The sequence below is a fragment of the Acidisoma sibiricum genome, assembly GCF_057837225.1.
Genome location: NZ_CM174445.1, coordinates 691,916 through 747,292, shown reverse-complemented (window position 1 = coordinate 747,292; position 55,377 = coordinate 691,916). Strand labels below are relative to the sequence as shown.

General features: G+C 64.9%; 55 protein-coding genes (2 of these 55 only partly in view). 32 read left to right on the top strand and 23 right to left on the bottom strand.

Going from position 1 to position 55,377, the window contains the following annotated elements; translation table 11 throughout:
* Both AC3G7M_RS03605 and AC3G7M_RS03600 read right to left on the bottom strand, forming a co-directional pair.
* On the bottom strand, positions 1–194 hold the start of the coding sequence (locus AC3G7M_RS03605; protein WP_489214354.1) for a MerR family DNA-binding protein. It extends 217 nt beyond the left edge of the window; 194 of the gene's 411 nt are visible here — the first part of the coding sequence; its start codon is at positions 192–194; its stop codon lies beyond the left edge, outside the window.
* 313 nt (positions 195–507) lie between these two features.
* The gene (locus AC3G7M_RS03600) at positions 508–1,059 is read right to left on the bottom strand and encodes a hypothetical protein (protein WP_489214353.1); all 552 of its coding nucleotides are present in this window, start codon (positions 1,057–1,059) and stop codon (positions 508–510) included.
* 220 nt (positions 1,060–1,279) lie between these two features.
* On the opposite strand from AC3G7M_RS03600, the gene AC3G7M_RS03595 reads away from it, so the two are divergent.
* The 8 genes from AC3G7M_RS03595 (at position 1,280) to AC3G7M_RS03560 (ending at position 9,685) form a co-directional block, all read left to right on the top strand.
* Positions 1,280–2,032: a 2-keto-4-pentenoate hydratase gene (locus AC3G7M_RS03595; RefSeq protein ID WP_489214352.1), complete on the top strand. Its 753-nt coding sequence runs from the start codon at positions 1,280–1,282 to the stop codon at positions 2,030–2,032.
* A gap of 61 nt (positions 2,033–2,093) precedes the next feature.
* Positions 2,094–2,975 carry an aldo/keto reductase gene (locus tag AC3G7M_RS03590; RefSeq protein WP_489214351.1) on the top strand — a complete coding sequence of 294 codons (882 nt, stop codon included), beginning with the start codon at positions 2,094–2,096 and terminating at the stop codon, positions 2,973–2,975.
* An 87-nt stretch (positions 2,976–3,062) separates the two neighbouring features.
* Positions 3,063–4,565, top strand: a complete 1,503-nt coding sequence (locus AC3G7M_RS03585; protein WP_489214350.1) for an MmgE/PrpD family protein — start codon at positions 3,063–3,065, stop codon at positions 4,563–4,565.
* Between the two features lie 31 nt (positions 4,566–4,596).
* Positions 4,597–5,745: a bifunctional 2-methylcitrate synthase/citrate synthase gene (prpC, locus tag AC3G7M_RS03580; RefSeq protein WP_489214349.1), complete on the top strand. Its 1,149-nt coding sequence runs from the start codon at positions 4,597–4,599 to the stop codon at positions 5,743–5,745.
* 3 nt (positions 5,746–5,748) lie between these two features.
* Positions 5,749–6,672: a methylisocitrate lyase gene (prpB, locus tag AC3G7M_RS03575; RefSeq protein WP_489214348.1), complete on the top strand. Its 924-nt coding sequence runs from the start codon at positions 5,749–5,751 to the stop codon at positions 6,670–6,672.
* Between the two features lie 71 nt (positions 6,673–6,743).
* Complete coding sequence (locus AC3G7M_RS03570) at positions 6,744–7,745, top strand: alpha/beta hydrolase family protein (protein WP_489214347.1); 1,002 nt, start codon at positions 6,744–6,746, stop codon at positions 7,743–7,745.
* Between the two features lie 130 nt (positions 7,746–7,875).
* Positions 7,876–8,631, top strand: coding sequence for an SDR family NAD(P)-dependent oxidoreductase (locus AC3G7M_RS03565; RefSeq protein WP_489214346.1), 756 nt, complete (start codon positions 7,876–7,878; stop codon positions 8,629–8,631).
* 13 nt (positions 8,632–8,644) lie between these two features.
* Positions 8,645–9,685 (top strand): LacI family DNA-binding transcriptional regulator, encoded by a 1,041-nt coding sequence (locus AC3G7M_RS03560; RefSeq protein ID WP_489214345.1) that lies wholly within the window; start codon positions 8,645–8,647, stop codon positions 9,683–9,685.
* Here the strand turns inward: AC3G7M_RS03560 and AC3G7M_RS03555 are convergent.
* The 6 genes from AC3G7M_RS03555 to AC3G7M_RS03530 are packed head-to-tail and all read right to left on the bottom strand — an operon-like array spanning position 9,662 to position 13,910.
* Positions 9,662–10,264, bottom strand: coding sequence for a nitrile hydratase subunit alpha (locus AC3G7M_RS03555; RefSeq protein ID WP_489214344.1), 603 nt, complete (start codon positions 10,262–10,264; stop codon positions 9,662–9,664). The genes AC3G7M_RS03560 and AC3G7M_RS03555 overlap by 24 nt on opposite strands.
* A complete protein-coding gene (locus AC3G7M_RS03550) occupies positions 10,264–10,545 on the bottom strand; it encodes an SH3-like domain-containing protein (protein ID WP_489214343.1) in 282 nt (93 codons plus the stop codon). The genes AC3G7M_RS03555 and AC3G7M_RS03550 overlap by 1 nt, the downstream gene beginning before the upstream one ends.
* Positions 10,542–10,871, bottom strand: a complete 330-nt coding sequence (locus AC3G7M_RS03545; RefSeq protein ID WP_489214342.1) for a nitrile hydratase — start codon at positions 10,869–10,871, stop codon at positions 10,542–10,544. Before AC3G7M_RS03545 ends, AC3G7M_RS03550 begins: the two co-directional genes overlap by 4 nt.
* Before the next feature lie 10 nt (positions 10,872–10,881).
* Positions 10,882–11,931, bottom strand: a complete 1,050-nt coding sequence (locus AC3G7M_RS03540; RefSeq protein ID WP_489214341.1) for an alanine racemase — start codon at positions 11,929–11,931, stop codon at positions 10,882–10,884.
* A complete protein-coding gene (locus AC3G7M_RS03535; RefSeq protein ID WP_489214340.1) occupies positions 11,924–12,301 on the bottom strand; it encodes a RidA family protein in 378 nt (125 codons plus the stop codon). The genes AC3G7M_RS03540 and AC3G7M_RS03535 overlap by 8 nt, the downstream gene beginning before the upstream one ends.
* A 10-nt stretch (positions 12,302–12,311) precedes the next feature.
* Positions 12,312–13,910, bottom strand: a complete 1,599-nt coding sequence (locus AC3G7M_RS03530) for an N-acyl-D-amino-acid deacylase family protein (protein WP_489214339.1) — start codon at positions 13,908–13,910, stop codon at positions 12,312–12,314.
* A gap of 80 nt (positions 13,911–13,990) precedes the next feature.
* On the opposite strand from AC3G7M_RS03530, the gene AC3G7M_RS03525 reads away from it, so the two are divergent.
* From AC3G7M_RS03525 to AC3G7M_RS03495, 7 genes are all read left to right on the top strand, one after another.
* A complete protein-coding gene (locus AC3G7M_RS03525; RefSeq protein ID WP_489214338.1) occupies positions 13,991–14,767 on the top strand; it encodes an SDR family oxidoreductase in 777 nt (258 codons plus the stop codon).
* 114 nt (positions 14,768–14,881) lie between these two features.
* Positions 14,882–16,111, top strand: coding sequence for an extracellular solute-binding protein (locus tag AC3G7M_RS03520; RefSeq protein ID WP_489214337.1), 1,230 nt, complete (start codon positions 14,882–14,884; stop codon positions 16,109–16,111).
* A gap of 138 nt (positions 16,112–16,249) precedes the next feature.
* The gene (locus AC3G7M_RS03515; RefSeq protein ID WP_489214336.1) at positions 16,250–17,494 is read left to right on the top strand and encodes an extracellular solute-binding protein; all 1,245 of its coding nucleotides are present in this window, start codon (positions 16,250–16,252) and stop codon (positions 17,492–17,494) included.
* Between the two features lie 26 nt (positions 17,495–17,520).
* Entirely contained in the window at positions 17,521–18,447 is a 927-nt protein-coding gene (locus AC3G7M_RS03510) for a carbohydrate ABC transporter permease (protein ID WP_489214335.1), read from the top strand.
* Between the two features lies 1 nt (position 18,448).
* Complete coding sequence (locus AC3G7M_RS03505) at positions 18,449–19,300, top strand: carbohydrate ABC transporter permease (protein ID WP_489214334.1); 852 nt, start codon at positions 18,449–18,451, stop codon at positions 19,298–19,300.
* Positions 19,301–19,338: 38 nt separating this feature from the next.
* Positions 19,339–20,034 (top strand): copper homeostasis protein CutC, encoded by a 696-nt coding sequence (locus AC3G7M_RS03500; protein ID WP_489214333.1) that lies wholly within the window; start codon positions 19,339–19,341, stop codon positions 20,032–20,034.
* Positions 20,031–20,993, top strand: a complete 963-nt coding sequence (locus AC3G7M_RS03495) for an ROK family protein (RefSeq protein WP_489214332.1) — start codon at positions 20,031–20,033, stop codon at positions 20,991–20,993. Before AC3G7M_RS03500 ends, AC3G7M_RS03495 begins: the two co-directional genes overlap by 4 nt.
* Here the strand turns inward: AC3G7M_RS03495 and AC3G7M_RS03490 are convergent.
* The 3 genes from AC3G7M_RS03490 to AC3G7M_RS03480 form a co-directional block, all read right to left on the bottom strand.
* A complete protein-coding gene (locus AC3G7M_RS03490) occupies positions 20,946–22,280 on the bottom strand; it encodes an MFS transporter (protein WP_489214331.1) in 1,335 nt (444 codons plus the stop codon). The two genes, AC3G7M_RS03495 and AC3G7M_RS03490, sit on opposite strands and share 48 nt — an antisense overlap.
* A gap of 107 nt (positions 22,281–22,387) precedes the next feature.
* Positions 22,388–23,866 (bottom strand): NAD-dependent succinate-semialdehyde dehydrogenase, encoded by a 1,479-nt coding sequence (locus AC3G7M_RS03485; RefSeq protein ID WP_489214330.1) that lies wholly within the window; start codon positions 23,864–23,866, stop codon positions 22,388–22,390.
* Between the two features lie 100 nt (positions 23,867–23,966).
* Positions 23,967–25,400 (bottom strand): DHA2 family efflux MFS transporter permease subunit, encoded by a 1,434-nt coding sequence (locus AC3G7M_RS03480; protein WP_489214329.1) that lies wholly within the window; start codon positions 25,398–25,400, stop codon positions 23,967–23,969.
* A 425-nt stretch (positions 25,401–25,825) separates the two neighbouring features.
* Here AC3G7M_RS03480 and lptC point away from each other — a divergent pair, with 425 nt between their 5' ends.
* The 6 genes from lptC to AC3G7M_RS03450 all read left to right on the top strand — a co-directional run bounded on the left by lptC (position 25,826) and on the right by AC3G7M_RS03450 (position 31,804).
* Positions 25,826–26,518 (top strand): LPS export ABC transporter periplasmic protein LptC, encoded by a 693-nt coding sequence (gene lptC, locus AC3G7M_RS03475; protein WP_489214328.1) that lies wholly within the window; start codon positions 25,826–25,828, stop codon positions 26,516–26,518.
* Positions 26,519–26,550: 32 nt separating this feature from the next.
* Positions 26,551–27,621: an LptA/OstA family protein gene (locus AC3G7M_RS03470; RefSeq protein WP_489214327.1), complete on the top strand. Its 1,071-nt coding sequence runs from the start codon at positions 26,551–26,553 to the stop codon at positions 27,619–27,621.
* A 36-nt stretch (positions 27,622–27,657) separates the two neighbouring features.
* The gene (lptB, locus tag AC3G7M_RS03465) at positions 27,658–28,443 is read left to right on the top strand and encodes an LPS export ABC transporter ATP-binding protein (RefSeq protein WP_489214326.1); all 786 of its coding nucleotides are present in this window, start codon (positions 27,658–27,660) and stop codon (positions 28,441–28,443) included.
* Positions 28,444–28,493: 50 nt separating this feature from the next.
* A complete protein-coding gene (gene rpoN / locus AC3G7M_RS03460; RefSeq protein ID WP_489214325.1) occupies positions 28,494–30,011 on the top strand; it encodes an RNA polymerase factor sigma-54 in 1,518 nt (505 codons plus the stop codon).
* 159 nt (positions 30,012–30,170) lie between these two features.
* Entirely contained in the window at positions 30,171–30,782 is a 612-nt protein-coding gene (gene hpf / locus AC3G7M_RS03455) for a ribosome hibernation-promoting factor, HPF/YfiA family (RefSeq protein ID WP_489214324.1), read from the top strand.
* Between the two features lie 275 nt (positions 30,783–31,057).
* Positions 31,058–31,804, top strand: a complete 747-nt coding sequence (locus tag AC3G7M_RS03450) for a phosphoadenylyl-sulfate reductase (RefSeq protein ID WP_489214323.1) — start codon at positions 31,058–31,060, stop codon at positions 31,802–31,804.
* A 98-nt stretch (positions 31,805–31,902) separates the two neighbouring features.
* Here AC3G7M_RS03450 and AC3G7M_RS03445 read toward each other — a convergent pair whose 3' ends face one another.
* Entirely contained in the window at positions 31,903–32,622 is a 720-nt protein-coding gene (locus AC3G7M_RS03445; protein ID WP_489214322.1) for a FadR/GntR family transcriptional regulator, read from the bottom strand.
* A 201-nt stretch (positions 32,623–32,823) separates the two neighbouring features.
* Here AC3G7M_RS03445 and rph point away from each other — a divergent pair, with 201 nt between their 5' ends.
* Positions 32,824–33,555, top strand: a complete 732-nt coding sequence (rph, locus tag AC3G7M_RS03440) for a ribonuclease PH (RefSeq protein ID WP_489214321.1) — start codon at positions 32,824–32,826, stop codon at positions 33,553–33,555.
* Positions 33,555–34,178 (top strand): RdgB/HAM1 family non-canonical purine NTP pyrophosphatase, encoded by a 624-nt coding sequence (gene rdgB, locus AC3G7M_RS03435; protein WP_489214320.1) that lies wholly within the window; start codon positions 33,555–33,557, stop codon positions 34,176–34,178. Before rph ends, rdgB begins: the two co-directional genes overlap by 1 nt.
* Positions 34,179–34,188: 10 nt before the next feature.
* Here the strand turns inward: rdgB and AC3G7M_RS03430 are convergent, their stop codons facing one another.
* Positions 34,189–35,388, bottom strand: coding sequence for a hypothetical protein (locus AC3G7M_RS03430; protein ID WP_489214319.1), 1,200 nt, complete (start codon positions 35,386–35,388; stop codon positions 34,189–34,191).
* 89 nt (positions 35,389–35,477) lie between these two features.
* The gene (locus AC3G7M_RS03425) at positions 35,478–36,536 is read right to left on the bottom strand and encodes an AI-2E family transporter (RefSeq protein WP_489214318.1); all 1,059 of its coding nucleotides are present in this window, start codon (positions 36,534–36,536) and stop codon (positions 35,478–35,480) included.
* Between the two features lie 94 nt (positions 36,537–36,630).
* Here AC3G7M_RS03425 and hemW point away from each other — a divergent pair, with 94 nt between their 5' ends.
* Positions 36,631–37,794, top strand: coding sequence for a radical SAM family heme chaperone HemW (hemW, locus tag AC3G7M_RS03420; RefSeq protein ID WP_489214317.1), 1,164 nt, complete (start codon positions 36,631–36,633; stop codon positions 37,792–37,794).
* A 6-nt stretch (positions 37,795–37,800) separates the two neighbouring features.
* Here the strand turns inward: hemW and AC3G7M_RS03415 are convergent, their stop codons facing one another.
* The 4 genes from AC3G7M_RS03415 to AC3G7M_RS03400 all read right to left on the bottom strand — a co-directional run bounded on the left by AC3G7M_RS03415 (position 37,801) and on the right by AC3G7M_RS03400 (position 41,130).
* The gene (locus AC3G7M_RS03415) at positions 37,801–38,133 is read right to left on the bottom strand and encodes a type II toxin-antitoxin system HicB family antitoxin (protein ID WP_489214316.1); all 333 of its coding nucleotides are present in this window, start codon (positions 38,131–38,133) and stop codon (positions 37,801–37,803) included.
* A 147-nt stretch (positions 38,134–38,280) separates the two neighbouring features.
* Positions 38,281–39,351, bottom strand: a complete 1,071-nt coding sequence (locus tag AC3G7M_RS03410; protein WP_489214315.1) for a calcium:cation antiporter — start codon at positions 39,349–39,351, stop codon at positions 38,281–38,283.
* Between the two features lie 79 nt (positions 39,352–39,430).
* Positions 39,431–40,096 (bottom strand): TetR/AcrR family transcriptional regulator, encoded by a 666-nt coding sequence (locus AC3G7M_RS03405; protein WP_489214314.1) that lies wholly within the window; start codon positions 40,094–40,096, stop codon positions 39,431–39,433.
* A 113-nt stretch (positions 40,097–40,209) separates the two neighbouring features.
* Entirely contained in the window at positions 40,210–41,130 is a 921-nt protein-coding gene (locus tag AC3G7M_RS03400; RefSeq protein WP_489214313.1) for a DMT family transporter, read from the bottom strand.
* A gap of 154 nt (positions 41,131–41,284) precedes the next feature.
* Here AC3G7M_RS03400 and hrcA point away from each other — a divergent pair, with 154 nt between their 5' ends.
* On the top strand, positions 41,285–42,364 hold the full coding sequence (gene hrcA, locus AC3G7M_RS03395) for a heat-inducible transcriptional repressor HrcA (RefSeq protein WP_489214312.1): 1,080 nt from the start codon (positions 41,285–41,287) through the stop codon (positions 42,362–42,364).
* A 102-nt stretch (positions 42,365–42,466) separates the two neighbouring features.
* Here the strand turns inward: hrcA and AC3G7M_RS03390 are convergent, their stop codons facing one another.
* Complete coding sequence (locus AC3G7M_RS03390; RefSeq protein WP_489214311.1) at positions 42,467–43,123, bottom strand: glutathione S-transferase family protein; 657 nt, start codon at positions 43,121–43,123, stop codon at positions 42,467–42,469.
* Between AC3G7M_RS03390 and AC3G7M_RS03385 the strand changes: the two genes are divergently transcribed.
* On the top strand, positions 43,122–44,513 hold the full coding sequence (locus AC3G7M_RS03385; RefSeq protein ID WP_489214310.1) for a polyhydroxyalkanoate depolymerase: 1,392 nt from the start codon (positions 43,122–43,124) through the stop codon (positions 44,511–44,513). The two genes, AC3G7M_RS03390 and AC3G7M_RS03385, sit on opposite strands and share 2 nt — an antisense overlap.
* A 19-nt stretch (positions 44,514–44,532) precedes the next feature.
* On the opposite strand, the gene AC3G7M_RS03380 is transcribed toward AC3G7M_RS03385, so the two are convergent.
* From AC3G7M_RS03380 to rsmI, 3 genes are all read right to left on the bottom strand, one after another.
* Positions 44,533–44,916 (bottom strand): type II toxin-antitoxin system PemK/MazF family toxin, encoded by a 384-nt coding sequence (locus AC3G7M_RS03380; protein ID WP_489214309.1) that lies wholly within the window; start codon positions 44,914–44,916, stop codon positions 44,533–44,535.
* Positions 44,906–45,148: a hypothetical protein gene (locus tag AC3G7M_RS03375; RefSeq protein ID WP_489214308.1), complete on the bottom strand. Its 243-nt coding sequence runs from the start codon at positions 45,146–45,148 to the stop codon at positions 44,906–44,908. The genes AC3G7M_RS03380 and AC3G7M_RS03375 overlap by 11 nt, the downstream gene beginning before the upstream one ends.
* A 65-nt stretch (positions 45,149–45,213) precedes the next feature.
* Positions 45,214–46,149, bottom strand: coding sequence for a 16S rRNA (cytidine(1402)-2'-O)-methyltransferase (gene rsmI / locus AC3G7M_RS03370; protein WP_489214307.1), 936 nt, complete (start codon positions 46,147–46,149; stop codon positions 45,214–45,216).
* Between rsmI and AC3G7M_RS03365 the strand changes: the two genes are divergently transcribed.
* From AC3G7M_RS03365 to dnaJ, 5 genes are all read left to right on the top strand, one after another.
* Complete coding sequence (locus tag AC3G7M_RS03365) at positions 46,131–47,384, top strand: penicillin-binding protein activator (protein WP_489214306.1); 1,254 nt, start codon at positions 46,131–46,133, stop codon at positions 47,382–47,384. The two genes, rsmI and AC3G7M_RS03365, sit on opposite strands and share 19 nt — an antisense overlap.
* A 44-nt stretch (positions 47,385–47,428) precedes the next feature.
* On the top strand, positions 47,429–48,757 hold the full coding sequence (locus AC3G7M_RS03360; RefSeq protein ID WP_489214305.1) for a sensor histidine kinase: 1,329 nt from the start codon (positions 47,429–47,431) through the stop codon (positions 48,755–48,757).
* A 126-nt stretch (positions 48,758–48,883) separates the two neighbouring features.
* Positions 48,884–49,471, top strand: coding sequence for a nucleotide exchange factor GrpE (locus tag AC3G7M_RS03355; protein ID WP_489214304.1), 588 nt, complete (start codon positions 48,884–48,886; stop codon positions 49,469–49,471).
* Positions 49,472–49,632: 161 nt separating this feature from the next.
* Entirely contained in the window at positions 49,633–51,561 is a 1,929-nt protein-coding gene (gene dnaK, locus AC3G7M_RS03350) for a molecular chaperone DnaK (protein WP_489214303.1), read from the top strand.
* A gap of 151 nt (positions 51,562–51,712) precedes the next feature.
* Positions 51,713–52,858, top strand: coding sequence for a molecular chaperone DnaJ (gene dnaJ, locus AC3G7M_RS03345; protein WP_489214302.1), 1,146 nt, complete (start codon positions 51,713–51,715; stop codon positions 52,856–52,858).
* 72 nt (positions 52,859–52,930) lie between these two features.
* Here dnaJ and AC3G7M_RS03340 read toward each other — a convergent pair whose 3' ends face one another.
* Positions 52,931–54,367, bottom strand: a complete 1,437-nt coding sequence (locus tag AC3G7M_RS03340) for an aldehyde dehydrogenase family protein (RefSeq protein WP_489214301.1) — start codon at positions 54,365–54,367, stop codon at positions 52,931–52,933.
* Between the two features lie 172 nt (positions 54,368–54,539).
* On the opposite strand from AC3G7M_RS03340, the gene AC3G7M_RS03335 reads away from it, so the two are divergent.
* Positions 54,540–55,377, top strand: the 5' portion of a protein-coding gene (locus AC3G7M_RS03335) for an FAD-binding oxidoreductase (protein WP_489215938.1). It continues 497 nt past the right edge of the window; the window shows 838 of its 1,335 coding nt (coding positions 1–838); its start codon is at positions 54,540–54,542; its stop codon lies beyond the right edge, outside the window.

Below are 55,377 nucleotides of genomic sequence, written 5' to 3'. Positions count from 1 at the left end.
CGCATCTGCTGCACGGAAAAGCCGAGATTGCGGGCCCGTTTGAGGAAGCGCAGCGTCTGCACGTCCGGCTCGCCATAGAGCCGGTAGCCGGCGGCGGAGCGGCCGGCGGGCGCGATGAGCGTGACGCTTTCATAGTAGCGGATCATCTTGGCGGAGACGCCCGATGCCGCCGCTGCTTCACCGATATTCATCATGTCGCCAAACTAGGTCCATGCCTGCTACCGGTCAACGCGGCATGAATTTGCGCGATCAACAGATACTGATGACAGGACTGTGAAATGACGAAGGCCCAGGACGCGCTTGCATCCTGAGCCTTCAGCATTGTTGACGGCCGCTGTCAGGGGCCGGACGAGGGTTAGACCGCCGCTGACACTCCGGCGGCGATCATCCAGGTCATAACACCCTGCGGCATCACACAATGAGACACTGGATCACCTCCTTTCAGTTGGTTTCGACTAAAGGCAGTCTGTCATCGGCTTTCGCGCCGATGCAATAGAAATCGTGCGGTCAAAACATCATCGTCAAAGCGGCCAGCAGATTGTTGCCGGTGATGGGACTGTCCATGCTGTAGGACAGCGCCTGCTCGGTCAGGCTCGCCATCAGTTGCACGTGATCCTGCTCCAGCAAGCGGTAGCGCATCGTGACGTCGAGATTGTATTCGCCCGTGCGGCTGGTGGGCGGCGGCTCCAGCGTCGGGTCCTGCACCAGGATGACGGGAAGGCCGGCAGTATTGGTGGGGCAGCCGACCAGCCCATGTTCCAGGGTCATCTGCGGGCCTGAGCCGGACAGGACCGCCGGATTGACGCTGACGCCGGCGCGGATGCAGAGCGCCGGATCGGCCTCCGCCCGGCGCGTCGCGGCGAGGCGGGCCCGCGCGGTCGGCTCCTCGGGCTTGGCGAAGAAGGGAATCCCGGCTTCCGCCGATAGGGAGGCGAGCAAGGCGAGCGCCTGGCCGTTCGCCACGGGTTTCGCGTGATGGACCTTCACGGCGTGGATGATGACCTGAGCCCGCGTGCCATAGCCAATGGTCTGCGCCAGCGCAGCGGCTGTGGGCAGCATGACCAGGGCAGCCAGTATGACTGCGTGGCGGAGAGCGTGTCCCAATCGGGGCAAAAACATGGCAGCTCCAGCACAATTTCGCCGTAATTGCGCTCAAGTGCCTTAGTCTAACTCCGAATTGCAATTCCAAAACTGCGCAATTGATGGTCTAGTTGCGAAGGCTTCTCCAAGCCGTTGAAACTGCTAAGTTAATGTTTATAAACTTTTGTTGCGGTGCGGTATGACGAAGACGAGCAAGGCTTTGGCGGAGCGGCTGCTGGCGGCACGGGAGTCAGGGGTGCCTCTTGCCCTGACCTCGGAGGAGACTCCGCAGACCGAGGCTGACGGCTATGCCGTGCAGGGTGAGGTGACCCCTGTGCTGGGGCCAATCGGCGGCTGGAAGGTGGGCGCCGCCGGACCGGAGGCGCCGCCCTCCTGCGCACCGCTGCCGGCGTCCGGCATCCTGCCCTCGGGCGCGGCCCTGGACGCGCGCTTCTCGGACCGTCTGGTGGAAGCGGAAATCGCCTTTCAGATAGCCACTGATCTGCCGCCCCGCAGCGAAGCCTATACGCGGGAGGAGGTGATCGCGGCCGTCGGCCGCTGCCACCCTGTGATCGAAGTCGTGCAATGGCGCCTGCGCGACTATGCCACCGCGACCAACGCCATAAAGCTCGCCGACAGCGTCGGCCATGGCGCGCTGATCGTGGGGGATGCCATCCCCGACTGGCAGGCGATCGATTTCCCGACCCTTGGCGTGACGCAGGAGATTGACGGTCAGAGCCCGAAACTGGGCCGCGGCAATCCGGGTGGCGACATGATCCGTCTCATCACCTGGCTGGCGAATGAGGGGGCGGTCTGGGCCGGTGGCCTGAAGGCCGGGCAGATTGTGACCTGCGGGTCCTGGACGGGCTGCCTGCCGGCGGGGCCTGGTGCGGCGGTGCGGGTGACATTTGCGGGGCAGAGCCCGGTTTCGGTGAGCTTTAGCGCAGGCTGACCTTAAAGGCTGCTGCCGGCGTCCCCACTTCCTGTCCGCCTATCTCGACAGGAGAAGAACAATGGCAGCAGCCAATGCCCGCGACGCGGGCCAATTTACGATCGGTGGCGATCTGACGGTCACCCGTCTCGGCTTCGGCGCGATGCGCATCACCGGCAAGGGAATCTGGGACCAGCCCGCCGATATCCCCGAGGCGAAGCGCACCCTGGGGCTTTTGCATGACCTGGGCATCGACTTCATCGATACCGCCGACAGCTACGGTCCCTTCGTCAGCGAAGACCTGATCGCTGAAGTGCTGGCGCCCTACAAGGGCTTCACGGTCGCGACCAAGGGCGGCTTGACGCGCCACGGCCCGGATATCTGGGCGCCGGTGGGCCGGCCCGAATATCTGCGCCAATGCGTGATGATGAGCCTGCGCCGCCTGAAGGTGGAGCGGCTGGATCTGTGGCAGCTGCATCGCATCGACCCGAAAGTGCCGGCGGAAGAGCAGTTCGGCGTCATCGAAGCGATGCAGAAGGAAGGCCTGATCCGTCATGTCGGCCTGAGCGAAGTCTCGATCGACGAGATCCGCGCGGCCGAGAAGCATTTCCGCGTGGTCTCGGTCCAGAACCAGTACAATCTGGTGAACCGCAAGAGCGAGGATGTGCTGGATTACTGCGAGAAGCAGAATATCGGCTTCATTCCCTGGGCGCCGCTGGCCTCGGGCAGCCTCGCCAAAACCGGCTCGGCGCTGACCAAGATCGCCGACAAGCTCGGCACCGGCCCGAGCCAGGTGGCCCTGGCCTGGGTGCTGAAGCGCTCTCCGGTGATGCTGCCCATCCCAGGCACCGGTAGCACCAAGCATCTGCGCGAGAATGTCGCCGGTGCCTCGATCGATCTCAGCGACGAGGATTTCAAGGCGCTGGATGCGCAGGGCCGCGCAGAATACGCCAAGGCCGCCTGACTGACGCGCGGGAAACGGGGTGGACAGCCCCGTTTTCCCGCGCCCAACTGCCCGTCAAACGACAAGAACGACGTGACGGAGGTTGGCATGATTACTCATGATGTTCGGGTCCACCCGGAATCCGAGCGGCTCCCGCGCGCGGGGCAACTCGCCTGGAAGATCGCGCAGGTGGCGGCCGACCCGGTTGAGGTGGAACCGGCGGTCGCCGAGATGATCATCAACCGCGTCATCGACAATGCCGCGGTCGCGATCGCGGCGATCAACCGCCATCCGGTGACGACGGCCCGCGATCAGGCGCTGGCCCATGCCCGGCCGGGTGGGGCGACTGTCTTTGGCCTTGGCCCCGAGACCCGCGTGCATGCCGAATGGGCCGCCTGGGCCAATGGCACTGCGGTGCGCGAGCTGGATTACCACGACACTTTTCTGGCTGCCGATTACAGCCATCCCGGTGACAATATTCCGCCCATCCTGGCGGTCGCCCAGCAATGCGGTGCGGACGGGAAGGCGCTGCTGCGCGGCATTGCCACCGGATATGAAATCCAGGTCAACCTGGTGCGCGCCATTTGCCTGCATAAGCACAAGATCGACCATGTCGCGCATCTGGGGCCTTCGGCCGCGGCCGGCATCGGCACGCTGCTGGGCCTGCCGCCAGAGGTGATCTATCAATCCGTACAGCAGGCGCTGCATGTGACCACGGCGACGCGGCAAAGCCGGAAGGGCGAGATCAGCTCCTGGAAAGCTTTCGCGCCCAGCCATGCCGGCAAGCTGGCGGTGGAGGCGGTGGATCGCGCCATGCGCGGCGAAGGCGCGCCCAGCCCGATCTATGAAGGCGAGGACAGCGTCATTGCCTGGATGCTGGACGGACGCGATGCCCTGTATCATGTGCCCTTGCCCGGCAAGGGCGAGCCGAAACGCGCCATTCTCGATACCTATACCAAGGAGCATTCGGCCGAATATCAAAGCCAGGCGCTGATTGATCTGGCTTTCCGCATGGGACGCCGCGTGGCGCGATGGGAGGATGTCGCCGATATCCTGATCCGCACCAGCCATCATACCCATTACGTCATCGGCACGGGATCGAACGATCCGCAGAAATTCGACCCCACCGCCAGCCGCGAGACGCTTGACCACTCCATCATGTATATCGTCGCGGTCGCCTTGCAGGACGGTGCCTGGCACCATGTGCAATCCTACCTGCCGGAACGCGCGCAGCGGCCGGATACGGTGGCGCTGTGGCGCCGCATTCGCACGATCGAAGACCCGGCCTGGACCAGGCGTTATCATGCCGAGGACCCGGCCGAGAAAGCCTTCGGCGGGCGCATCGAAATCACCATGAAAGATGGCAGCGTCATCAGCGACGAGCTGGCGGTGGCAAACGCCCATTCGCTCGGGGTGACCCCCTGGACCCGGACCCACTATGTGCAGAAGTTCCGCACGCTGACCGAGGGCATTCTGGAGAGTGCCGAGGTGACCCGCTTTTTGCAGGTGGCGGAGAGTCTGCCCCGCCTCACGGCGCGGGAACTGCCCGACCTCACTCTGTCATTGCCGACAGGCGCCCTGGCGGCGGGCGCGACTAAGGGAATTTTCTGACCGCCGCCTGATCCGACCGAGGGAATAAACGATGAGCGACACCACGCCGCGCCCAAAGAAATCCGTCGCCCTCTCAGGCATCATTGCCGGTGAGACAGCGCTGTGCACCGTGGGCCGCACCGGGAACGATCTGCATTACCGGGGCTATGACATCCTCGATATCGCGCCCCGCTGCGACTTTGAGGAGATTGCCCATCTCCTCATCCATGGCAGCCTGCCGACGGAGGCGGAGTTGCGAGGCTATCGCGCCAAGCTGCGCAGTATGCGCGGCCTGCCGGCGGCGCTGAAGACCGTCCTGGAAACCATCCCGCCCGCTGCCCATCCGATGGACGTGATGCGGACCGGCATCTCGTTCCTCGGCACGCTGCTGCCGGAAGCCCCTAGCCATGACGTCCAGGGTGCCAGGGATATTGCGGACCGGCTGATCGCCAGCCTCAGTTCCATCCTGCTCTACTGGTATCACTTCGCGCTGCACGGCAAGCGGATTGAGACGGAGACGGATGACGCCGGTATTGCCGGGCACTTCCTGCATCTGCTGCACGGCAAGCCGCCGTCCGAGATGTGGGTGCGGGCGATGGATACCTCGCTCAATCTGTATGCCGAGCATGAGTTCAATGCCTCGACCTTCGCCGCGCGCATCGTCGCCGGCACGGGATCGGACCTTTATAGCGCGATCACCGCCGGGATCGGCGCGCTGCGTGGGCCCAAGCATGGCGGCGCCAATGAATTCGCCTTCGAGATTCAAAAGCGTTACGCGACCCCGGATGAGGCGGAGGCGGATATCCGTCGCCGGATCGGGGAGCGGGAGGTCATCATCGGCTTCGGCCATCCGGTCTATACGCTATCCGACCCGCGCAATGTCATCATCAAGCAGGTGGCGAGCGATCTGGCCGACGAGGTCCGCTCGCGCAAGATGTTTGCGATTGCCGAGCGCATCGAGAGCGTGATGATGGATGCCAAGCGCATGTTCCCGAATCTCGATTGGTTCTCCTCCGTGAGCTATCATCTGATGGGTGTGCCGACGGCGATGTTCACGCCGCTGTTCGTGGTGGCGCGCACCGCCGGCTGGTCAGCGCATGTGATTGAGCAGCGGCAGGATGGACGCATCATCCGCCCGTCCGCCCAGTATACCGGGCCGGAGGATGTCGCCTTCGTGCCGCTGGCTGAGCGGGGAGCCTGACGCATGACCTATCTGATCGGCGCTGACTGGCCGGAGGAGCCTGCGGGGGCGCGCTTCCGCCGTCTGCTGTCCGCGCCTGGCATTCTGCGCCTGCCCGGCGCCCATAACGGCATGGCGGCGCTGCAGGCGAAGGCCGCCGGATTCGAGGCCCTGTATCTTTCGGGGGCTGCCATGACCGCCTCCATGGGTATTCCCGATCTGGGCATGATCACGGTGGATGAGGTTTCGTTCTTCATCCGCCAGATTGTACGGGCATCTGCTTTGCCGCTGCTGGTGGACGGCGATACCGGCTACGGGGAAGCGCTGAACGTGATGCATATGGTGCGCATGTTCGAGGAGGCCGGTGCGGCGGCGGTGCATCTGGAAGACCAGCTGCTGCCCAAGAAATGCGGCCATCTGAACGACAAGAGGCTGGCGGACGCCCATGACATGGCGGCGAAGGTGGCGGCGGCCGCCCGCGCGCGGCGGCATCTGTTCATCATCGCGCGCACGGATGCGGCGGCGGCGGAAGGCATGGACGGCGCGGTTGCGCGCGCAAAACTTTATGTCGAGGCTGGGGCGGATGCGATTTTCCCGGAAGCGCTGACGACGCGGGCGATGTTTGAGGCATTCGCTTCCCGCCTGCCGGGCGTGCCTTTGCTTGCCAATATGACGGAATTCGGCCGGACGCCCTTCTTCACGGCGGATGAATTCGCGGCGATGGGCTACCGGATGGTGATATGGCCCGTCAGCAGCCTGCGGGTTGCGAATAAGGCACAGGCCGAGCTTTACGCGGCGATTGCGCGCGACGGCGGCACGCATGGCATGATCGACCGCATGCAGACGCGCGCCGAGCTGTATGAAACGATCGGCCTGCATGCCTACGAGGCGCTGGACGCCTCCATCGTGGCCACGGTGATTCCGGCCGCCATGCCGCAAGGGGAATAGGGCGGCGCTTGCGTCCCAGGGGCCGGGGCGGATAAGGCTAGTGCCCTAGAAACGGCCGATAAGAGCCTGTCATGATCAAGCGCCTGCTTGCCCTGTGCGTCGTCTGTCTGATGCTGCCCGTGGTCGCGGCCTGCGCGACCACGCCGCGCATTACGGAAACCGCGGTCACGGCCGATGGCATGGTCGGCATTCTGTTCCGGCCGGCGACAAGTGCCAAGCCGATCCCGGCCGTGCTTGTCCTCGGCGGGTCGGAAGGTGGTCTCAACGGTGCGGTGACGGCGGAAGCCAGGTTGATTGCGCAGCATGGCATGGCCGCACTGCAACTGGCCTATTTCGGCACCGGTCATCTGCCGGAGAGTTTGCAGCTGATCCCGGTCGAATACTTCACAGGAGCGGTCGCGTGGTTGCAGACGCAGAAGGGCATCGACCCCGCGAAGATCGCGATCCTGGGCACGTCTGTGGGCGGTGAGGCGGCGCTGCTGATCGCCACCTATGACCCGGACGTACATGCTGTGGTGGCGGCGGTGCCGTCAGGCATCGTCTGGCAGGGCATCGGCCCCTGGGGCATGACGAAACCAGAATCCAGCTTCTCCTGGCGGGGATATGCGCTGCCCGATTTGCCCTATCGGACGGGCGAGCCCGGCGGCACCTTCGACCGCTATGCGAGCGGGCTGAACAGCCTGCCGCGCCACCGCGACGCCATCATGCCTCTGGCGCGGATCAACGCACCGATCATGATGATCTGCGGCGGGCGCGATGTGGTCTGGCCATCCTGCCCGATGGTAGCCCTGGCCGCGCAGCAGCTGAAGGCGGCGGGTTTCTCCCATCCGGTCGCGGTTTTCGCCTTTCCCCATGCCGGTCACGCGGTCTTCGGGCCGCCGGTGATGACAGTCAGGCCTGGCGATACAGAATTCGCCGATCTGGGCAGTCTGGGCGGCACAGCATTGGCCAATAATGCGGCCCGCGCGGTCGCCTGGCCCGCGTTCTTCGCCTTTCTCGACAGGGCTTTCGGGACGGGGTCAGACGTGGCGGCCCGGCCTTTGGCGCGGATGGCCCGCAGCCTGCCGCCATGAGGCGGCGCAGTTGCGCGGCCCGTGGCGCTTCACCTATACCAAAGTCACGACAAAGCCTTGTTTTGCAAAATAAAATAGAGAACGCGGCGGGTCGTGACCGGCCGGTCGCGCAGGCCGAGGGAGAAACCGGGTGACAGAAATCGCAGTGCCGGGACGGTTTACGGATCAGGGTGCGGTCATCACCGGAGGGGCGTCCGGCATTGGCCTTGCCATCGCCGCGCGCATCCGGCGCGAAGGCGGCCGCGTCAGCCTGTGGGACCGCGATGCCGCAGGGCTGGAGGCGGCGCGCGGCGCGATTGGCGCCGAGCATGGAGTGGCCCTCGATATCGCTGATCCGCATGCGGTGGCGGCCGCCGCGCAATCGACCGCCGACGCGCTCGGCGGGATCAGCATTCTGGTGTGCAGCGCCGGTATTACGGGGCCGAATACCACGCTCGCCGACTACCCGGTGGAGGACTGGAAGCGCGTCATCGACGTCAATCTCAACGGTCTGTTCTATTGCAACAAGGCTGTCATCCCCTTCATGACGGCAGGCGGCTACGGACGTATTGTCAACATCGCCTCCATCGCGGGCAAGGAGGGCAATCCCAATGCCTCCGCCTATAGCGCGTCGAAGGCGGCGGTGATTGGGCTCACGAAATCGCTCGGCAAGGAATTGGCCAAGACCGAGATTCGCGTCAATGCGGTGACGCCGGCCGCCATCCGCACCGCCATTTTCGACCAGATGACGCAGGCGCATATCGACTTCATGCTGTCCAAGATCCCCATCGGGCGGTTCGGCGAGATCGAGGAGGCGGTTGCCCTGATCTGCTGGCTGGCGAGCCGCGAAGCCTCGTTCAGCACCGGGGCCGTTTTCGACGTTTCGGGTGGACGGGCGACCTATTGAGGGCAGGCGTTTCATGACCAAGCCGCCCCAGCGGATGAGCCGCAAGCCGGTGCCACCGGCGACGATCACGCTGAAGCATGTGGCCGAACGCGCCGGCGTCTCCCCCATCACCGTCAGCCGCGTCATCAACACGCCCGAGGCGGTGTCCGAGACGCTGCGGCAGAAGGTGGAGGAGGCGATCCAGGCGCTGGGCTATGTGCCCAATCGCGTGGCGGGCGCGCTGGCCTCAGCCAAAAGCCGCGTTGTGCCGATCATCGTGCCGTCGCTGTCCAATATCGTCTTTCTGGAGGTCATCCAGGGCGCGCAGGATGTGCTGGATGCCGCCGGCTACCAGCTGCTGCTGGGCGATACGCAATATGATCTGGACCGTGAGCAGGCGCTGGCGGCGACGCTGCTGGGCTGGTCTCCGGCCGGGATCATCATCGCGGGTCTGCGCCATACTGAGCGGACGCGGGCGATGCTGAGCACCTGGGGCCGGCCGGTGGTGGAGGTGATGGAGCATGGCACGCGGCCGATCGACATGAATGTCGGCCTGTCGCATTACAAGGCCGGCGACAGCATGGGCGAACATCTGGTCGCGCGCGGCTATCGCAATATCGGCTTCATCGGCGGCCGTCTGAAGGCGGATTATCGCGCGACGCAGCGCTTCAAGGGGCTGGAACGCTGCCTGACGCGGCATGGATTGCAGAAGCGTCCGCCCTTCGGCCATGATGAGAAGTCAAGCCCTCGCCTGGGCGGGGACGCGCTGATGCGCGCGCTGGACGCGGACCCGGCGCTGGACGCCATTTTCTTCGCCAATGATGATCTGGCGGTGGGCGCCATTCTGCGTGCGCAGCGCGAAGGCATTGCGGTGCCGCAACGCATCGCCATTGCCGGTTTCAACGGCTTTGGCATCGGGACCCTGGTGCAGCCGGCGCTGACCACCATCGTCTCGCCCCGCCAGGAGATCGGCCGCATTGCCGCGACCAAGCTGCTGGACCGCGTCCAGGGGCGGCAGGGCGGCCCTGCCAGCGTCGATGTCGGATTTTCGTTACGGGTGGGCGAGAGTACCTGACGGCTGCTGCGGCACAGTGACGCCGATCATGTCGCCTTCGCGGACCAGGCCAGCGAGTGCGTCCTCGGACCAGCCTTCGGTGCCCACGGGGCGCATGGGCAGCACCATCCAGCGGTAATCGGCCGTGCTGTCGACCACGCGGAGTGACACATCATCGCTCAGAACCGTTCCCCATTCAGCCAGCAGCCCGCGCGGGTCGCGTACCGCGCGGGCGCGGTAGCCGTTCGACTTGAACCAGAAGGGCGGATAGCCGAGCACCGCGCGCGGATAGCAGGAGCAGAGCGTGCAGACGACGAGGTGATGCGTCTCGGCCGTATTCTCCAATACACCCAGCGGTGGCAGGCCGCGCATGGGGATGCCGAGGCTTTCCGCCGCGCGTGCGCCATCCGCCAGCATGAGCACCCGAAAGGCCGGATCGACCCAGGCCTTGGCGACCATGGCCGCGCCGCGCGCGGGGGTTGCGGCATCCGTGATGGCGATGCGCCCGGCGATTTCCTGGCGAGACGCGATGCCCTTGTCGGCGAGGATGGCGCGGAGCGCCGTCAGCAGCTTGTCATGATCGATCGTGGCGAGGTCCATCACAGCGGCTCCAGCCAGGTGTCATAGAGTTCGACGAGAATCTCGGCGCGAGGCTTGCCGTCGCCCCAGAGCGATGCGGCATCAAAGGCCACGTGGTAGAGGCTGAGCCGCTTTGCGGGGCGGGCGAAGGCGAGATCTTCGGGATTGGGAAAATCGCCGAGATGGCGGCGCACCGTGCCGGTGGCGCCGCGCAGATAATGCGGCGTGCGGATATGGCAGGTACCGCGCGTTTCCGGCCAGTCATCGCGCACGCGCACGATCTGTCCCGGCTGCATCGTCATGCGACCTCCCGCACGGCCTGGGCGAGTTCGGCCGCCGAAAACACGCCCTTCTGCAGGAGCGTTGCGGTGATCGACAGCAGCCAGCGCTGATAATAGGTGAGGCGCAGATAGTCTTCCTCAGGCAGGGCTTCGATGCCGCGCCGCAGCTCATCGACCGACATGACCGCTTTCCCGCCGAGGATCTGGCGGATGGCATCGACCTCCCGGTCGAAATCCGTCAGCTCATGCGGTTCGGTATCGATCGCCTCGCACATGTAGCGGGGCACGCCGCCCATGTCGTGCATGGCCCGCGGCGGCGACGGGGCTTTCTCCGTCAGATCGCTCATGGCAGTTCGCTCATCGCGTCAGACCCCTGGCTTCGACCGGCCAGATCCCTTCTACCAGACCGTCTCGGGTTACCACCACGTCATTATGCAGGTTGGTCACGACGCAGACATGGTTGGGCAGGATGCGCACGCGCTCCCCCAATTCCGGCTTCCTGGCCGAGCGGCTGAGATCGACCATGCCGTGTTCTTCGCTGACGCGGTCGATGACCGCATCCGGGTAGTCGCGCAGCAGGCCGTAACCCGGAATTTTGCCGCCGGGCATGGTGTCGCTGGAGAGCGTCTTCGAGCCGCAATCGATGATGGCGCGGTCGGCTTCGGGCCGGCTGATGACGGTCGCGATGACGTGGAGGGCACAATCATCCAAGCTGGCCGCGCCGGCCTCGACCATTATGCGATCGTTATAGATATAGGTGCCGACGCGGAGTTCCGTGAGACCGGCAATGTCATGCTTGTGCTGCCAATTGGGCGTGCCGCCGCCGGAGACGATGGGCAGGTCGACGCCCGCATCCTTGACGGCGCGGATGAAGTCGGCGCTCGCCGCGGTTGCCGGGTAGGTCATCAGCCCGTCGAAGCGCAGGCCCGGCTTTTCCTTGACCTGCGCGATGAGGGCGAGAGCGGCTTCCACCGAAGTGACGCCGGTGCGCTTCATGCCGCTGTCGAATTCGACCAGAACGCCGATCGGCGCATGAGCTTCGGCCGCGGCGGCCGCGATCGTCTCCAGCGCCAGGGGATTGTCGATCGCGACGCGCATGCGCGCCTTGGCCGTCAGCGCCGCCAGGCGCCGGGCCTTGGCCGCGCCGATCAGCGGGTAGGAGATGAGGATATCGTCCAGCCCGGCTTCAGCCATCACCTCGGCCTCGCCCAGCTTCTGGCAGGTGATGCCGATGGCACCGAGTTCGACCTGCCGCTTGGCAAAGTAGGGGAGTTTGTGGGTCTTGATATGCGGGCGCAGCGCCAGGCCATGAGCGCGGGCGTAATCCTGCATCCGCACTAGATTGTGCTCGACGATGTCGAGATCGATGACCGGGACCGGCGTCTCAAGCGATGCGATATCAGTCATGGGACAGCACCGCGATGCAGTCGACCTCGACCAGAATGCCGTTGAGCTGGCAGCCGACCGTGGTACGCGCGGGCGGGGCCGCGGGGAAGAACTCGGTATAGATCGTGTTCCATTCGCGGAAGCGCGTGACGTCGCTGAGGTAGCAGTTGATCTTCACGACATCGGCCAGGCTGCTGCCCGCCCCCGTCAGAATGGTTTGCAGATTGGCCAGCGTCTGCCGCACCTGGCCCGCGAAATCATCCGGCATGACGCCGGTCCCGGGATGGACCGGGCCCTGGCCCGAGACGAAGACGAAGCCATTGGCGACCACCGCATGAGAGTAATGGCCACCCGCCGGTGCCGCATCCTCGATCATCAAAGCCTGACGCATCTATCCGTTCCTATCCTCGTCCTAAAACCTTGCCGGGCAGCCGGCCCGTGACCTGACCTGCGGCGACCACAGCCTGGCCCGCGACCCAGACATCGGCAATGCCCGTGGGCGCCTGTACCGGGTCCTCAAAGCTCGCATGATCCGTGACCGAATCTTCAAACAGCACCATGTCGGCGACCATCCCCGGGCGCAGCAGGCCACGGCGGCCGAGGCTGAAGCGCTGGGCCGCGACCGACGTCATGCGGCGCACCGCGTCTTCCAGGGTGAACCAGCCCTGGTCGCGCCGCAACGGGCCGATGACGCGGGGGAAGCTGCCGAAGGCCCTGGGATGCGGGCGGGTGCCGGGGCGGGGCAGACCGTCCGAGCCCAGCATATGCAGCCGGTGGCAGCAGGCGGCGTGCAGATCATCCGCGCTCAGCTGGAACATGACGATGGCGGTCTGGCCGCTATCTTCCTCCACGAAGCGGGTGAGGAGATCGAAGGGGTCGATGCCGAGCGCGGCCGCCGCAGCATCCATCCGCTGGCCTTCCAGCGGCTTGAGGACAGGATTGCCGACACCCGAGATGAGGACATTGCCCCAGCCGATCAGCGCGATTTTGGACTGGATATGGCCGTCGCCGCTGCCATGCTCGACCCAGTGTTGCAGCGCCGCGCGCTGCGCGGGGTCGGCCAGGCGAGCGCGGAGTGCGGCCAGTCCCCCCTCCTGCGCCGAAGGCGGCAGAAGCTGCAGCGCATAGCTGCTGCCGGCGGGATAGGGATACATGTCGAAGCTGATATCGATGCCCTGGGCCCTGGCCTCTTCCAGCTGTGCGAGCGCCCGGGGGATCTGCCCCCAGTTGGGCCGCCCGGCCGATTGCAGATGCGACAGCAGGCCGGGCACGCGGGACTGCGCCAGCACGGCGATGAATTCGTCGATTGAGGTCCGCAGGTTTGCTTCATAGCTGCGGACATGCGCGGCGAGGATGCCGCCTTCGGCGCGCACCGTCTCGGCGAGGGCCACGAGTTCCGCCATTTCGGCAAAAGCGCTGGGCGGATAGACGAGACCGAGGGAGAGGCCGGCCGCACCCTCGCGGATCTGCGGCGCCAGCAGCGCCTGCATGGCGCGGATTTCGGCCGGGCTGGCGGCGCGCTTGTCATAGCCCATGACAGCGAGGCGGAGGGCCGCGTGTCCCACCAGCGAGACAAGGTTGAGTGCGATACCGGGTTCTTCCAGGGCGGTCTTGTAGCCTGCGAAATCGGCGAAGACTTCCTCACGCGCGGTCTCGCCCAGGAGGCCGCCGAAATGGCCGCGCAGCAGGTCGATCGCGTGGCCCGGCGCGGGATAGAGCGAAAAGCTGCAATTGCCGGTGACGATGGAGGTGACGCCCTGGCGGGCCTTTTCCGGCCGCGTGCGTTCCCGCAGGAAGGCGAGGTCGTCATGGCAATGGGCGTCGATGAAGCCCGGGGCGAGGTAGCGGTCGGCGGCATCCAGCACCGCGGCGCCCGCGGTCGGCAGGTTCGGCCCGATGGCGGCGATCTGCCCGCCCGAGACGCGAAGATCGGCGCGAAACCAGGGCGCGCCGGTTCCGTCGATGATGCGCGCGTGGGCAATGACCAGGTCCTGATCCATAGGCAAGTCTCCTTGGAGGAGAACCTATACGGAGCCGCTGGCCTCGGCCATGGTACGCGGCTTCAAGATTGGAGGCGCTTATGACTGCGGCACGCTGGGCGTTCATTACCGGTGCGGGCGGCGATATCGGCGGTGCGACGGCCGATCTGCTGGCCGCCCGTGGCTGGGGCGTGATCTGCGCCGATATCGACGGCGACCGGGCGGAGGCGCGGGCCGCTGCCATCCGGGAAGCGGGCGGGGTGGCTGAGGCGATGGCGGTCGATGTCACTGACGAGGACGCGGTCCGCGCCGCGGCGCAGGCGGCACTGGCTTTGGGCGATGTACGCGCGCTGATCAACAATGCCGGCCGCGCGCATGGGCCCACTCTGCGGATGACCGATTATGCGAGCTGGCGGCAGGACATCGCGCTCAATCTCGACAGCGCCTATTTGTGCATTAGCGCCTTTCAGGATCATCTGCTCAAGCACGGCGGTTCGATCGTCAATATGGGCTCGGTCAATGGGCTCGGCATGTTCGGCCATCCGGCCTATAGCGCCGCCAAGGCGGGTCTGATGCATCTGACGCGGGTGCTGGCGGTGGAGTTCGGCGCCCAGGGCGTGCGGGTCAATGCGGTGGCACCCGGCACGGTGCGCACCCAGGCCTGGGATGCGCGGCTGGCAGCCAACCCCCATGTCTTCGATGAGCTGACAGCCTGGTATCCTTTGGGCAAAGTTGCAGTACCGGCCGATGTCGCGGCGGCGGTGGCCTTTCTGGTCTCGGACGATGCGTCCCATATCACCGGCGTCATTCTGCCGGTTGACGGCGGCATTACCGCGGGCGTCACGAAGCTCTATCAGTCGATCACGCAACAGCCGTGACGCGCGCGGCGGCGCCCGCATAAAAATCGTTGCATGGCAGCTATACAAGAGCGGATCAGCGCGCCTACACTCCGCCCCGCTTTCGGCCTGCTACTTCCAACACAAGGGTTTTTCATGCGCATCGCCTGTCGCTCACTCGCAGTCGCCGGCGCCACGGCGGCGCTCGCCCTTGGCCTTTTCTCGACCGTGGCCTCGGCCACCACCCTGAACCTCGTCGTCGCCGATTACGGCACCGGCCCGAAGGACACCAGCCAGATCTACTGGCAGAAGATTGCCGACGATTTCCACGTGGCGAACCCGTCGATCACGGTGAAGGTGCAGACGGTCAACTGGAACGATTTCGACACCAAGGTGCAGACCATGGTGCAGAATCGCGAGTATCCAGACATTACGGAAGGCGATTACTTCTCGAACTATGCGCAGGAAGGCCTGCTGTACAAGGTCAGCGACGTTTTCAGCGATCCGTCCAACCTGATGCCGGTGTTCAAGGACCTGGGCAGCTATGGCGGCGTGCAATACGGCCTGCCCTTTACCACCAGCGCCCGCGCGCTGTTCTATAACAAGGCGATCTTCGCCGAGGCCGGCATCACCAGCCCGCCCCAGACCTGGGACCAGATCGCGATCGACGCCGCGAAGATCGAAGCCAAGGGCAAGATCGGGTTCGGCCTGCCGCTGGGACCGGAAGAGGCACAGGCCGAGACGCTGCTGTGGTTCCTGGGCAATGGCGGCGGCTATCAGGCCGACGGCAAATGGGTGATCGACAGCCCCCAGAACGTGCAGACGCTGCAGTTCATGACTGCGCTGGTGAAGTCGGGCAATACCGAGCCCAATCCCGGCACCAAGAACCGCACCGACCTGTTCAATGAATTCGCCCAAGGCCAGATCGGCATGATGAACGGCGAAGTGGCCCTGCTGCCGATCATCAATTCCGCCCATGTGCTGAAGCCGGGCGACCTTGGCACTGCCGCGATCGCCGGCCGCAGCGGGCCGATCGACAAGACGCTGGGCGTGTGCGACTTCGTTGCCGCCTTCAAGACCGATGGCAGCAAGCAGGTGGCCATCAAGAAGTTCCTCGACTTCGCCTTCCAGGACAAATACCAGCTCGACTTCGTGCATATGTATCTGGAACTGCCGGGCACGACCTCCGCCGCGGTCGCGCTCGCCAAAACCGACGCGACGCTGGCGCCCTTCGTGAAGGCCTTGCCGAATGCCGTGCAGTATCCGAATGATCCGGTCTGGGCACAGGTGAAGACGCAGATCCAGCAGATTATCGGCACGGCCATCGGACCCGATCCGAAGGCGGTTCTGACGACCATTCAGCAGACCGCGCTGAAGGGCAGCTGAGGCCCGTCTCTGGCGACCCCGTCTTAGGCGACACCGCCTGAGAGGCGTCTCCCGATCAAAACCGACCACGCTATGCAACCGCGCGGCGCCGCGCTTAGAGTTCGGCCCGCCGCGCAGAAAACCAGGAGAAGGCCCCCGATGCGCATCACCTGTCGTTCCCTTTTTGCCGGCGGAGTATCCACCGCCCTCGCGCTGAGCTTCGGCCTTTTCGCCGCGGCCCCGGCCCGCGCGGACACGGTGCTGACCCTGGTCGCGGCCGATTACGGCACCGGCCCGGCCGATACCAGCCAGACCTATTGGCAGAAGATCGCCGACGCCTTCCATGCCGCGAACCCGACGATCACGGTGAAGGTGCAGACCGTCAACTGGAATGATTTCGATACGAAAATCCAGACGATGGTGCAAAACCGGCAATACCCGGATATCACCGAAGGCGATTACTTCTCCAACTATGCGCAGGAAGGCCTGCTGTACAAGGCGAGCGAGGTCTTCAGCGACCCGTCCAACCTGATACCGGCCTTTACCAAGCTCGGCAGCTATGGCGGCGCCCAGTACGGCATGCCCTTCACCACCAGTTCGCGCACCCTGTTCTATAACAAGAAGCTGTTCGCCCAGGCCGGGATCGCGGACGCGCCCAAGACCTGGGACGAGCTGATGACGGATGCCGGCAAAATCACCGCCCTCGGCAAGATCGGCTACGGCATGCCGCTGGGGCCTGAGGAGGCCCAGGCCGAAACGCTGCTGTGGTTCCTGGGCAATGGCGGCGGCTATCAGGATGCGAGCGGCAAATGGACCATCAACAGCCCGCAGAATGTCGAGACGCTGGAATTCATGACTAAGCTGGTCAAGGCCGGCGATACCGAGCCCAATCCCGGCACCAAGAACCGCGCCGCGATCCTGGAGCAGTTCGCCCAGGGCCAGATCGGCATCGTCAATGGCATCACGACGCTGCTACCGATCATCAAGCAGGCCGGCGTGCTGAAGGACAGTGACTGGGGCACCGCCGCGATCACCGGCAAGACCGCGCCGCTGGACAGCACGCTGGGCGTTTGCGATTTCATGGCCGCCTTCAAGACCGATGGGTCGAAGCAGGCAGCGATTAAGAAGTTCGTCGATTTCGCGCTGAGCGATCAGTATCAGATCGCCTTCTCGCAGGAATACAACCTGCTGCCGGGTACGGTTTCGGGCGCTGCCGCCTTCTCCAAGGTTGATCCGGCGCTGGCACCCTTCATGGCGGCCCTGCCCAAAGCGGTTCAGTATCCGAGCGATACCGTCTGGGCGCAGGTGAAGACGCAGATCCAGCAGATCATCGGCACGGCTATCGGGCCCGATCCGAAAGCCGTTCTGGATAGCATCCAGCAAACCGCCCTCAAGGGCAGTTGAGTTCGCGTTCAGGCATGAGCCTTGTCGTGGCAGACGAAGGGACGGTGGCGCAGAGCCGCCGCCGTCCGACCAAAATCCTGGCGAAACTCGCCCCGCTGATCTGGGTCGGCCCGGCGATCACGCTGATCGCCGTGGTGGTGCTGTGGCCAGTCGTGATCATGATCGAGACCGCCTTCCAGCATATCAGCCCGGACGGCTTCATTCTGGGCTGGTCCGGCTGGCGGAATTTTGTGTTCCTGTGGCAGGAGCCGGACCTGCCCGGCATCCTGATCCGCACCACGATCTGGGTCGTGACCATCGTCGCCGGCACGATGCTGATCAGTCTGGCGCTGGCGCAGCTGTTCAACCAGAATTTCCCCGGCCGGCGCGCCGCGCGCTGGGCGCTGATCGCGCCTTGGGCGGCGTCGGTGATGATGACGGCGATCGTTTTCCGCTGGGGGCTGGACGCCAATAACGGCGTCATCAACGTCTTTCTGCATGATATCGGGTTACTGGCGCGCTTCAACAGCGATGCCTCGGACTGGCTGGGCTCCCCCAATTCCGCCTTCGCCTGGATGATCGTGGTGGCGATTTTCGTCTCGGTGCCCTTTTCGACCTATGCGCTGCTGGCCGGGCTTCAGAGCATACCGTCCGATATCTATGAGGCGGCGCGGGTGGATGGCGCCGGGGTCTGGCGCACCTATCTGGGCATTACCCTGCCGCTGCTGCGGCCGGCCTTCATCGTGGCGCTGCTGATCAACGTCATGAACGTCTTCAACTCCTTCCCCATCATCTGGGAAATGACGCGCGGCGGCCCGGGCCATCAGACCAGCACGACGACGACCTTCATGTATCAGCTCAAGCAGAGCTATATCGGCGAATCCGCTGCCATGTCGGTGGTCAATTTCGGCCTCGTGATCCTGATCGTCATCCTTTATCTGCGCGTCACCGTCTGGAACAAGGAGGCGCAATAGCATGGCGACCGCCGTCTCCGCCGCACCCGTCCGGCGCCCGCCTTTGCCAACCAGCCGGCTGATCTATGCCGGCCTAGCCTATATCGTCGCGGCGATTTTTCTGCTGCCGTACATCGAGATGGTGATCGCGGCGCTGCGGCCGTCCGACCAGATGCTGGACCGCGACTATCTGCCGACGCATTTCAACTTCCACGCTTTCCTGGACATCTGGAGCACGGGCTTCGGCAATAGCCTGCGCATCAGCCTGGAAGTGGCGGCGGGCTCCACAGCGCTCGTGCTGCTGGTGGCAATTCCGGCCGCCTATTACACCGCGCGCCAGCGCTTTCGCGGCCGCGGCGTCTTCATGCTGCTGGTGCTGGTGACGCAGATGTTCCAGCCGACCGCGATGCTGGTGGGTCTGTACCGGGAGTTTCTGGATTTCGGCATGCTGGACAGCGTGGTCGCGCTGATCCTGGTCAATGCCGGGTTCAACATGGCCTTCGCGGTGTGGATTCTGAATGCCTATGTCTCGGCCATTCCGAACGAGCTGGAGGAGGCCGCGTTCATCGACGGGTCCAGCCGGCTTGGGGCGCTGTTCCGCATTACCCTGCCGCTGGCGCTGCCCGGCATCGTCACCGCGCTGATCTTCACCTTCATCAGCGCCTGGAACGAATTCATCGTGGCGCTCACGCTGACCACCTCGCCCGCGACCGAGCCGCTGACGGTCACGCTGAATTCCTATATCGGCCAGTATCAGGTCGATTGGAGCCACCTCTTTGCAGGCTCGGTGATTGCCACTATCCCGGTCATCATTCTTTTCGCGCTGATTGAGGGCAAAGTGGTCGGTGGATTGACGGCAGGTTCCATCAAGTGAGTGGCTCGGGCTTTACAGACGGTCTGAGGCCGCCTGTCGTGGAGATCTGCGTCGATGATCTGGCGGGGGCACTGGCGGCCGAGGCCGAGGGTGCGGACCGCATCGAGCTGTGCAGCGCCCTGTCGGAAGGCGGGCTGACGCCGAGTTTCGGGTTGGCGCAGGCCGTGCTGGGCCGGGTGCGGCGCATCGGTGTGCGCATCATGATCCGCCCGCGCAACGGCAATTTCGTCTTCTCCGCCGAGGAGGTCGACGTGATGCTGGCCGATATTGCGGCGATCCGCGACCTGCCCAAGGCGCCGGGCGTTGCGATCGGCTTCGTCTGCGGTGCGCTGACGGCGGGCGGCGTGGTCGATGCGCGGGCCATGGCGCGACTCAAATCCGCCTGCGGCGGCACGCCGATGACCTTCCATAAAGCCTTTGACGTGACGCGCGACCTGCCGGCCGCGCTGGAAACGCTGCTGGGTCTGGGCATTCGCTCGGTTCTCACCTCCGGCGGCAAGCCGACGGCGGAAGCCGGGGCCGAGGTTCTGGCGGCACTGGTGAAGCAGGCGGCCGGGCGGGTGCAGATCATTGCCGGCGGCAGCGTGCGTGGTGGCAATGTCCGCGCGCTGCTGGAGCAAACGGGCGTGCCGGAAGTGCATCTGCGCGCCATGCGGCCGGATGCTTTCGGCCGGCTGGTGACCTCCACCGAGGAAATCGCGGCCTTCATCCGGGCGGCCCGCAACAGCGGATGAACGCGGCGGCGCGCCAGGCTGTCCTCGCCATCGATGTCGGCGGCACCAGTTTCAAAGGTGCCGTCATCGACGATGGCGGCCGCACGCTGTTGTCCGACTTTGCCGTGACGCAGGGCGCCAAGGGCGAGGCCGCCTTTGCCCTTCTGCAGGATTTCGCGACGCGGCTGATGGCGGCGGCGGCGGCGCAGGGGGTGGCGCCTGCGGCCTGCGGCGTCATCGCGCCCGGCATGAATGAGCGGAACGGACATGTCCTCTTCGCAACCAATCTCGGCTGGCGGGATTTTCCCCTCGGCCCCCGACTGGCCGCGCGCCTGGGCATCGATGTGGTCGGCGGCCATGATGTGCGCACGGCGGGCCTGGCGGAAGCGCAGATGGGCGCGGCCAGGGGATTTGCTGATTCCGCTTTGGTCATGATCGGCACCGGTATTGCCGCGGCCCTCGTCTCGGGCGGGCAGGCGATTGCGGGAGCGGCGCGGATGGCCTGCGAGCTGGGCCATATTCCGGTCTACCCGGGCGGCGAGGCCTGCACATGCGGGCAGTTCGGCTGTCTGGAGGTCTATGCCTCGGCCGCCGGGATTGCGCGGCGCTATCGCGCGGCAGGTGGCGCCGAGGATGTGACGGCGGCCGAAATCGCCGGGCGGCTGGCGGCCGATCCGCGCGCCGCGCGGATTTGGGATGAGGCTGTGCAGGCGCTGGCGATCAGCCTGGTCACGGTCACGCTGCTGCTGGACCCGGCGGTGATCGTCATCGGCGGCGGCCTGGCCGAAGCGGATGATGTTTTGCTGGCGCCGCTGCGGGTCGCGCTACAGCAGCGGCTGGCCTGGCGCGCCCCGCCGCCGATTGTGCGGTCGGGGCTGGGCAATCGCGGCGCCTTGCTGGGCGCCGCGACGCTTGCCTTTCGCCGTCTGGGCCTAGCTGAGACGGCGGCCGGGTGGCAGTCCGCCAGCGAGGCCGACTGAGACGGTCCCGGCCGGCTTGTCGCGCAGCCGGATGGTCAACACGAGAATGCCCGCCGCGAGGAGTGCGACCGCAAAGAACACCGCAGTGGCGGTGAAGCTGCCGGTGCGGTCCTGCAGATAGCCGCCCAGGAATGGCCCGAAATAGCCGCCAAGATTGCCGAGCGCGTTGATGAAGCCCATGGCACCGCCGGCGAGTGCAACCGGCAGCACGCGGGATGCGGCCGCCCAGAATGGCCCGTCATAGGCAAGCGCGCCACCGATCGCGAGGCAGATGAAGAAGATCGACAGCACGATGCTGCTGTGCGCGACATAGACTGAGAGCACCAAGGCGATGGCGGCGGTCGTCGTTGCGTAGAAGACATGCAGGCTGTAGCGGCGGTTGCGATCGGCCATCCAGCCATTAAGAAACAGCAGCACGATCGCGAGGAGATAGGGCAGGGCGGCGATCAACCCGACCGTGCCGAAGCCTTGCTTGGTCAATGTCTTGATCAGCGTCGGCAGCCACATGTTGAGACCGTAGAAGCCGACCTGGATGAGGAAGTAGACGCCGACAAACTTCCAGATCGTGGCGTTGGTGAAAATATCGCGGAACGGTCCGGGGGCTGGTTCCTGCGCGCGATCCTGCGCGATGGAGGCTTCGATATAGTCGCGCTCGGCGACCGAGCACCAATGTGCTTCCCGCGGCCGGTCGCGGATGAAGAGCAGCCAGAGCGGCAGGGCGATGACGAAGGGCAGGATGCCTTCGATGATGAAGAGCGTGCGCCAATCTGAGATGGAGATGATCCAGCCTGAGAGCGGCTGCGTGATGATGGAGGAGACGGCGAGATTGGCCATCCAGAATCCATAGGCGCGGGCGCGTTCCTGCACCGGAAACCAATGGCTGATCAACACCAGCACGGCGGGCCAGATGCCGCCTTCGGCGAGGCCGAGGAAGAAGCGTACGATGACGAGCTGGTTGAAGCTGTGCACGAAGCCGCAGAGAATGGCCATGATGCCCCAGAAGACGATCATGATGGCGACGAATTTGCGGGCCGACCAATGTTCGGCGAGCCAGCCGCCGGGGATTTGCAGCAGGACGTAGCCGATGAAGAAGATGCCGCCGGCGAAGCCCTGCTCGGCCTTGCCGACATGGAATTCATGCCCGATGCCGGCAAAGGCATAGGAGATGTTGGTCCGATCCATGAAAGAAATGATGTAGACGATCATGGCGATGGGAATGAGCCGCGCCCATCGCTGATTGTCCGTGAAACGACCGATTGGTGGGCGCGCTTGTGCGGTCTCCGGCATTATTGTCCTCCTGACCCCGCTCTGACGGCGGGGTTCTGTCACTGCCGGGACAGTTGTAAGGCCAAAGCCGGAGTCCCGGAAAGAGACTCCGGCCTCACATTTCGGGTTTAGACGCCGAGGCCGCCGAGGGCGATGTATTTCACTTCGACATAGTCCTCGATGCCGTATTTGCTGCCCTCGCGCCCGAGGCCGGAGGATTTGACGCCGCCGAAGGGTGCGACTTCCGTGCTGATGATGCCTTCGTTGACACCCACCATGCCGTATTCGAGGGCAGAGGCCACGCGGAAGATGCGGCCGACGTCCCGCGCATAGAAATAGGAGGCGAGACCGAATTCGGTGTCGTTGGCGAGCTGGATCGCCTCTTCCTCGGTCTTGAAGCGGAACAGGGGGGCCACAGGGCCGAAGGTTTCCTCGGCAAAGATCTTCGCATCATGCGGCACATCGGCGAGGATCGTCGGCTGGAAGAAATTGCCGCCCAGCGCATGGCGTTTGCCGCCCGTGACGATGCGCGCGCCGCGGCTGACGGCGTCGGCGATATGCTCCTCAACCTTCTCCACCGCGGCCTTATTGATGAGCGGACCCTGCGTGGCCCCGGCTTCCGTGCCGGGGGCGACCTTCAGCGCTTCGACGGCGACTTTCAGCTTTTCGGCGAAGGCGTCGAAGACGCTGTCCTGCACCAGGAAACGGTTGGTGCAGACGCAGGTCTGTCCGGTATTGCGGTATTTGGAGATGACAGCGCCCTGCACTGCGGCATCGAGATCGGCATCGTCAAACACGATGAAGGGCGCATTGCCGCCCAGCTCCATGCTGGTCTTCTTGATGGTCGGCGCGCATTGCGCGAGCAGTTGGGCGCCCACTTCCGTGCTGCCGGTGAAGGTGAGTTTGCGCACCTTCGGATTGGAGGTGAGTTCGGCGCCCATGATGCGGCCGGGGCCGGTCAGCACATTGCAGATGCCGGGCGGCAGGCCCGCGCGTTCGGCGAGCACGCCAAGTGCAAGCGCCGAGAAGGGCGTTTCCGTCGCCGGGCGGATGACGCCGGCGCAGCCCGCGGCCCAGCCGGGGCCGGCCTTGCGGGTGATCATGGCGGCGGGGAAGTTCCAGGGCGTGATGGCCGCGAAGACGCCGATCGGCTCCTTCGTCACCAGGATGCGGCGATTGGCCATCGGTTCGGGGATGACATCGCCATACAGCCGCTTGGCCTCTTCCGCGAACCATTCGATGAAGCTGGCGGCATAGGCGATTTCGCCGCGGCTCTCGGCCAGCGGCTTGCCCTGCTCGGCCGTCATGATGAGGGCGAGGTCTTCCTGATTTTCGAGCATCAGGTTGAAGAGGCGGCGCAGGATGGCGCTGCGGTCCTTGGCGAGCTTGCCGGCCCAGCCCTTCTGGGCGCGGAAGGCAGCGTCGATGGCGCGGCGCGTTTCGGCCTGGCCCATGGCCGGCACATGGCCGATGACCTCGCCCGTCGCGGGATTGGTGACGGCGATGGTCTCGCCGCTATCGGCCTGCACCCATTGTCCGTCGATGAGATTGGCCTGCCGCAGCAGATCGCTGTCCTTCAGCGGCAGTGCGGTGATGGTATCGAGCATCGCTTTCTCTCCCCGAGGTTCGCAATTTTCATCCAGTTTAGCCCTCGACGGGCTGGTCTGATAGCGGAGCCGGGCATGCCCGCCTTGATTATGCGGGCGGTCACGCCTTGGCGGGGGCGGGCGGGCGGTGATGGCCGCTCATCTCAGCCCCGGCCGACGCGGGCAGCCTGGCACAGAGCGGCCCGGCAAAGAGAGAGGCGATGCTGACGACCAGGAAGGCGATGCGGAAATCGGCGATATCGGGCGCATGGCGGCCGAATAGATGGGCGGAGAGGGCGAGCGCGCCGGCGGCGACGCAAATGCCCATGGACAGCATGAGCTGCTGGAAGACGGTATAGAAGCTGGTCGCCGCACTCATCCGGTCTGGCTTGAGATCGGCATAGGCGATGGTGTTGTAGGCGGTGAACTGCAGCGACTGGAAAAAGCCGCCGGCGAGCAGCACGGCAAAGATCGCAAACCTGGGCCAGCCGGTGGTGAAGGTGGCGCAGGCGGCGATGCCGAGCGTCGCCAGCAGCTGGTTCCAGATCAGCACCTTTCGGAAGCCGAAGCGCTTGAGGATGGGGCCGGCGCAGAGTTTCATCAGCATCGCGCCCGCCGCCGCCATGAAGGTGATGGCGCCCGAGGCGGCGGCGGTCATGCCGAAGCCGAGCTGCATCATCATCGGCAGCAGGAACGGCACCGCCCCCCAGGTGATGCGTGACAGCGAGCCGGCGATGGTGGAGATGCGGAAGGTCTGCACCCGCATCAGCCGGAGATCGAGAATGGCATTGGGGCGGCGGCGGGCATAGGCGATATAGGCCGTCCCCGCGAGCAGCCCGATGGCGACGAGCGGCAGCGCCGTTGCCCATTCCGAGCCGCGGCTGGCGACCGTCAGCCCGAAGGTGAGGCAGGCGAGGGCAATGCCGGAGAGCACGAAGCCCGGCAGGTCGAACGAGGTGCGCTGATCGGCGCGGATATCCGGGATCAGCAGCGTCGAGAGGATGCCGCCTAGGATGCCGATCGGGATATTGATGAAGAAGATCCAGCGCCAGGAGAGATAGGTGGTGATGAAGCCGCCCAGGGGCGGTCCCACCACCGGTCCCACCAAGGCGGGCACCAGAAACCAGGCCATGGCCGAGACGAGTTCGGATTTCGGCACGCTGCGGAGCAGGATGATGCGCCCGACCGGCACCATCATGGCGCCGCCCATGCCCTGGATCACCCGCGCCGCGACCAGCAGCGGCAGGCTGGTCGATTGCGAACAGAGGATGGAGCCCAGTGTGAAGAGGATGATGGCGGTATTGAAGACGCGCTTGGTGCCGAACCGGTCGGCCATGGTGCCGCTGGCCGGAATGAAGACCGCGAGGCTCAGCAGATAGGAGGTCAGCGCGATGCTCATATGGAGCGGCCGCACGCCGAAGCTTTGCGCCATGGCGGGCAGGGCCGTCGCCAGCACCGTCGCGTCCAACTGCTCCATGAAGAGTGCAGTCGCGACGATCAGCGCGATGGTATGGACGCGAGAGGCGGGTGAGGACGGAGAATCGGAAAGCGGCATCGTGTCCGGCAAGCCTGACGATAGGAAATCGATGAATCTCTGATGGTCAACTTGCGCCGGGGCCCGGGGCGCGGCCAGAGCCGGCGCGTAATTTTGATGCCCCGCATGTGCAATGCAGCATCAACCTGAGTGACAAGCCTCTGAAACAAAGGCGTTAATTGAAAATATCAGGGACCGGGCAGCAGTTTCGGGCTGTTTTATCCGCCTTGGGTTACGAATTTGCCATGTGACTGCCGTTTTCCAGAGTTATAAGACAAGAGCTGTGAAACAGATCGCTAAGATTTGTGATATCAGGCGCATGGCCAACCTCGCAGGCGATTGCGTCTATCGGCCCTTGGGCAACCGCCCGCGCTCCTTCGGGAAAGATGGCAGTCATCGATCTTGAAAAAAGCCCGTGCGATCTGCCCTGTTGTCATGAGGGATGAATGAGCGCTGTTCCTGACCGTCTGCAGATGCTGCGCCCGTCGCAGCTGGATGATCAGCACGCACAGGCCCGCCGCATCTGGCGCGGCCGCAAAATGCCGTCCGCCGGGGCATTGAACCGGCGGCGCATGCTGGTGGTGTGGATGAAGCGGCTGCTGCCGCTGGGTGCGCTGATGCTGCTCAGCCTGGTCATGCTGTGGCCCGAACTGATCAGCCAGCACAATCCGGCGCGCGTCTCCTATCATCTGGGCAGTGGGCCTGACGGTGCCGATCAGGGCAGCATGACCAAGGCGCATTACGAGGGCATCGACGAGACCGGCCGCCCCTATACGATGACGGCGGCCCGCGCCGTGCAGACGGATGCCGATACCGTCGTGCTGACGCAGCCGGCCGGCGACATGACGATGAAGACCGGCTCCTGGCTGATGATCAATTCACGCGACGGCCTCTATCATGCCAAGGCCCAGCATCTGGACCTGAGCAATCACGTCGTTCTCTACCGGGATGACGGCACCACCGTGCGCAGCGCGCAGGCTGCGATCAATCTGAAAGATTCCACGGCCACCGGCCATCAGCCGGTCAATGCGGATGGTCCCTTCGGCACGCTGTCGGCACAGGGTTTCGCGATTACGGACCGGGGCACGCGCCTCCACTTCACGGGTCCGGCGAAGCTTGTGCTAGACGGGAGTCCATGAGCGACCCCAAGGCGTTAGACCGGAAGACCCCTATGCTGACACAGATGGCGCGGCGCGCCTTCGCGCGACCGCGGGTGGCGCTGAGCGCGGCGCGGATTTTTGCGTTGTCCGTGATGGCCGCCCCGCTGGGTGCGGGCCTGGCGCGCGCGCAGGCGATCAACTTCTCCCATGGCGGCCCGATCACGGTGACGTCTCAGGGCGGCATCGAATGGCGCCAGCAAAGCCAGGAAGTGATTGCCGATCAGGACGCAAAGGCGGTCCGCGGCGATGTCACCGTCACCGGCGACCAGCTGATCGCCCATTACCGCAAGAAAAAGGCCGCACCCGGTGCCCCGGCGCCTGTGGCCAAGGCGGCGGCCGCGCCCGCCAGCACGGGAGCGGCCGGCGACCCGCCGGACGGGCTGGAGGGCAATAACGAGATCTATCTTCTGGAAGCGATGGGCCATGTCCATATCTTCACGCCCACCGATCAGGCCTGGGGCGACCATGGTGCCTATGACATGGACCAGTCGGTCCTGGTGCTGACCGGACACGCCCTGAAGCTGACGACGCCGACCTATCTCGTCACCGCCCGCGATTCGCTGGAATACTGGTCCGCCCAGCATATGGCGGTGGCGCGCGGCGACGCGGTGATGGTGACGAATACCGGCCGCCGCATCGCGGCGGACGTGCTTGTCGCCTATACCGATCCGAGCCCCAGCCAGGGCAGCGCGCCCACCCAGGCGAAGGCGACGCCGGCCCCCGCCAATGATGCGGGCAGCGCCGACCCCGACAATCCTTCCGGCAAGCTCAAGCGCGTGGATGCCATCGGGCATGTCGTCATCATGACGGCGACCGAGATCGTGCAGGGCGATCGCGCCGTCTACGATCCCAATCTCGGCATTTCCCGCATCGCCGGCGACGTGCGCATTACCCGTGGCCAGAATGTGCTGGTCGGCGACGAGGCGCTGGTCAATATGAAGACCGGCATATCGCGCCTGCTGAGCCAGGGCTCGACCCAGGTCAAAGGCCTGATCGTGCCGGACCAGGCCGCGCCTCCGGGCAGTCCCGCACCGGGTTCTGCTGCGCCTTCCGCCAAAAAAACGACGTCACCTCAAGGTTAAACGCATCTCATGCAGTCGGTTGAGGAGCCCGCCCCAATGGCGGATGTCGCGCGCACACAGGCTAAAGCCGCGAGCAGCGGCACTGTCGCCAGTCAGTCCAATGCGGGTCTGGTCGCGCGCGGCCTGGGCAAGACCTTCAAGCAGCGCGCCGTGGTGCGTGGCGTCTCGCTGACCGTCAAGCGCGGTGAGGCTGTCGGTTTGCTGGGTCCGAACGGGGCCGGCAAGACGACGACCTTCTATATGATCATGGGTCTGGTGCGGCCGGATTCCGGTGAGATCACGCTGGACGGCAACCCGATCACGGCGCTGCCGATGTATCGCCGCGCGAGACTGGGCATCGGCTATCTGCCGCAGGAGGCGAGCATTTTCCGCGGCCTCAATGTCGAGCAGAACATCAAGTCGGTGATCGAGATCACTGAGACCGATCCCGACAAGCAGCAGGTGATGCTGGACGGGCTGCTGCAGGAATTCGGCATTTCCCATCTCCGCCGCACGCCGTCGCTGGCGCTGTCAGGTGGTGAACGGCGGCGCCTGGAAATCGCCCGCGCGCTCGCCAGCCGGCCCGGCTATATCCTGCTCGACGAACCGCTGGCCGGTATCGACCCGATTGCAGTGGGGGAAATCCGCGATCTGGTTTCCCATCTCAAGCATCGCGGCATCGGCGTGCTGATTACGGACCATAACGTGCGGGAAACGCTGGAGATTATCGACCGCGCCTATATCATGCACGACGGTCAGGTGCTGATGGAGGGCCGCCCGTCCGAGGTCGTCAGCCATGAAGGCGTCCGCCGGGTCTATTTGGGCGATCGTTTTAGCATGTAGTTCGTCTGTAGCCACTTTTGCTGCAGCGCGATGCTGCTAAGCTAGGCCCGATGTCCATTGGAGCAAAAATCGGGCCAAGGCTGGTATTGCGCCAGTCTCAGTCCCTGGTGATGACCCCGCAGCTGCGGCAGGCCATCAAACTGCTTCATTATTCCAATCAGGAATTGGCGGGTTTCGTCCAGGAGGAATTGGACCGCAACCCGCTGCTGGAACAGGATGAGCGGCCGGAGACGCCGCTGCTGGACCGGCCGGCGACCGACCAGCGGCCGCTGGAAGCGGCAAGCGAAGGCGACAGCCTGACGCATGTCGCTTCCGACCAGCTGCCGACGGCCGAGCAGGCGCCGCTCGACGGCGATTTTTCCAATGCTTATGACGCGGGCGGTGTCGCCGATGGCGCGCAGGGGCAGAGCCTGCTCTATGCCGGCGCGGGACGCGGCGGCAGTCACAGCTTCGATTCCGATCCCAATGGCATCGACGACCTGGCGGAAAACCCGACCAGCTTGCGCGATCATTTGGCGCAGCAGTTGCGGCTGGGATTTGCCGACCCGATCGACCGGCTGATCGGCGCGCATCTGATTGCCCTGCTGGACGGCGCCGGGCGGATCACCGCCGAGCCTGCGGCGATCGCCGCCGGCCTCGGCACGACGCTGGCACGGGTGGAGGCGGTGCGCCAACGTATGATGCGGTTCGATCCGCCGGGCCTATTCGCGCGCGATCTGAAGGAATGCCTGGCAGCCCAGTTGCTGGACAAGAACCGCCTGGACCCGGCGATGGCGGTGCTGCTCGACAATCTGGAACTGCTGGGCCGGCGCGACCTGAAGCGGCTGATGGCGCTGTGCCATGTCGATGCCGAGGATATGGCTGAGATGGTGGCGGAGATCCGCCAGCTCAATCCGAAACCCGGTGCGACTTATGAGAATGGCCCCATTCATCCGCTGGTGCCGGATGTTCTGCTGCGCCGCGCCCCGGATCAGAGCTGGCATCTGGATCTGAACCAGGAAACGCTGCCCCGCCTGCTGGTCAATCACGTCTTTCACGCGCGCGTTTCAGCGACTGCCAAGCGCGAGGATCGCGTTTTCCTGTCTGAGCAGTTGCAAAGTGCCAATTGGCTGGTGAAGTCGCTGCGTCAGCGCGCCCAGACGATTTTGAAGGTGACGGCGGAGATCGTGCGCCAGCAGGATGGATTTCTGCGCCACGGTGTCACGCATCTGCGTCCGCTGACGCTGCGTGACGTCGCGGATGCGGTGGAGATGCATGAAAGCACGGTCAGTCGTGTGACGGCGAATAAATCCATGGCGACACCGCGCGGCGTGTTTGAACTTAAATTCTTCTTCACAACGGCCATCAACGGCACCAGCGGGGAAACCTTCAGCGCCGAGGCAATTCGCCACCGTATCCGCGCTATGATCGGTGCGGAACAGCCGAATGACATTCTGTCAGATGATGCGATCGTGGCCGCTCTGCGAAAGGAAGGCGTGGACATTGCCCGCAGAACCGTGGCCAAGTATCGCGAGACGCTGCAAATCCCAAGCTCGATGCAGCGCAAGAAGGAGAAAGCAGCCGCCTGACCGCCGGCAGATTGACAGGGTGCAAGTCAGGCCCACGTTTTGACAACCGAAGTCTTTAGTGAGGCCCAAAGTTAAATCCGGGGCCTGGTCCTTTGAAGGCAGCCCCTGATCCGCGCATCTGCGGATAACGGTCTCGCAGGGGAAATATCTGGAGGTAAAATGCAAATAACGGTCTCCGGTAAGCAGCTTGAACTCTCTGACGCGTTGCGCTTCCGCGTCTCTGACATGCTTGAGACGATCGCCCGAAAATATTTCGGCGACGCTCTGGAAGCGAATGTAACCTTCAGCCGAGCACGAAGCTTTTTCACTTGCGACATCAATGTTCATGCCGGTCGCGGTCTGACGTTGCGCGGTGAGGGCGAGGCAGCCGACGCGAATGGCGCCTTCGATGACGCGGCCGAACATATTGCCAAGCGGCTGCGCCGCTACCGACGGCGCGTGAACGACCATGCGCGCGATCTGGCGCAGCAGCGCGACACGCCGGAAAGCCTGGAACCGGCCCAGCATTATATCCTTCAGCAACGGGATGAGGACAGCGCACCCAGCACGGAGGCGCCGGCTGCCAACGGTCTGGTGAATGGCCATTTCGCGACCGTGATAGCCGAAAGCCCTTCCGTCATTGCGCGCCTGACCGTGGGTGAGGCGGTGATGCGCATGGATCTGGCCGACCAGCCGGTGGTGATGTTCCGCAACGCCGTCAGCGGGCAGCTGAACGTGGTCTACCGCCGCGATGACGGTCACATCGGCTGGATCGATACCGCCGGCGAATAGGCCGGCGCGACAGCCGCAGCCGGACCGTTCTACAGGTCCGGGCGTTTGCACAGGCTCAGGCGCCGCCGCCAGGCGGCACCTGAGCCTGTCCTTTTTGGCGAAATGCATATCTGGTCTGCAGGCATGCATTCTTTTAAAAACCCTGAAACGCGAGGGTTTTTCTAAGCAGCCGAGAGGCTCGAGAAGATCTTACTTATTTAAAATCTGCTTATTGCAATTGAGAGGAAATTCATCCTTTTGAGCGGACTGGCTCATGGAATAGGGCTTCGATAGAGATGGTTTCAGCCTCCGCTTCGCTCCTGTCGCCTGCCGAACAGACCGCCCGCGCGCTGTGTGCCGATCTCGCCTGTCGCATTGCCGACCCGTCGGATGCTGCCGCGATCCTCGATCTCGCGCTGACCGAGATCTTTGACGGCCGTATTGCGCTGGTCTCCTCCTTCGGCACCGAGTCCGCGCTGCTGCTGCAGTTGGCGGCTGAGATCGACCGCACCGTGCCGGTCATCTTCCTCGATACCGGCAAGCTATTCCCGGAAACCTTGGACTATCGCGATCAGCTGGTGGATCGTCTGGGCCTGACCGATATACGCGTCATTACGCCCTCGGCAACGCGGATCGCGCGTGAGGATGCCGAGGGCAAGCTGTGGCGGGAAAATGCCGACCAATGCTGCAGCCTGCGCAAGACGCGGCCGCTGCAGACGGCGCTGGGGGGTTTCGATGCCTGGATCACCGGGCGCAAGCGCTTCCAGTCTCTGACCCGCGCGGCGGTCGGCATTTTCGAGACGGATGCGACGGGGCGGGTGAAGGTCAATCCGCTTGCGCATTGGACCGCCGAGCAGATTGCGGCGGAATTCGAGGCGCGTGACCTGCCGCGTCATCCGCTGGAGGCTTTCGGCTTCCTCTCCGTCGGCTGCACCACCTGCACCGCGCCGGTCGCGGACGGCGAGGATCGCCGGGCGGGGCGCTGGCGCGGCCAGGCCAAGACCGAATGCGGCATCCATCTGCCGGAGCCGGCCTTCGCCTGACTCGCCGCTGAACCGATAACGCGAAAAAGGCCGGCCCCGCGAGGGACCGGCCTTTTTCAATGGTCAGGCCGCGTGCTTGGCGTCTGCCATCCTCAATCTCACGGCGTGACGATCGTTTCGCTGCTGTCCAGATGCAGATCATGCGCCATGGTCGACAGAACGGCGCGCATGCTGTGGTCCGCGGCCACGGCATCGCGCCTGCGAATGGCCTCGACCACATCCCGATGAGCGGAAAAGGCGACGTCGTAGGAATGGCTGGCGCCGGTCGAGAGGCGGAAGGCCGCGAGCAGGACGGAGGACACGGTCTGGCCCCATTGCGCCAGAAACAAATTGGCGCTGGCGCGCAGCACCGCGACATGGAAATTCAGATCGGCCTGAACACGCTCTTCCAGCGTCTCGGCATCCATCTGCGCGAGGGCGGCCTCGATCTCGGCCAGCTGCGCAGGCGTCGCGCGCTGGGCAGCCAGCGCCGCTGCTCCGGGTTCGATCAGCTTGCGGCATTCGAGCAGGCTGCGCACCAGATCCTCATCCAGGATCGGGCCGGACCAGCTGAGCAGTTCAGGGTCCATGAGATTCCAGGAGGAGCGCGGCAGCACGCGGGTGCCGGTGCGGGGCCGCACGTCCAGCATGCCCTTGGCACTGAGGACCTTGATGGCCTCCCGCAAGGCCGAGCGGCTGACGCCCAGCGCCGAGCTGAGATTTTGCGTATTGGGCAGGCTCTCGCCCGGCTTGATGCCGCCCGACAGGATGCGATGCGCGAGGGTCTCGACGACGTCGCGGTGGACGCGCGGGCGGCTTGAGGTTGGAAGATCAGCCAATTCCATGTCCGATAGAAACGTTTTGCATCATGGGTCTATCATAGCGCGCAAGGCTTGGCTTGCGAGGATAGAGTTTGCTGGCCGGATGATTCCTTGCCAGTCTTTGTGCCTGGACGCGGCCTTTCCGGCCGCGGGGTGGCGCCCATCCGCGCTAGCCGTTACTGGTGCGCCCCGATTGATCGAGTTTAAGGGATGACGCCCATGCGACCGTCCGGCCGCGCTGCCGATAGCCTACGCCCTGTTTCCATCTCCACCGGCTTCGCCCGCCATGCCGAAGGCTCTGCCCTGATCAGGATGGGCCATACGGAAGTTCTGTGTGTCGCGAGCGTGGAAGGCCGCGTGCCGCCCTTCATGCGCGGCCAGGGACTGGGCTGGGTGACGGCCGAATACGGCATGCTGCCGCGGGCGACCCATAAGCGCGGCGAGCGTGAGGCGGCGCGGGGCAAGCAGTCCGGCCGCACGCAGGAAATCCAGCGTCTCATCGGCCGGTCCTTGCGCGCGGTGGTGGACCGCCGCGCCATGGGCGAGATGACCATCACGCTGGATTGCGATGTGCTGAACGCCGATGGCGGGACCCGCTGTGCGGCGATCACCGGCGCCTATGTCGCGCTGACGCTCGCGTTCCGTCACCTGGTCGCCAAGCGCGTGCTGGCGGCGGTGCCGCTGGTGGGCCAGGTCGCCGCCGTGTCCTGCGGGCTGGTGGCGGGCGAGGCCGTGCTCGATCTGGACTATGCCGAGGATTCGGCCGCCGAGGCGGACAGCAATTTCGTCCTGACGGCCGATGGCGGCATCGTCGAAATTCAGGCGACGGCGGAGCAGAAACCATTCACCGAGGCTGATTGCCTGACCTTGATGGCTCTGGCCAAGGCGGGCACGCGCGCCTTGTTCGTAGCCCAGAATATCGCCATCGAAGCTGCTGGGAGTGTTGTCTGATGGCCCGTCCGCTCGATCCCGGATGCCGCCTGGTTGTGGCCAGCCACAATCAGGGCAAGCTGGTGGAAATCCGCAAGCTGCTGGAACCGTGGGACATCCATGTCGTGCTGGCGGGCGACCTTGGCCTGCCGGAGCCGGAGGAGACGGAGACAAGTTTCGCGGGCAATGCCCGGCTGAAAGCGCTGGCAGCGACCACGGCCAGCGGCCTGCCCTGCCTCTCGGACGATAGCGGCTTTTGCGTCGGCGCCCTGAATGGTGCGCCCGGCATCTATTCGGCCCGCTGGGCTGGTCCGGCGAAGGATTTCCGCGCCGCCATGCAGCGCGTGAACGACGAGGCGGGCAATGCCGCCGACCGCAGCGCCTATTTCATCTCCGTCCTCTGCCTCGCTTGGCCGGATGGTCATTACGAGCTGTTCGAGGGCCGGGTGGAAGGCGCGCGCGTCTGGCCGCCGCGTGGCAACCGCGGCTTCGGCTATGACCCGATGTTCCAGCCGCATGGCGAGGCCGAGACCTATGGCGAGATGGACCCTGCGCGAAAGACCGCGACCAGCCATCGCGCGCGCGCCTTTTCGGCCCTGGTGCGAGCCTGTCTGGGCGTGCCGCCGAAGCCGGCGGCCGATTGACGGCAGATTCTCAGCTGGTGCCGGCGATCAGCATATAGGGGCGGTCGCTGGCATCGACGCCATAGGCGAAGGCCAGCCGCCCGTTATAGAGATCCGCCACGCTGTAACCCGACAGGGTGAGCGATGCGCTTGTGCCGCCTGAAGTCTCAGTATGAAGGGTCAGGCCCGTATAGCCGGCTGCACCCTGGTTATTGAACCAATCGCCCACCGAGACATTCGCGCTGCTGACGCCCCAGAGGGTCGCGTAATCGCCGTGATGGAAGTTGTTGACCGTGCTCCAGATATCCTGGTTCGGCGCGGTCGCATTGACGAAGAAGGTATCGTCCCCGGCGCCGCCCGTCAGGAAGTTGGAGCCTGAGCCGCCGTCGATGACATTGTTGCCGCTATAGACGGTGATGGCGTCGTTGCCCGAGCCGGTGGCGATGAACCAGTTCGGCGTCGTCGCCACGATATTGAGACTGTCGGGCGTGATGTCGGCATAGGTCGTCTGCAGCCCCGCAACCGGCCCGACATAGGGTGTGCCGGTGGCGCTGACCGCAGTTTGCGTCGTCGTGTCGAAAACGGTGATCGGTGCGCTGGGGGCTTCGTCCGCTGCCACCCAGGCGTCGATCTGGCTGACGGCGCTGCTGGTAAGCTGCACATCATAGCCGATGCTGCCGCTTTGCGCGGAGACGAGACCATCGACCGTTGGCGCGCCACTCGCCCCGATGGTCCAGACCGGTCCGCCGCTGGACCCCGGCCCCAGCGCCTGGCCCTGCAGAATACTGTAGAAGGGAACTTGCGAAATATTCTGTGCCGGACTCAGCAGCGCGCCCTGGGCAATGGCCGGATAGCCGCTGACATAGGCGACGCCACCGGTGAAGTCCGAGCCGAGGGCGAAGTCTGTCGCAGTGGGAAATGAGGTTCCGAGCTTGATCACCGCATAATCGTCTTCGATGGCCTGTGCGGTGACCTGATCATTGAAATCGTCGATCGGATTGAAGTTGTAGGAGACGCCATAGGCGCTGCCATAGGGAGCGATGCCGGACCCGTAGCCGGGCGAGACGCTGATGGAGGTCGCTGTACCGACGCCTGCCTGCCAGACGACATGGGAGGCGGTCAGAACGAGGTCCGGTGCGATGAGAACGCCGGAGGCCTGATATTCGTACGAACCGATTCGTGTCGTTATATAGACGACGCCATTCAAGGGAGCCGTAGTCGTACCAGACATCGCGCGTTCTTTTCAGCGAAAATTGAAATGCCTACACAACCCTCCTAGCCTGCTTTTCGTTACGGGGCAATGTGCCTGTTCAGAAATAATCAGTGTCCCGTAACGTCTCGGCCGCTTTCGTCGCCCAGCACGTCGACGACGTAGAATTCGGAGACCAGGACCAGGCCGGCGGCGGCCAGCGGCGTCGCCAGCACGATGCCCATGGGCCCCAGCAGCGAGCCCAAAAAGGTCATCGACAGGATCAGCAGTGCCGGGGGCAGCCGCACCATGCGGTCCTGCACCATGGGCGACATGATGTAGCCTTCGACGAAATGGCAGACGGCGAAGACCACCGCCGTCAGCAAGGTCATATGCATGCCCTGGCCAAGGGCGATGGCCAGCGCCGGAATCGCCGCCAGGATGGCGCCGAAATAGGGCACGAAGGTGAGGATGCCGGCGATGACGCCAAGCGCCAGGGCCATGGGCATGCCGATCAGGAGCAGGCCGATCGTGGTGAGAAGACCGACCACCGCCATGTCGATGAGCTGGCCAAGGAACCACCAGCGCAGCACCGCCGCGACCTTGCCCATCACTTCATGCACGCGCGCGCGGTGGGCTTGCGGCACCAGAGTGACCAGGCCTTTGACATAGAGCGTGGGATTGGAGGCGAAATAGAGCATGGTGACGATGAGCACGAAGACGCCGGCGATGGCGCCCACCGTCGAACTGGCGGCCGTCAGCATGGAGCCGGCCATCGACTGCGCGGCCTGGGTGCCGGAGCTGCTCAGCTTTTCCAGGATGCTGCGGCCCCATTGGGTATGGCCGTAGCGTTGCGTAAGATCGGTGCCTTCCTGGCTCAGTGCCTTGCCGAGGTCGATGGCCTGCTGAACCAGCTGCGGTCCGACCCACCACCAGAAGCCGATGAAGGCCGCGACCACCAGCAGCATGATGACCGCCATGGCCCAGCGCGGCGACAGCGGCGCATGCTCAGAGATCCATTCCGCTGCTCCGCGCAGGGAGACGGCAAAGAGGACCGCCAGGAAGACGAGCAGCAATTCCTGATGCAGCAGCCAGATCAGAAGACCGGCGACCGCAATGCCGGCGATCCACAGGATCGTGTCGCGGATCGACCAGCCGGCCGCCGATAGTCTGTTGCTCGTTCCGAACATCACGCACCCCTACCCTAAAATCGAAATGATCAAATGGGGTGCCTCCCGCACATGTCGATTGTGTGACGCGCACGCCGGGCCTAGGAAATTTGTCATGACTGAAATCAGCGCCGAACCGCTCGCGCTTTATATCCACTGGCCCTTCTGCCTCGCCAAATGCCCTTACTGCGACTTCAACAGCCATGTCCGCGACGTGCTGCCCCAGGCGCGCTTCCGGGCGGCGCTGCTCGCCGAGCTGGAATGGGAGGCGGCCCGCTTAGGCTGCCGGCCCCTACGGTCGATCTTTTTCGGGGGCGGCACGCCGAGCCTGATGGAGCCCGAGACGGTGGCCGCTTTGATCGCGGCGGCCAAGCGGCTGTTCGTGGCCGAACCGGATCTGGAAATCACCCTGGAAGCCAATCCGACCAGTATTGAGGCCGGACGCTTCGCGGGCTACCGCGCGGCCGGCGTGAACCGCATTTCGGTCGGCATACAGAGCCTGAACGAGGCCGATCTCCAGCGGCTCGGACGCCAGCATTCGGTCGCCCAGGCGATCGCTGCGCTGGAGATAGGGCGCCGCATTTTTCCGCGCATTTCCTTCGATCTGATCTATGCCCGGCCTGGCCAGACGGAAGCTGCCTGGCGCGTGGAACTGGCCCAGGCGCTGGATCTGGCGGCCGACCATTTGTCGCTTTATCAGCTCACCATCGAGCCCGGCACGGCTTACGAAGGGCTGCACCGGCGGGGCGAGATCGTGCTGCCCGATGCCGAGACCGCGGCAGGGCTGTATGAGGCGACGTTGGAAGAAGCCGCGCGCTTCGGCCTGCATCCCTATGAGGTTTCAAACTACGCGCGGCCGGGTTCGGAAAGCCGCCACAACCTGACCTATTGGCGCTACGGCGATTACATCGGCATCGGTCCGGGCGCGCATGGGCGGCTCAGCCTCGCGGGCGGGCTGACGGCGACGCGCCGCCACCGGGCGCCGGAAATCTGGGCGGATCGGGTGGAGGCTTCGGGTCATGGGTCGGGCGACGATACCATCGTGACGCCGTCCGAGCGGGCGGAGGAAATGCTGCTGATGGGCCTGCGGCTGAGCGAGGGCATCTCTACCACGCGGTTCGAGGCCCGCACCGGCATCGCCCTGGCGGACGCCATCGACCAGGACATGCTGCCGGCGCTGATCGCGGAAGGCTATCTCATCCAGGAGGGCGACCGGCTGCGCGCAACGGCCGAAGGGCGGATGCGGCTGGACGCCGTGCTGGGTGCGCTGATCCGCTGACCAGGGTCAGTCACCGATTTCATGCATGATGGCGTCCCGCACCAGATCATTGAGGCTGACCCCACGTGCTGACGCCGCGTGAACAGCATCCGCGTGCAGGGTCTCGGGGATGCGGACGAGGAATTTTCCGCTGAACGAGCGATAGGGCTCGATATTGTTTTCTGCGCAGACGCTGAGGAAGGTCCGCAGCGATGCCTGCCCTTCCTGAATCAGGTCGTCGACGCTGCTGGCGTAAAACTCCGCGCCACCGTTAAGACCAAGGAATTCACCGCGAAATTGCCGAGCTTCTTCATGGAATGAGATGACGGCCTTGAGGCCATCGATTGTGAGCGTGTTCATGATGGTTTCACTCCATGGCCGTGCAGCCAACGGCGGATGGACGCGACGGCTCCCTTGTCGGTATCCGGTGTGGGATGCGGGCGATAGTGCATGATACTATAAAATGGTATCTATTTATGAGGCGACTTCATGGCCTCGTCCGTCACGCTAAGGCACCACGGCAAAGAACAAAAACACCGCAAAGATCATGAGGTGGATGGCGCCCTGGAGGATGGAGGTGCGTCCCGTCGCGATGGTCAATATGCTCAGCAGCATGGTCAGCACGAGCAGCACCGTCTCCTTCGGGTCGAGGCCGAGCGTCAGCGGCTGGTGCAGATAGACCGAGACGGCGGCGACCACCGGGATGGTCAGGCCGATGCTGGCAATGACCGAGCCGAAGGCGAGGTTGAGGCTGGTCTGCAGCCGGTTGAGCCGCGCGGCGCGCACGGCGGCGAGGCTTTCGGGCAGAAGGACGAGGGCGGCGATGATGACGCCGACCACCGATTTCGGCGCGCCGCTTTGCGCGACCATGGCCTCGACCGCCGGCGACAGCGCCTTGGCGAGGCCGACGACGGCGACCAGTGAGACGATCAGCAGCCCGAGGCTTGCGAACGCCATCGCGTTTGACGGCGCGGGCGCATGGGCATCCTCGTCATCCGCGATTTCAGGCAGGAAGTATTCGCGGTGGCGAACCGTCTGCACGAAGACGAAGACGCCATACATGACGAGTGAGACGACGCCCACGAAGGTGAGCTGGGAGACGGTGAAGCTCGGCCCCGGTGCCTGGGTGTAATTCGGCAGAACCATGGTCAGCCCGCAGAGCGCGACGATGACGGCGAGCGCGCCATTGGCCCCTTGCACGCGGAATTCCTGCTCGCGGTGGCGGCTGGCCCCGGCCAGGAGACAGAGGCCGACGACCCCGGAGCAAACGATCATGACCGCTGAAAACACGGTGTCGCGCGCGAGCGCCGCCTTGTCGGCGCCGCCGCCGAGCATGACGGAGACGATCAGCGCGACTTCGATGATGGTGACGGCGACCGCCAGAACGAGCGTGCCGAAGGGCTCGCCGAGCTTGTGGGCGATCACTTCGGCGAAATGGACGCCGGCGAAGACCGCACCGCCGAGTGCTGCCACGAAGATGAGCAGAGCCGGCCCCTCGACCGGCAGAAAGAATTTGGCGGCGAGAAGGACCCAGGCCAGGATCGGGCAGGCCCAGCTCCACCACGGTATGGCTTTCACGCGGCAGTCTCCCGTTGGATCAGGCTGCTACGAAGCCTGCCCTGGGGCCCGGGTCAACCGTGCGGCGATGGCAAGGTGCCTAGCGCGCGAATTCACGCATGAAGATGCTGACGGTCCAATCGACATTGCGAGCCAGCTCCTCCTCTGTCGGCGTGTCGCGCAGCGCCAGCAGCAATTCGGTCTGCAGACCGGCGAAGGCCAGGCCGAACAGGGTTTCGGTCGCGAGCATCAGATCCGGGATCTCGAAGACCCCGCGCTCGACCTGAATGCCCAGCCACTGGCTGATGGCAGTTTTGATGTCGAGGCAGCGGCGCGTGACGATGGCATTTGCCTGCGGGACGCTGGCGATATTGGCGATCAGCAGCCGCGTGAGGCTGATCTGGCGCGGATCGAGCAGGGCCCGGCCGAAGCCCATCAGCATGCTGCGCAGTGTATCCGGGACGGCCGCGTCGCTGGTCGCGGAGAGCGTCGGCAAGGCCAGCAAACGCTCCAGCAGCAGGGCGTCGAACAGATCGGCCTTGGAGGTGAAGACCTGATAGATGGTCTTCTTCGACATGCCCGCCTTGGCCGCGATGTCCGCCATGGTGGTATCGACATAGCCCTTGGCCAGGAAGACCGTCTCGGCGGCGCCGATGAGCAGCAGGCGACGATCACCGTCGCTGACGAAACGCGCTGTCGCGGGTTTGCAGACCATTACATCGAGGGTTGTGTCGTCGGCCAAGCTATCGCCAAGATAGTCCATCATTGCAGCGGCTCCACGCCGGGCCAGAATGGCCCTTGCTGCGATCATGCCGGTCTTGAACGACATTGTGATCGTCGATTTTTGGTCCTTTCGGCGATTTCGGCCGAGTGTGTCTGCTAGGCCTTGGCGGTGCGCTGCCGGCCGCCGCGCAGCTCGCTCAGCACCACCATGCCGCCGCTCAGCAGAATGAGGCCAGCGCCGAGGAAGACGCCGATGGCCGGAATGTCGCCGAAGATGGCGTAGCCGAAGACGAAGCTCCAGAGCAGGCCGCTGAATTCCATCGGCGCGATGACGCTGGCCTGGGCGAGCTTGACGCCTTCGATCAGCAGCAGCTGGGCGAGGGTGGAGAGCAGCCCCAGGCTCAGCATCAAAACCAGGGCCGGCAGGCTGGGTGTCTTCCAGATGAAGGGCAGGACCGCGCCGCAACAGACCAGGAACAGCAGCGCGATGACGAAGACCTGATCCCAGCCGCGCAGCTCGGCCGAAATCTGGCGCATCAGGATCATGGCATAGGCCCAGATGACGGCGGCGAGGGCGACGCAGAGCGCCGGCAGAAGCGGGCTTGAGCCATGCGGACGGGCGGCGAGAAGCACGCCGACAAAGCCGATGCCCAGCGCGATCCAGCGCACCAGGGTGACGCGTTCGCCCAGCAAAGGTCCCGCCATCACCGCGATGATCAGCGGGCTTGCGAAGTAGATGGTGATCATCTGGGCGAGGCCGAGATAGCGGCCGGCCGAATAGTACAGAAGCCAGGCGACGAAGGTGAGGGCCGCGCGCGCCAGCAGCTTGCCCCGCATCGGCGAAAACAGACCGCGCGTCACCACGCTGCGGCCACCGAGGCTGAGGCAGAGGACGACGACGGTCAGGCTGCGCAGGAACAGAATCTGCGGCGCGTCGAAATGCGCGACCAGGATCTTGACCAGCGCATCATGCAAAGCGAAGGCGGAATAAGAGATCAGGACGATGACGAGGCCCGTTCCGGTCGACGACCGGTCAAGCCTGGAGCGCAGGGCGGAAACATGCGTCGCGAAGCCCATTCCCGTGCCGCCACTCCCTGTGGTGTCGCGAAGACCCAATTAGGCTATGATCAGCATGAGCCCATGTGACGGAGCACTCTTCATGTCGCATGGCAGAGCCTCTGACTGATAGGATATCGGCCCCCAGGTCCGGGCCCGGTAAAAAAGGATCGCAATGGACAGACATGGCTTTACCCTTCCGCCCATACAACCCGCGACGCTGCCCCAGGGGCTAGATATCCGGTCGGCGGCGGTATTGCGCGAAATCGTCGAGCAATATGTGGAGACCGGCGGCCCGGTTGGCAGCCGCACCCTGTCGCGACGCCTGCCGCTGGCGCTGTCGCCAGCGACGATCCGCAATGTCATGGCCGATCTGACCGATGCCGGTCTGCTTTATGCGCCCCATACCTCGGCCGGGCGTCTGCCGACCGACCGGGGCTTGCGCCTGTTCGTCGACGGCTTGCTGCAATTCGGCGACCTGGCCGAGGAGGAGCGGGACGCGATCGACACCGCGCTCGTCAGCCATGGCCGCAGCCTGCAGGATACGCTGGCCGAAGCCTCGACCCTGTTGTCCGGCCTGTCGGCGGCGGCCGGGCTGGTTCTGGCGCCCAAGGCCGAGGGCGCGCTGAAGCATATCGAATTCGTGCCGCTCGCCTCCGGCCGTGCGCTGGTGGTGCTGGTCTCCTCGGAAGGTCAGGTCGAGAACCGCGTCATCGATATTCCGCTCGGCGTGCCGCCCTCGGCGCTGCAGCAGGCGAGCAACTATCTCAATGCCCGTCTGGCCGGACAGACGCTGGCGGATTTTCGCACCAATATGGCGGCCGAGATCGCGCGCGACCGCAATACGCTGGACGAGCTGGCGGCGAGCATCATCGAAGCGGGTCTCGCGACCTGGGGCGGCGAGGGGCGCGGCGGCAATCTGATCGTTCGCGGCCAGGGAAGGCTGCTGGCGGATGTCACGCAAATCGAGAACCTTGCCTCCATCCAGACCCTGTTCGAGCGGCTGGAGGCGCAGGAGACGATGCTGCGCCTGCTGGAACTGGCGGAGACCTCGGACGGGGTGCGCATTTTCATCGGCGCGGAAAGCGGCCTGTTCGGCTCGGCCGGCGTGTCCATGATCGTGGCGCCGGCGCGGAATTCGACGAACCGTATCGTCGGCGCGATCGGGGTGATCGGACCCACCCGGATCAATTACGGCCGGGTCATTCCGGTGGTGGACTATACCGCGCGGGTGGTGGGCAGGCTGCTGGGCTGACGCGGCTGGGGGCGCATTGTCAAATGGTCCGTAACGCCTTCGGCTGAAGCGGGTGCGCGCCGCTACCCGCCGCGACGGATTGGTGCTAGGCTTACCGAACCGTTAGAATTCCACTTCCAGTTCGGTGATTTCTTGGGGCTCTTCCTTCGCTGCAGCCACCCATTCCGCCATATCCGGCCAGGCCATGATGTCCTGGCAGTAGCGTGCTGCGCGCGCGTTCAGCGCGACGTCATAGGTTAGGAAGCGGGTGACGACAGGCGCATACATCGCATCGGCGACTGAAAGCTTTTTGCCGAAGAGATATGGGCCGTTCCATGTCTCGAAACAGTCCTGCCAGATCGTCAGGATGCGGTCGATATCGGCGCGCGCGGCCGACCAGATGGCAAAGCCTGGCCGGTGCGCATGCAGGTTCATCGGCAGCGATGAGCGCAAAGCCGCGAAGCCGGAATGCATTTCGCCGCTGATGGCCCTGCAGCGGGCGCGCGCATGCCTGTCATCCGGCAGCATTTCAGCCTCCGGTCGCAACTCGTTCAGGTATTCCGCAATAGCAAGCGTATCCCAGATCGAAATCCCATCATGGATGAGACTGGGTACCAGAATGGACGAGGACCGAAGCAGCAGTTCGGCCCGGGCGGCGGGATCGTCGGGATTGACGATCTTTTCTTTAAACGGCAGGCCGGAGAGGCGCGTGATCAGCCATCCCCTGAGTGACCAGGAGGAATAGTTCTTGCTGCTAATGAGAAGCGTCGCCTCAGCCATGAGCAATGTCCTGTCCGCCAAGGATGGGCCCACACTCTATCAGACCCTGGGGCTCCAGCGGAACGCAGGGCTTGGTATGGATGAAAAAAACCGGCAGTCCCTGTTCTATGAAATGGCCAAGCCCATCGCGGGCCTGCCGTTGTCCGACGTGCTGGCGGCGGCCGGCACGCCGATGCTGTATCAGATGTATCAGGCGCGGCAGGATATGATGGCGCCGGCGCGCCAGTATTTCCGGTTTCTCAGCACCATTCTCAACCAATATGATCTGACCCAGCCGGCTGCCCTGCCGCTGCGCCTGACTGCCGCCATGGCCGAAAGCCTCTGGCGCGTGCCGATGACGCATGAGCGGCCGGCTTACGGCATGCAGCCGGTCGTGGTCGGCAATGCGCCGGTCGCGATCATCGAGGAGGTCGTCTACGAGACGCCCTTCTGCGCATTGTTGCATTTTCGCAAGGAAACCGCCGTACGGCAGCCGCGGCTGCTGGTGGTGGCGCCGATGTCCGGCCATTTCGCGACGTTGCTGCGCAATACGGTGCAGACGCTGCTCGCCGATCATGACGTCTATATCACGGACTGGAAGAACGCCCGCGACGTTCCGCTGACCGCCGGCACCTTCGGGTTTGAGGACTATACCGACCATGTCATCGCGCAGCTGGAGGCGATCGGACCCGGCGCGCATGTGCTGGCCGTCTGCCAGCCGGCGGTACCGGTGCTGGCCGCTGTGTCCGTCATGGCGCGGGAAGGCAATATCGCGACCCCGCGCAGCATGACGCTGATGGCGGGTCCCATCGATACAAGGATGGCGCCGACCAAGGTCAATCTGCTGGCGCAGGAAAAGCCGATCGAGTGGTTCGACAATTCTGTCATCGGCATTGTGCCCTGGCAGTTCCGCGGCGCGAACCGCCGCGTCTATCCTGGCTTTATGCAGCTCAATGCTTTCGTGGCGATGAATTTCGACCGCCATTTGCGGGCGGAAATCCTGCAGGCCCGCAATATCGTGGCGGGCGACGAGATGCGCGCCGATGTACACCGTAAATTCTATGACGAATACCGCGCCGTGATGGATCTGCCCGCGGAATTCTTTCTGGAGACGGTCAAGCGCATCTTTCAGGATCATGACCTGCCGCTGGGCCGCCTGACGCATCGGGGCGAGCGCGTCGATCCGGGCGCCATCCGCCGCACCATGGTGCTGACGGTCGAAGGCGAGCGCGACGATATCTGCGGCATCGGCCAGACGATGGCGGCACTGGACCTGTGTACGGGCCTGCCGTCCGTGATGAAACAGCATCACCTGCAGACCGGCGTCGGCCATTACGGTGTCTTCAGCGGCAGCCATTGGGCGCGGGAAATCTATCCCAAGGTTCGCGCCGTGATCGAGATGAGCAACTGAGATACAGCACGGACGGCCGCTACGCTGTCCCATCGATGCCGATGGCGAGCGCGATCTGACGGCGAATGGTTTGCAGCTCATCCGCGGTGATATGGGATGGGGTCGCTTGCAGACGTGCCTTGGACGTGGTTGCAACCAGATGTGAAGCGGCCCAGCAGATTTTGCTGCAGCCGTTTTGAGGGCTCGGCACGATCCGCACCGCAAGATCGGGAATGACCACGTCCGCATCATCGGTTAATGGCACCAGAATGACATTCGGATAGGCAGGTGCGAACAATTCATTGTCTTCGACCACGATTGCCGGCCGGCGCTTGTTCGGCTCCTTAGGCAGGGCACCGCCCCGCCAGTCGGCCATGACGATCTGGCCGGCCTGAACGGATAGACGAGCGGTATCAGCCGCCATCGGCCCGCGGCGTGCCCCAATCATTGTAGAAGTCAGCGCCGCGCTCAGACTCCGCCACATGCTGACCGACGTGCGCGCTGGCGGCGCGGATGCGCGCCCTTTGGCTATCGCGGGCGGCTCGCGTCGCCATATCGCGGAGGAGGGTGGCAAGGCCGATGCCTTGAGCCCGCGCCTGCGATTCCAATTCGGCGCGGACATGCTCGTCGAGCCTGATCGAGATAGGGACGCCCATGGCGACCTCCGTCGTACTAGCCTAACACACTACACCCCTGTAGCGCCCGAACAGAAGTCGAAAGACTAGCCTTCCCCGGCGAGGGCCAGCGCCCGTGCATAGACCTGGCGGCGGGGCAGGCCGGTTTCGGCGGCGACGATGGCGACCGCCTCCTTCAGCCGCGTGCGGGCAAGCTCGGCGCGCAGCCGCGCATCAAGATCGAATGCCGGCTGATCCGTGGCCTCGGGGTCTGGCGGCGCCATGATCACGCAAATTTCGCCGCGGGGCGGATCGGCCGCGACGCCTGCGATGAGGGTGGAGAGCGGGCCGCGCCGGACCTCCTCAAAATGCTTGGTCAACTCACGCGCCAGGGCGGCTGGCCGATCCCCGAAGACGGTTGCGAGGTCGGCCAGCATCTCGGCCACGCGATGGGGGCTTTCGTACCAGATCATGCTGGCGGAGAGGCCCGCTGCCTCGGCCGCGCGCAAGCTCGCGAAGGCTGTGCGGCGGGCGGCGCCCCGCGGTGGCGGAAAGCCCAGGAACAGAAAGGGATGCGGCGGCAGGCCGGAGAGGGTGAGCGCGGTGACGGCTGCATTGGGGCCGGGGAGGGCGGTGACGGCCATGCCTTCGGCGACCGCGGCGCGCACCAGCCGGAAGCCGGGATCGGACATCAGTGGCGTGCCGGCATCGCTGACGAGAGCGAATTTCTGGCCGCGCTGCATGGCTTCCAGCAGCCGCGGCGTGCGGCTTTCCTCGTTATGATCGTGGAAACTCTCCAGCCTTGCCTTCACACCGAGGGCAAAGAGCAGGCGCGTCGTCACGCGGCTATCTTCACAAAGCACGATATCGGCCAATCTCAGGGCTGCGACGGCGCGACTTGTCACATCCCCCAGGTTGCCGATCGGCGTAGAAACCAGCACAAGTTGCGCGGGACTGCCGTTTACGCTCGGCCAGACGCCAAGGCCGGGCTGAACGGGCTCCTGATCCGACGGAGGATTATAAAGTGCGTCTAGCTCCGGCATCTGCTCTCCTCGCGACCCTTGGTCTGGCGAGCTGCGCCTTACCGTCAGGGTCTCAGCCCAGCATGGGCATGGCCCCCGGCGCCCCGCAAGGGCTGGCCGCCAGCGGTGCAGGGTCTTTGCCCAGCCCGGCAGGCAGCCGCGTCGCCATTCTGGCGCCGATCACCGGCCCCTATGCGGGTGTCGCGACCGAACTCGTCAATGCCGCCAAGCTCGGCCTGGGCGCGACCGGCGCCAGCGGCCTGGATGTGCTTGATACCGGTGGCACGCCGCAAGGGGCGGTCACCGCGGCGCAGAAGGCGATCGCGGATGGCGCCGGCGTCATCATCGGGCCGCTCACCAATGCGGAAGCCGCGGCTGTCGCGGGTGTTACCGGCCCTGCCCATGTCGATGTGCTGGCGCTGACCTCCGACAGTTCCGTGGCCCGGCCCGGCCTTTGGCCGCTGGGCATTACCCCGGCCGAGCAGGTGCAGGCGCTGGTGCAGGCGGCGAGCGCGCAGGGCCATAGCCAGGTCGCTGCCCTGCTGCCGGAGACGCCGCTGGGCGACGCGATGGGCCGGGCGCTGCAAAGTGCCGGCGGTAGCGGCCAAGTGCAGACCTATTCTGCCGGCAGCTTCTCATCAATGAATTCGGCGCTGCGCAGCCTGTCGGACTACGCCGGACGCCGGGGTCCAATCGACGCGCAGATCAAGTCGCTGCGGGCCTCGCATACGGTCGATGGCCGTCGCCAGGCGGCGAAACTGGCGCGCACGCCCATTCCGCCGCCGCCCTTCCAGGCGCTGCTGGTGGCCGAGACCGGCAATGGCTTGGGCGAACTCGCCTCTCTCATGCCCTATTACGACGTCAATCCCGGTCCGGTTCTGGTGCTCGGCCCCGGCCTGTGGGCGGCCGACCCGGCGGCGGTCAACGCGGCCGGCTTTCGCGGCGCGCTGTATGCCGCGCCCGATCCGGCAGTGGCCGCGGGCTTCCAGTCCAGCTACGCGCAAGCCTATGGCGGTGCGCCTTCGGGCATCGCGGCCATCGCCTTCGATGCCGGGGCGATCGCCCGCGTGACGACGCAGGGTGGGCAGATCGATCAGGCGGCGCTGACCAATCCGTCGGGTTTCGCCGGCGCAGACGGGCTGCTGGCGCTGGGCGCCGATGGCTCGGTCAAGCGCGGCCTGGCGGTGTTCCAGGTCTCGGCGGATGGCGCGCAGATTGTGCAGCCGGCGCCCAAATCCTTCGCGCCGGGAAGCTGAGCGCTCTGTCATGACCACGGCCCGCGCCCGTAGAGAGGAGATTCATGGATAACCCGCGGGCGCCCGGCCTTGGCCGGTGGATGCTGCTGATCCTGGTGGTGCCGGTTGTGGGCCAGCTGCTGATGGTGCTGGCCGGGGCCGCGCCTTGGGATGTCATCGCCATCCTGATTCTGGTCGAGATCCTGGCTGCGATGCTGGTCGCTTTCCTGTGGCGGCAGGATCTGGAACGCCTGCGCCGGGTTGTGACCGGGGAGCCCACGGAACCGCCGCGCCTGCCCGAAATCGAACGCGTCGGCACGTTTCTGGGTCAGGCAGTGTTCAAACGGCAGGAGCGCCTGGCGCAGCTCGAAAGCCAGCTCGCGGCCGAACGGGCGATTATCGAGCTGCTGCCGGAGCCGCTGCTGCTGGTGACGGCGGATGGGCTTGTGCAGCGCACCAATGAGGCAGCACAGCGCAGCCTGGGCGATGACACCGCCGCCGTCCTTCGCCACCCCTTGCTGCGCGGCGCAGTGGACCGGGCACTGGCGACCCAGACGCCGCAGGCGGCCGATCTGCTGTTCGCGGCCCCGGTGACGCGGGAGATCCACGCCATGGTGACGCCGCTGGACGCCGGTCTGTTCGAGGAGCGCCACGTCTCCGTCCTGCTGGTCGATCACACGCGGGAACGCGCGATCGAACGTATGCGGGCGGATTTCGTCGCCAATGCCAGCCATGAGCTGCGGACGCCGCTGGCCAGCCTGATCGGCTTCGTGGAGACGCTGCAGGGACCAGCCAAGGATGACGCGCCGGCGCGCGAGCGCTTTCTGGAAATCATGGCCCAGCAGGCGGCCCGCATGAACCGGCTGATCGACGATCTGCTCAGCCTTTCAAGAATCGAACTCTCCGAACATCAGCCGCCGCAGGGCAAGATCCAGTTCAGCGAGCTGATCGAGCGCACCTTGGCGGCCTTCGAGCCGCGCATCGTGGCGCGCGGCGTGCGGCTGGATTTGCGGCTGGAGGATTTGCCGCCAGTGCCGGGGGATATGGATCAGATGGCCCAGGTTCTGAGCAATCTCTTCGACAATGCGCTGAAATACGGCCGTGAGAATGGCTGCATCACCCTGTCCGTGGAGGCTGTGTCCGGCCTGCCCTGGCCCAGCCGTCCGGGTGTGGTGATGGCGGTGGCAGACGACGGCGCGGGTATTCCGAAAACCCATCTGCCGCGTTTGACCGAGCGCTTCTACCGGGTGGACAAGGGCCGCTCCCGCGCCGTCGGCGGCACCGGACTTGGCCTCGCCATCGTCAAACATATCGTGAACCGCCATCGCGGCCAGCTCACGATCACCAGCGAGGAAGCGCAGGGCACCCGCTTCAGTGTATGGTTGCCGCGATGACAGGCGGCTGCCGGGCGCACGTGACGCGAGCCGCTTGACGCATTTCGGCAGATGCGTATCTGGCAGCTCGCAATTTCGTGTATCCGGCGCTTGCACGGTGTCTTTCTCAAACCTAAGTCAGGTTCCATGACCGAACACGACAAAATCAATCCGAACCCCGCCGACGAGGCCGACCAGAATCTGGCGGCCGAAGAGGCTGAGCTTTCCCAGGACGATCGCCTGGCGGCCGTCGAGGCCGAGCGCGATGAGATGCGCAATAACTGGATGCGGTCCGAGGCCGAAATGGCCAATCTCCGCACCCGTACCAAGCGCGAGGTCGAGGATGCGCGGCTGTTCGCCGTGCAGAAATTCGCCCGCGACGTGGTGGAAGTGGCCGAAAACCTCAAGCGCGGCCTGACCAGCCTGCCGCCGCGGGCCGAGGGCGAGGCCGAGATCATCGGCAAGCTGCGCGAGGGCTTTGAAGGCATCGAGCGCAGTTTCGTCGCGACGCTGGAGCGCAACGGCGTGCAGACGGACGATCCGACCGGCAAGCTGTTCGACCCCAATCTGCATCAGGCGATGGCCGAGCAGGAAACGACGGAGCATCCGCCCGGCACCATCGTCCAGGCCTGGACCCAGGCCTGGACGCTGAACGGACGGCTGCTGCGTCCGGCCATGGTGGTTGTTGCCAAGGCGCCCGCGGGCGCGGCCGGCACGATCGACGCCCAGGCCTGAGACTCGTCAGAATCGAAACGCGGCCATTCCAGGGCGATGCCCAAATTTTGGGCAGCATCTCCTTGTCTTGGCAAAGGCGCGAAGCTATCTAGGTTAGAGTTGTTCCAAGGGGGGCGCCGGTGCTTCGGGTCGGTCGCTCCCGCTTATAAAGGAGACTGCGTATGAGCAAGGTCATCGGTATCGACCTCGGCACCACCAATTCCTGCGTCGCGATCATGGAGGGCAAGGATGTCCGCGTGATCGAGAATAGCGAGGGCGCCCGCACCACCCCGTCCATGGTCGCCATCACCGATAGCGGTGAGCGTCTGGTCGGCCAGGCGGCGAAGCGCCAGGCGGTCACCAACCCGTCCAATACCCTTTATGCCGTGAAGCGCCTGATCGGCCGCCGCTTTGAAGACCCGCTGGTCAGCAAGGACAAGGGCCTGGTGCCCTATGCCATCGTCAAAGGCGACAATGGCGACGCCTGGGTCGAGGCCCGCGGCGAGAAATACGCGCCGAGCCAGGTCTCGGCCTTCATTCTCACCAAGATGAAGGAAACCGCCGAAGCCTATCTCGGCGAGACCGTGACCCAGGCCGTGATCACGGTTCCGGCCTACTTCAACGACGCCCAGCGCCAGGCGACCAAGGATGCCGGCCGCATTGCGGGTCTTGAAGTGCTGCGCATCATCAACGAGCCGACCGCCGCTGCTCTTGCCTATGGCATGGACAAGAAGTCGGCCGGCACCATCGCGGTTTATGACCTGGGTGGCGGCACCTTCGACGTCTCCGTCCTCGAAATCGGCGACGGCGTCTTTGAGGTGAAGAGCACCAACGGCGATACCTTCCTCGGTGGTGAGGACTTCGACGTCCGCATCATCGACTATCTGGCCGATGAGTTCCGCAAGGAAAACGGCATCGACCTGCGCAAGGATAAGCTGGCTCTGCAGCGCCTGAAGGAAGCCGCTGAGAAGGCCAAGATCGAGCTGTCTTCCGCCAAGGAGACCGAGATCAATCTGCCCTTCATCACGGCCGATGCCTCCGGTCCGAAACATCTTGTTCTCAAGCTGTCGCGCGCAAAACTCGAGAATCTGGTCGACGACCTGATCCAGCGCACGCTGGAGCCTTGCCGCGCCGCGCTGAAGGATGCCGGCGTGACCGCTGGTGAAGTGGACGAAGTGATCCTGGTCGGCGGCATGACCCGCATGCCCAAGGTCATCGAAGCCGTGAAGCAGTTCTTCGGCAAGGACCCGGCCCGCAACGTGAACCCGGACGAAGTCGTCGCCATCGGCGCCGCGGTCCAGGGCGCGGTTCTGCGCGGCGACGTGAAGGACGTGCTGCTGCTGGACGTGACGCCGCTGTCGCTGGGCATCGAGACGCTGGGTGGCGTCTTCACTCGCCTGATCGACCGCAACACCACGATCCCGACCAAGAAGAGCCAGACCTTCTCGACCGCCGAAGACAATCAGACGGCGGTGACCATCAAGGTCTATCAGGGCGAGCGTGAGATGGCGGCCGATAACAAGGCGCTGGGCCAGTTCGACCTGGTCGGCCTGCCGCCCGCACCGCGCGGCGTGCCGCAGGTGGAAGTGACCTTCGATATCGACGCGAACGGCATCGTTTCGGTCTCGGCCAAGGACAAGGCGACCGGCAAGGAACAGCAGATCCGCATCCAGGCCTCGGGCGGTCTGTCGGATGCCGATATCCAGAACATGGTGCGCGAAGCGGAAGCAAATGCGGCCGCCGATAAGGAACGCCGCGCCTTCGTCGAAACCCGCAACCAGCTGGAAGGCCTGATCCATCAGACCGAGAAGACCCTGTCGGAAGGCGGGGACAAGATCTCGGCCCAGGATAAGGGCGAGGCGGAAGCCGCGATTGCGGCGGCCCGCACGGCCATGGAAGGCACCGACACGGCGGCGCTGACGGCCGCCAACGAGCGTCTGACCCAGGTCGCCATGCGCGTGGGTGAGGCGATGTACAAGGCCCAGGCGGAAGCGGGTGCGGCGCCGGCCGGCGAGGCGCCGGGTGCGGCTGGTGGCAGCACCGGTCCGAACGGCGAACACGTGGTCGATGCGGAGTTCGAGGAAATCGACGACAAGAAGAAGTCGTCCTAATCCACCCGCATTACGGGTTAGCATCTCTGTGACGTGAGAGACGCCTGCGCTTCATCCGAGGCGCAGGCGTCGTCCTTGCATGGGGACGGTGACAGAAACGGCGCATCGAGGCAGGGCACCGCTGTCGCCGGTGAAGGGCTGAGGGCATTCGATGGCGAAGAACGACTATTACGCGACTTTGGGCACAGCGCGCGACGCGAGCGCGGACGATCTCAAAAAAGCCTATCGCAAGCTGGCGATGCAGTATCACCCGGACCGCAATCCGGGCGACAAGGCGGCCGAGGCCAAGTTCAAGGAAGTGAACGAGGCCTATGAGATTCTGAAGGACGAGCAGAAGCGTGCGGCCTATGACCGCTACGGCCATGCCGCCTTCGAGAATGGCGGCGCCGGAGCCGGCGGCTTCGACTTCTCGCAGGCCGGCGGCCTGGGCGATATTTTCGACCAGATGTTCGGCGACTTCATGGGCCGGCGCGGCGGTGCGGGCGGTGGTCGCGCGGCGCGCGTGGGCGGCGATATTCGCGCCAATGTCGAAATCGACCTCTCGGAAGCCTTCTTCGGCACCAAGGTTCAGGTCAAGACCCAGACGCGGGTCAATTGCGAAGCCTGCGAGGGCACCGGCTCAGAGGCCAAGGACCGTAACGCCAGCGATACCTGCTCGACCTGCGGCGGCATGGGCAAAGTGCGCGCTCAGCAGGGATTCTTCCTTGTGGAACGCGCCTGCCCGACCTGCGGCGGCACCGGCCGCGTGATCCGCAACCCGTGCCGCGTCTGCCATGGCCAGGCGACCGTGCCGCGCGAGCGCAGCCTGCAGATCACGGTTCCGGCCGGTGTGGAAGACGGCACGCGCATCCGCCTGAGCGGCGAGGGCGAGGCCGCGGGTGCCGGCGGCCAGCCGGGCGATCTTTATGTCCATATCACGGTGCGCCCGCACGCGATCTTCCAACGCGACGCCGCAACCATTCTGTGCCGGGTGCCACTGCGCATTTCCCAGGCGGCGCTGGGCGGCGAGATCGAGGTGCCGGTGATCGACGGGACGCGCGCCAAGGTGAAAATCCCGGCGGGCACGCAGTCGGGCGAGCAGTTCCGCCTGCGCGGCAAGGGTTTTTCCGTGCTCCGCAGTGCGGCGCGGGGCGACATGTATATTCAGGTCGCGGTGGAAACGCCGCAGCACCTGACCCGCCGCCAGCGCGAATTGCTGGAGGAGTTCGAGCGCGAAGCGACCGAGAACGGCAAGGGCAACCCTGAATCCGAAGGCTTTTTCGCGAAGGTGAAGGAGTTTTTCGACGGGAAGAGCTGAGCGGCGCTTCGCCCCTTACGCCAGCCACAGAAAAGGGCGCCTCGCGGCGCCCTTTTTGTATGCGTGCAGAGCTTAGTCGGCGGCTTCGCCGTAGCCGACGATGCCCTTGATCTCGGTGAAGTCGTCCAGACCCCAATGGGACCATTCGCGGCCGTTGCCGGACTGTTTGAAGCCGCCGAAGGGCGCGGAAATGGTGGTCGGCGGGGCGTTGATATAGACGGTGCCGGCACGCATGCGGTTGGCGACGCGGCGGGCCTTCTCCACATCTTCCGACTGCACATAGGCGGCCAGGCCGTAGACGGTGTTATTGGCCTCGGCGATGGCGCCTTCCTCAGTGTCATAGGGCATGATGGAGAGGACCGGCCCGAAGATCTCCTCCTTCGCGATGCGCATCTCGGGTGTCACATTGGCGAAGACGGTCGGGCGCACGTAATAGCCCTTCGAGAGTCCGTCCGGCAGGCCGGGGCCGCCGGCGACGAGTTCCGCGCCCTCATCGATCCCTGCCTGGATGAGGTTCTGGATCTTGTCGAACTGCACCTTGCTGACGACCGGGCCGAGATTGGAATTCTCGCTGCGGGGATCGCCCACGGTGAAATTGCCGGCGGCGACGCGGGCAATTTCCACGACTTCGGCGTGACGGTCGCGCGGCACCAGCATGCGCGACGGCGCATTGCAGCTCTGGCCGCTATTGCTGAACATATTGGCGATGCCTTCCGGCACACGGCGGGCAAAATCGGCTTCCGGCAGTAGGACGTTCGGCGATTTGCCACCCAGTTCCTGATGCACGCGCTTGACCGTCTCGGCCGCCGCCTTGGCGACCAGGATGCCGGCGCGGGTGGAGCCGGTGAAGGACATCATGTCGACTTCGGGATGGGAGGAGAGGGCGGCGCCGACGACGCCGCCTTCGCCATTGACCATGTTGTAGACGCCCTTCGGGACCCCAGCCGCATGCATCACCTCAGAGAAAATGATGCCGCTGATGGGCGCGATCTCCGACGGTTTCAGCACCATGGTACAGCCGGCGGCAATCGCCGGGCCGACCTTGCAGGTGATCTGGTTGAGCGGCCAGTTCCAGGGCGTGATCATGCCGACGACGCCGATCGGCTCACGCGCGATCTTCATGCCGCCTTCCATATAGGAGAATTTGTAGGACTTCATGACCCGCACCATCTCTTTCAGATGGGCCTGGCCGATCCAAGCCTGGGCCGAGCGGGCGAAAGCGATGGGCGCACCCATTTCCTGGCAGCAGGCCTGGGCGATATCCTCATAGCGGCGGTCGTATTCCGCGAGGATTGTTTCCAGCAGCTCCAGCCGTTCCCCGGGCGTGGTGCGGGAGAAACTGTCGAAGGCGGCGCGGGCGGCGGCGACCGCCAGATCGACATCGGCGACCGAGCCGCCGGAGATCTGGGTGAAGACTTCTTCGGTCGAGGGGTCGATGACGTCGATCGGATGCGGGCTGATCGGGTCCACCCAGGCACCGTCGATATAGAATTTCAGGTGGTTGCTCATGGCGGCCTCCGCGGATCGGCTGTTGTGTATGGGCCGATCATCGCTTTCATTTCGTGGCCCGGCAACTCCCCCTATGCCTGGGTCCTGCGCCGAAGACGCGCCATTGCCTGAGGAGAGCCGATCCGTGCGCCAAGAATTGATCGAAAGCCTGCTGGCCGAGGCGACGTCCTTCATGGGCAGCCGCATCACCACCAATGCCAGCGTGCGCGACCAGCATAGCCATGGCGAGGGGTCTTTCCCGCCGGGTCTGCCGGATGCGGTCGCTTTCCCGGAGACAACGGAGGAGGTGTCCCGTCTGGTGGCCTTGGCCTATGCCCGCCACCTGCCGGTGATTGCTTTCGGCACGGGCACGTCACTGGAAGGCCATGTGAATGCCGTCCAGGGTGGGCTCACCATCGACCTCTCGCATATGGACCGCATCCTGGACGTGAACCCGGATGACATGGATTGCCGCATCGAGGCCGGGGTCGTGCGCAGCAAGCTGAACGACTATCTGCGCGACCAGGGCCTCTTCATGCCGATTGATCCGGGCGCCGACGCCTCTATCGGCGGCATGTGCGCGACCCGTGCCTCAGGCACCAATGCGGTGCGCTACGGTACCATTCGCGACAATGTGCTGGGGCTGACCGTCGTCATGGCCGATGGCCGCGTGATCAGGACCGGCGGGCGGGTGCGCAAATCCTCCACCGGCTACGACCTGACGCGGCTGTTCATCGGCTCCGAGGGCACACTTGGCATCATCACCGAAATTCAGCTCAAGCTGCATGGCATTCCCGAGGCGATTTCGTCCGCCACCTGCCAGTTCGACAGCATGGCGGCGGCGGTGCAAACGGTGATCGAGACCATGCAGGCGGGCATTCCGATCGCGCGGATCGAGCTGCTGGACGAGGTGCAGATGGAAGCCTGCATCGCCTATTCCAAACTGAACGGCTTCGCGGTTCTGCCCAGCCTGTTCTTCGAGTTTCACGGCACCCCGGCAGGCGTACGCGAACAGGCCGAGGTTGCCGAAG

What these genes read in the sequence shown, in the direction of transcription:
- AC3G7M_RS03525 (WP_489214338.1), top strand. Translation starts at nt 13,991, where the DNA reads ATGACTGCGGCACGCTGGGCGTTCATTACCGGTGCGGGCGGCGATATC.
- AC3G7M_RS03380 (WP_489214309.1), bottom strand. Translation starts at nt 44,916, where the DNA reads ATGGCGGCTGATACCGCTCGTCTATCCGTTCAGGCCGGCCAGATCGTC.
- AC3G7M_RS03430 (WP_489214319.1), bottom strand. Translation starts at nt 35,388, where the DNA reads ATGTCTGGTACGACTACGGCTCCCTTGAATGGCGTCGTCTATATAACG.
- AC3G7M_RS03355 (WP_489214304.1), top strand. Translation starts at nt 48,884, where the DNA reads ATGACCGAACACGACAAAATCAATCCGAACCCCGCCGACGAGGCCGAC.
- hemW (WP_489214317.1), top strand. Translation starts at nt 36,631, where the DNA reads ATGACTGAAATCAGCGCCGAACCGCTCGCGCTTTATATCCACTGGCCC.
- rpoN (WP_489214325.1), top strand. Translation starts at nt 28,494, where the DNA reads ATGTCCATTGGAGCAAAAATCGGGCCAAGGCTGGTATTGCGCCAGTCT.
- AC3G7M_RS03545 (WP_489214342.1), bottom strand. Translation starts at nt 10,871, where the DNA reads ATGAGCGATCTGACGGAGAAAGCCCCGTCGCCGCCGCGGGCCATGCAC.
- prpC (WP_489214349.1), top strand. Translation starts at nt 4,597, where the DNA reads ATGAGCGACACCACGCCGCGCCCAAAGAAATCCGTCGCCCTCTCAGGC.
- AC3G7M_RS03555 (WP_489214344.1), bottom strand. Translation starts at nt 10,264, where the DNA reads ATGGACCTCGCCACGATCGATCATGACAAGCTGCTGACGGCGCTCCGC.
- AC3G7M_RS03530 (WP_489214339.1), bottom strand. Translation starts at nt 13,910, where the DNA reads ATGGATCAGGACCTGGTCATTGCCCACGCGCGCATCATCGACGGAACC.
- AC3G7M_RS03515 (WP_489214336.1), top strand. Translation starts at nt 16,250, where the DNA reads ATGCGCATCACCTGTCGTTCCCTTTTTGCCGGCGGAGTATCCACCGCC.
- AC3G7M_RS03560 (WP_489214345.1), top strand. Translation starts at nt 8,645, where the DNA reads ATGACCAAGCCGCCCCAGCGGATGAGCCGCAAGCCGGTGCCACCGGCG.
- AC3G7M_RS03375 (WP_489214308.1), bottom strand. Translation starts at nt 45,148, where the DNA reads ATGGGCGTCCCTATCTCGATCAGGCTCGACGAGCATGTCCGCGCCGAA.
- AC3G7M_RS03585 (WP_489214350.1), top strand. Translation starts at nt 3,063, where the DNA reads ATGATTACTCATGATGTTCGGGTCCACCCGGAATCCGAGCGGCTCCCG.
- AC3G7M_RS03550 (WP_489214343.1), bottom strand. Translation starts at nt 10,545, where the DNA reads ATGACGATGCAGCCGGGACAGATCGTGCGCGTGCGCGATGACTGGCCG.
- AC3G7M_RS03505 (WP_489214334.1), top strand. Translation starts at nt 18,449, where the DNA reads ATGGCGACCGCCGTCTCCGCCGCACCCGTCCGGCGCCCGCCTTTGCCA.
- AC3G7M_RS03535 (WP_489214340.1), bottom strand. Translation starts at nt 12,301, where the DNA reads ATGCGTCAGGCTTTGATGATCGAGGATGCGGCACCGGCGGGTGGCCAT.
- AC3G7M_RS03600 (WP_489214353.1), bottom strand. Translation starts at nt 1,059, where the DNA reads ATGCTGCCCACAGCCGCTGCGCTGGCGCAGACCATTGGCTATGGCACG.
- AC3G7M_RS03450 (WP_489214323.1), top strand. Translation starts at nt 31,058, where the DNA reads ATGGTTTCAGCCTCCGCTTCGCTCCTGTCGCCTGCCGAACAGACCGCC.
- AC3G7M_RS03360 (WP_489214305.1), top strand. Translation starts at nt 47,429, where the DNA reads ATGGATAACCCGCGGGCGCCCGGCCTTGGCCGGTGGATGCTGCTGATC.
- AC3G7M_RS03400 (WP_489214313.1), bottom strand. Translation starts at nt 41,130, where the DNA reads ATGGGCTTCGCGACGCATGTTTCCGCCCTGCGCTCCAGGCTTGACCGG.
- lptC (WP_489214328.1), top strand. Translation starts at nt 25,826, where the DNA reads ATGAGCGCTGTTCCTGACCGTCTGCAGATGCTGCGCCCGTCGCAGCTG.
- AC3G7M_RS03495 (WP_489214332.1), top strand. Translation starts at nt 20,031, where the DNA reads ATGAACGCGGCGGCGCGCCAGGCTGTCCTCGCCATCGATGTCGGCGGC.
- AC3G7M_RS03485 (WP_489214330.1), bottom strand. Translation starts at nt 23,866, where the DNA reads ATGCTCGATACCATCACCGCACTGCCGCTGAAGGACAGCGATCTGCTG.
- AC3G7M_RS03520 (WP_489214337.1), top strand. Translation starts at nt 14,882, where the DNA reads ATGCGCATCGCCTGTCGCTCACTCGCAGTCGCCGGCGCCACGGCGGCG.
- hpf (WP_489214324.1), top strand. Translation starts at nt 30,171, where the DNA reads ATGCAAATAACGGTCTCCGGTAAGCAGCTTGAACTCTCTGACGCGTTG.
- dnaK (WP_489214303.1), top strand. Translation starts at nt 49,633, where the DNA reads ATGAGCAAGGTCATCGGTATCGACCTCGGCACCACCAATTCCTGCGTC.
- AC3G7M_RS03590 (WP_489214351.1), top strand. Translation starts at nt 2,094, where the DNA reads ATGGCAGCAGCCAATGCCCGCGACGCGGGCCAATTTACGATCGGTGGC.
- AC3G7M_RS03570 (WP_489214347.1), top strand. Translation starts at nt 6,744, where the DNA reads ATGATCAAGCGCCTGCTTGCCCTGTGCGTCGTCTGTCTGATGCTGCCC.
- AC3G7M_RS03385 (WP_489214310.1), top strand. Translation starts at nt 43,122, where the DNA reads ATGAGCAATGTCCTGTCCGCCAAGGATGGGCCCACACTCTATCAGACC.
- AC3G7M_RS03540 (WP_489214341.1), bottom strand. Translation starts at nt 11,931, where the DNA reads ATGACTGATATCGCATCGCTTGAGACGCCGGTCCCGGTCATCGATCTC.
- rdgB (WP_489214320.1), top strand. Translation starts at nt 33,555, where the DNA reads ATGGCCCGTCCGCTCGATCCCGGATGCCGCCTGGTTGTGGCCAGCCAC.
- rsmI (WP_489214307.1), bottom strand. Translation starts at nt 46,149, where the DNA reads ATGCCGGAGCTAGACGCACTTTATAATCCTCCGTCGGATCAGGAGCCC.
- rph (WP_489214321.1), top strand. Translation starts at nt 32,824, where the DNA reads ATGCGACCGTCCGGCCGCGCTGCCGATAGCCTACGCCCTGTTTCCATC.
- AC3G7M_RS03595 (WP_489214352.1), top strand. Translation starts at nt 1,280, where the DNA reads ATGACGAAGACGAGCAAGGCTTTGGCGGAGCGGCTGCTGGCGGCACGG.
- AC3G7M_RS03490 (WP_489214331.1), bottom strand. Translation starts at nt 22,280, where the DNA reads ATGCCGGAGACCGCACAAGCGCGCCCACCAATCGGTCGTTTCACGGAC.
- AC3G7M_RS03425 (WP_489214318.1), bottom strand. Translation starts at nt 36,536, where the DNA reads ATGTTCGGAACGAGCAACAGACTATCGGCGGCCGGCTGGTCGATCCGC.
- hrcA (WP_489214312.1), top strand. Translation starts at nt 41,285, where the DNA reads ATGGACAGACATGGCTTTACCCTTCCGCCCATACAACCCGCGACGCTG.
- AC3G7M_RS03415 (WP_489214316.1), bottom strand. Translation starts at nt 38,133, where the DNA reads ATGAACACGCTCACAATCGATGGCCTCAAGGCCGTCATCTCATTCCAT.
- AC3G7M_RS03405 (WP_489214314.1), bottom strand. Translation starts at nt 40,096, where the DNA reads ATGATGGACTATCTTGGCGATAGCTTGGCCGACGACACAACCCTCGAT.
- lptB (WP_489214326.1), top strand. Translation starts at nt 27,658, where the DNA reads ATGGCGGATGTCGCGCGCACACAGGCTAAAGCCGCGAGCAGCGGCACT.
- dnaJ (WP_489214302.1), top strand. Translation starts at nt 51,713, where the DNA reads ATGGCGAAGAACGACTATTACGCGACTTTGGGCACAGCGCGCGACGCG.
- AC3G7M_RS03470 (WP_489214327.1), top strand. Translation starts at nt 26,551, where the DNA reads ATGCTGACACAGATGGCGCGGCGCGCCTTCGCGCGACCGCGGGTGGCG.
- AC3G7M_RS03390 (WP_489214311.1), bottom strand. Translation starts at nt 43,123, where the DNA reads ATGGCTGAGGCGACGCTTCTCATTAGCAGCAAGAACTATTCCTCCTGG.
- AC3G7M_RS03480 (WP_489214329.1), bottom strand. Translation starts at nt 25,400, where the DNA reads ATGCCGCTTTCCGATTCTCCGTCCTCACCCGCCTCTCGCGTCCATACC.
- prpB (WP_489214348.1), top strand. Translation starts at nt 5,749, where the DNA reads ATGACCTATCTGATCGGCGCTGACTGGCCGGAGGAGCCTGCGGGGGCG.
- AC3G7M_RS03340 (WP_489214301.1), bottom strand. Translation starts at nt 54,367, where the DNA reads ATGAGCAACCACCTGAAATTCTATATCGACGGTGCCTGGGTGGACCCG.